The sequence below is a fragment of the Isoalcanivorax pacificus W11-5 genome (genome assembly GCF_000299335.2).
Lineage (GTDB): Bacteria > Pseudomonadota > Gammaproteobacteria > Pseudomonadales > Alcanivoracaceae > Isoalcanivorax > Isoalcanivorax pacificus.
The window spans coordinates 3,493,189-3,547,294 of record NZ_CP004387.1 but is presented as its reverse complement, the minus strand read 5'-3'; the positions used below and the strand labels follow the sequence as shown (position 1 = coordinate 3,547,294).

The 54,106-nt window shown below is 64.3% G+C and carries 58 protein-coding genes and 1 tRNA gene (1 of these 59 cut by a window edge); 44 read left to right on the top strand and 15 right to left on the bottom strand.

Going from position 1 to position 54,106, the window contains the following annotated elements; translation table 11 throughout:
• From S7S_RS15885 to S7S_RS15875, 3 genes are all read left to right on the top strand, one after another.
• Window positions 1-275: the 3' end of a ferredoxin reductase gene (locus tag S7S_RS15885; RefSeq protein ID WP_035203003.1), read on the top strand. The gene continues 799 nt to the left of window position 1, outside the view; the window shows 275 of its 1,074 coding nt (coding positions 800-1,074); its start codon lies off the left edge, out of view; the stop codon is at window positions 273-275.
• Window positions 276-291: 16 nt separating this feature from the next.
• Complete coding sequence (locus S7S_RS15880; RefSeq protein ID WP_008733393.1) at window positions 292-1,398, top strand: fatty acid desaturase family protein; 1,107 nt, start codon at window positions 292-294, stop codon at window positions 1,396-1,398.
• 156 nt (window positions 1,399-1,554) lie between these two features.
• Entirely contained in the window at window positions 1,555-1,947 is a 393-nt protein-coding gene (locus S7S_RS15875) for a hypothetical protein (RefSeq protein WP_008733394.1), read from the top strand.
• 4 nt (window positions 1,948-1,951) lie between these two features.
• On the opposite strand, the gene queG is transcribed toward S7S_RS15875, so the two are convergent.
• Window positions 1,952-2,995, bottom strand: coding sequence for a tRNA epoxyqueuosine(34) reductase QueG (gene queG / locus S7S_RS15870; RefSeq protein ID WP_035203006.1), 1,044 nt, complete (start codon window positions 2,993-2,995; stop codon window positions 1,952-1,954).
• A 72-nt stretch (window positions 2,996-3,067) separates the two neighbouring features.
• Here queG and S7S_RS15865 point away from each other — a divergent pair, with 72 nt between their 5' ends.
• Genes S7S_RS15865 through mutL form a run of 4 tightly spaced genes read left to right on the top strand, consistent with a single transcriptional unit; the run spans window position 3,068 to window position 8,245 of the window.
• Window positions 3,068-4,561 (top strand): NAD(P)H-hydrate dehydratase, encoded by a 1,494-nt coding sequence (locus tag S7S_RS15865; protein WP_008733396.1) that lies wholly within the window; start codon window positions 3,068-3,070, stop codon window positions 4,559-4,561.
• Window positions 4,558-5,046 (top strand): tRNA (adenosine(37)-N6)-threonylcarbamoyltransferase complex ATPase subunit type 1 TsaE, encoded by a 489-nt coding sequence (tsaE, locus tag S7S_RS15860; protein WP_008733397.1) that lies wholly within the window; start codon window positions 4,558-4,560, stop codon window positions 5,044-5,046. Before S7S_RS15865 ends, tsaE begins: the two co-directional genes overlap by 4 nt.
• Window positions 5,043-6,413 carry an N-acetylmuramoyl-L-alanine amidase gene (locus S7S_RS15855; RefSeq protein WP_008733398.1) on the top strand — a complete coding sequence of 457 codons (1,371 nt, stop codon included), beginning with the start codon at window positions 5,043-5,045 and terminating at the stop codon, window positions 6,411-6,413. The genes tsaE and S7S_RS15855 overlap by 4 nt, the downstream gene beginning before the upstream one ends.
• Window positions 6,413-8,245, top strand: coding sequence for a DNA mismatch repair endonuclease MutL (gene mutL / locus S7S_RS15850; RefSeq protein ID WP_008733399.1), 1,833 nt, complete (start codon window positions 6,413-6,415; stop codon window positions 8,243-8,245). Before S7S_RS15855 ends, mutL begins: the two co-directional genes overlap by 1 nt.
• Window positions 8,246-8,274: 29 nt before the next feature.
• Here the strand turns inward: mutL and S7S_RS15845 are convergent, their stop codons facing one another.
• Entirely contained in the window at window positions 8,275-9,054 is a 780-nt protein-coding gene (locus S7S_RS15845; RefSeq protein WP_008733401.1) for a hypothetical protein, read from the bottom strand.
• 261 nt (window positions 9,055-9,315) lie between these two features.
• Here S7S_RS15845 and miaA point away from each other — a divergent pair, with 261 nt between their 5' ends.
• The 9 genes from miaA to S7S_RS19370 all read left to right on the top strand — a co-directional run bounded on the left by miaA (window position 9,316) and on the right by S7S_RS19370 (window position 17,893).
• The gene (gene miaA, locus S7S_RS15840; protein ID WP_008733402.1) at window positions 9,316-10,302 is read left to right on the top strand and encodes a tRNA (adenosine(37)-N6)-dimethylallyltransferase MiaA; all 987 of its coding nucleotides are present in this window, start codon (window positions 9,316-9,318) and stop codon (window positions 10,300-10,302) included.
• A gap of 406 nt (window positions 10,303-10,708) precedes the next feature.
• Window positions 10,709-10,990 carry an RNA chaperone Hfq gene (gene hfq / locus S7S_RS15835; RefSeq protein ID WP_008733404.1) on the top strand — a complete coding sequence of 94 codons (282 nt, stop codon included), beginning with the start codon at window positions 10,709-10,711 and terminating at the stop codon, window positions 10,988-10,990.
• A gap of 83 nt (window positions 10,991-11,073) precedes the next feature.
• On the top strand, window positions 11,074-12,450 hold the full coding sequence (gene hflX / locus S7S_RS15830; protein WP_008733406.1) for a ribosome rescue GTPase HflX: 1,377 nt from the start codon (window positions 11,074-11,076) through the stop codon (window positions 12,448-12,450).
• Window positions 12,451-12,563: 113 nt separating this feature from the next.
• Window positions 12,564-13,745 (top strand): FtsH protease activity modulator HflK, encoded by a 1,182-nt coding sequence (gene hflK, locus S7S_RS15825; protein WP_008733408.1) that lies wholly within the window; start codon window positions 12,564-12,566, stop codon window positions 13,743-13,745.
• Window positions 13,745-14,773 (top strand): protease modulator HflC, encoded by a 1,029-nt coding sequence (hflC, locus tag S7S_RS15820; RefSeq protein ID WP_035203009.1) that lies wholly within the window; start codon window positions 13,745-13,747, stop codon window positions 14,771-14,773. Before hflK ends, hflC begins: the two co-directional genes overlap by 1 nt.
• 107 nt (window positions 14,774-14,880) lie before the next feature.
• Window positions 14,881-15,078 carry a DUF2065 domain-containing protein gene (locus S7S_RS15815; protein WP_035203012.1) on the top strand — a complete coding sequence of 66 codons (198 nt, stop codon included), beginning with the start codon at window positions 14,881-14,883 and terminating at the stop codon, window positions 15,076-15,078.
• A 2-nt stretch (window positions 15,079-15,080) separates the two neighbouring features.
• Window positions 15,081-16,262, top strand: a complete 1,182-nt coding sequence (locus tag S7S_RS15810) for an ATP phosphoribosyltransferase regulatory subunit (RefSeq protein ID WP_008733412.1) — start codon at window positions 15,081-15,083, stop codon at window positions 16,260-16,262.
• Between the two features lie 23 nt (window positions 16,263-16,285).
• A complete protein-coding gene (locus S7S_RS15805; protein WP_008733413.1) occupies window positions 16,286-17,584 on the top strand; it encodes an adenylosuccinate synthase in 1,299 nt (432 codons plus the stop codon).
• Between the two features lie 150 nt (window positions 17,585-17,734).
• Entirely contained in the window at window positions 17,735-17,893 is a 159-nt protein-coding gene (locus tag S7S_RS19370) for a YqaE/Pmp3 family membrane protein (protein ID WP_008733414.1), read from the top strand.
• A gap of 18 nt (window positions 17,894-17,911) precedes the next feature.
• Here S7S_RS19370 and S7S_RS15795 read toward each other — a convergent pair whose 3' ends face one another.
• The 3 genes from S7S_RS15795 to S7S_RS15785 all read right to left on the bottom strand — a co-directional run bounded on the left by S7S_RS15795 (window position 17,912) and on the right by S7S_RS15785 (window position 18,844).
• Window positions 17,912-18,127 carry a DUF4287 domain-containing protein gene (locus tag S7S_RS15795; RefSeq protein WP_008733415.1) on the bottom strand — a complete coding sequence of 72 codons (216 nt, stop codon included), beginning with the start codon at window positions 18,125-18,127 and terminating at the stop codon, window positions 17,912-17,914.
• 245 nt (window positions 18,128-18,372) lie between these two features.
• Window positions 18,373-18,645: a hypothetical protein gene (locus S7S_RS15790; protein WP_008733417.1), complete on the bottom strand. Its 273-nt coding sequence runs from the start codon at window positions 18,643-18,645 to the stop codon at window positions 18,373-18,375.
• A gap of 112 nt (window positions 18,646-18,757) precedes the next feature.
• Window positions 18,758-18,844: transfer RNA gene (locus S7S_RS15785), tRNA-Leu, on the bottom strand.
• A gap of 237 nt (window positions 18,845-19,081) precedes the next feature.
• On the opposite strand from S7S_RS15785, the gene rnr reads away from it, so the two are divergent.
• Together rnr and rlmB are read left to right on the top strand one after the other, a co-directional pair.
• Window positions 19,082-21,586, top strand: a complete 2,505-nt coding sequence (gene rnr, locus S7S_RS15780) for a ribonuclease R (RefSeq protein ID WP_008733419.1) — start codon at window positions 19,082-19,084, stop codon at window positions 21,584-21,586.
• Between the two features lie 39 nt (window positions 21,587-21,625).
• Window positions 21,626-22,381 carry a 23S rRNA (guanosine(2251)-2'-O)-methyltransferase RlmB gene (rlmB, locus tag S7S_RS15775; RefSeq protein ID WP_008733421.1) on the top strand — a complete coding sequence of 252 codons (756 nt, stop codon included), beginning with the start codon at window positions 21,626-21,628 and terminating at the stop codon, window positions 22,379-22,381.
• Here the strand turns inward: rlmB and S7S_RS15770 are convergent.
• Window positions 22,369-22,812, bottom strand: a complete 444-nt coding sequence (locus S7S_RS15770) for a hypothetical protein (RefSeq protein ID WP_008733422.1) — start codon at window positions 22,810-22,812, stop codon at window positions 22,369-22,371. The two genes, rlmB and S7S_RS15770, sit on opposite strands and share 13 nt — an antisense overlap.
• 6 nt (window positions 22,813-22,818) lie before the next feature.
• A complete protein-coding gene (locus S7S_RS15765) occupies window positions 22,819-23,523 on the bottom strand; it encodes a hypothetical protein (protein WP_008733424.1) in 705 nt (234 codons plus the stop codon).
• Window positions 23,524-23,756: 233 nt separating this feature from the next.
• Between S7S_RS15765 and rpsF the strand changes: the two genes are divergently transcribed.
• The 8 genes from rpsF (at window position 23,757) to S7S_RS15725 (ending at window position 28,394) form a co-directional block, all read left to right on the top strand.
• Window positions 23,757-24,113, top strand: a complete 357-nt coding sequence (rpsF, locus tag S7S_RS15760) for a 30S ribosomal protein S6 (protein ID WP_008733425.1) — start codon at window positions 23,757-23,759, stop codon at window positions 24,111-24,113.
• Window positions 24,073-24,414, top strand: a complete 342-nt coding sequence (priB, locus tag S7S_RS15755) for a primosomal replication protein N (RefSeq protein WP_035203028.1) — start codon at window positions 24,073-24,075, stop codon at window positions 24,412-24,414. Before rpsF ends, priB begins: the two co-directional genes overlap by 41 nt.
• Window positions 24,415-24,437: 23 nt before the next feature.
• On the top strand, window positions 24,438-24,668 hold the full coding sequence (rpsR, locus tag S7S_RS15750) for a 30S ribosomal protein S18 (protein ID WP_008733427.1): 231 nt from the start codon (window positions 24,438-24,440) through the stop codon (window positions 24,666-24,668).
• 20 nt (window positions 24,669-24,688) lie between these two features.
• The gene (rplI, locus tag S7S_RS15745; protein WP_008733430.1) at window positions 24,689-25,141 is read left to right on the top strand and encodes a 50S ribosomal protein L9; all 453 of its coding nucleotides are present in this window, start codon (window positions 24,689-24,691) and stop codon (window positions 25,139-25,141) included.
• A gap of 130 nt (window positions 25,142-25,271) precedes the next feature.
• Entirely contained in the window at window positions 25,272-26,183 is a 912-nt protein-coding gene (locus S7S_RS15740; RefSeq protein WP_035203031.1) for a LysR substrate-binding domain-containing protein, read from the top strand.
• Between the two features lie 112 nt (window positions 26,184-26,295).
• On the top strand, window positions 26,296-27,159 hold the full coding sequence (locus S7S_RS15735; protein WP_008733434.1) for a CmcJ/NvfI family oxidoreductase: 864 nt from the start codon (window positions 26,296-26,298) through the stop codon (window positions 27,157-27,159).
• A gap of 5 nt (window positions 27,160-27,164) precedes the next feature.
• A complete protein-coding gene (locus S7S_RS15730; RefSeq protein ID WP_144401688.1) occupies window positions 27,165-27,770 on the top strand; it encodes a 2-hydroxychromene-2-carboxylate isomerase in 606 nt (201 codons plus the stop codon).
• Window positions 27,771-27,842: 72 nt separating this feature from the next.
• The gene (locus S7S_RS15725; RefSeq protein WP_008733439.1) at window positions 27,843-28,394 is read left to right on the top strand and encodes a DinB family protein; all 552 of its coding nucleotides are present in this window, start codon (window positions 27,843-27,845) and stop codon (window positions 28,392-28,394) included.
• Window positions 28,395-28,396: 2 nt separating this feature from the next.
• On the opposite strand, the gene cfa is transcribed toward S7S_RS15725, so the two are convergent.
• Window positions 28,397-29,593 carry a cyclopropane fatty acyl phospholipid synthase gene (gene cfa / locus S7S_RS15720; RefSeq protein ID WP_008733441.1) on the bottom strand — a complete coding sequence of 399 codons (1,197 nt, stop codon included), beginning with the start codon at window positions 29,591-29,593 and terminating at the stop codon, window positions 28,397-28,399.
• A 241-nt stretch (window positions 29,594-29,834) separates the two neighbouring features.
• Here cfa and dnaB point away from each other — a divergent pair, with 241 nt between their 5' ends.
• The 3 genes from dnaB to radA are packed head-to-tail and all read left to right on the top strand — an operon-like array spanning window position 29,835 to window position 33,746.
• Window positions 29,835-31,223, top strand: coding sequence for a replicative DNA helicase (dnaB, locus tag S7S_RS15715; RefSeq protein ID WP_035203320.1), 1,389 nt, complete (start codon window positions 29,835-29,837; stop codon window positions 31,221-31,223).
• Between the two features lie 46 nt (window positions 31,224-31,269).
• Entirely contained in the window at window positions 31,270-32,355 is a 1,086-nt protein-coding gene (alr, locus tag S7S_RS15710) for an alanine racemase (RefSeq protein ID WP_008733444.1), read from the top strand.
• A 20-nt stretch (window positions 32,356-32,375) separates the two neighbouring features.
• A complete protein-coding gene (radA, locus tag S7S_RS15705) occupies window positions 32,376-33,746 on the top strand; it encodes a DNA repair protein RadA (protein ID WP_008733445.1) in 1,371 nt (456 codons plus the stop codon).
• Here radA and S7S_RS15700 read toward each other — a convergent pair whose 3' ends face one another.
• The 5 genes from S7S_RS15700 to S7S_RS15680 form a co-directional block, all read right to left on the bottom strand.
• Complete coding sequence (locus S7S_RS15700; RefSeq protein WP_008733446.1) at window positions 33,747-34,667, bottom strand: nucleotidyl transferase AbiEii/AbiGii toxin family protein; 921 nt, start codon at window positions 34,665-34,667, stop codon at window positions 33,747-33,749.
• Window positions 34,654-35,454, bottom strand: a complete 801-nt coding sequence (locus S7S_RS15695; RefSeq protein WP_008733447.1) for a type IV toxin-antitoxin system AbiEi family antitoxin — start codon at window positions 35,452-35,454, stop codon at window positions 34,654-34,656. The genes S7S_RS15700 and S7S_RS15695 overlap by 14 nt, the downstream gene beginning before the upstream one ends.
• 171 nt (window positions 35,455-35,625) lie before the next feature.
• Window positions 35,626-35,970, bottom strand: coding sequence for a PilZ domain-containing protein (locus tag S7S_RS15690; protein ID WP_008733448.1), 345 nt, complete (start codon window positions 35,968-35,970; stop codon window positions 35,626-35,628).
• 32 nt (window positions 35,971-36,002) lie between these two features.
• Window positions 36,003-37,670, bottom strand: coding sequence for an energy-dependent translational throttle protein EttA (ettA, locus tag S7S_RS15685; RefSeq protein ID WP_008733449.1), 1,668 nt, complete (start codon window positions 37,668-37,670; stop codon window positions 36,003-36,005).
• A gap of 130 nt (window positions 37,671-37,800) precedes the next feature.
• Window positions 37,801-38,802: a metal-dependent hydrolase gene (locus S7S_RS15680; protein WP_008733451.1), complete on the bottom strand. Its 1,002-nt coding sequence runs from the start codon at window positions 38,800-38,802 to the stop codon at window positions 37,801-37,803.
• Between the two features lie 139 nt (window positions 38,803-38,941).
• Here S7S_RS15680 and glyA point away from each other — a divergent pair, with 139 nt between their 5' ends.
• The 15 genes from glyA to S7S_RS15605 all read left to right on the top strand — a co-directional run bounded on the left by glyA (window position 38,942) and on the right by S7S_RS15605 (window position 53,402).
• Complete coding sequence (glyA, locus tag S7S_RS15675; RefSeq protein WP_008733452.1) at window positions 38,942-40,195, top strand: serine hydroxymethyltransferase; 1,254 nt, start codon at window positions 38,942-38,944, stop codon at window positions 40,193-40,195.
• A gap of 6 nt (window positions 40,196-40,201) precedes the next feature.
• Window positions 40,202-40,678, top strand: a complete 477-nt coding sequence (gene nrdR / locus S7S_RS15670; RefSeq protein ID WP_008733454.1) for a transcriptional regulator NrdR — start codon at window positions 40,202-40,204, stop codon at window positions 40,676-40,678.
• 45 nt (window positions 40,679-40,723) lie between these two features.
• The gene (ribD, locus tag S7S_RS15665; RefSeq protein ID WP_008733455.1) at window positions 40,724-41,827 is read left to right on the top strand and encodes a bifunctional diaminohydroxyphosphoribosylaminopyrimidine deaminase/5-amino-6-(5-phosphoribosylamino)uracil reductase RibD; all 1,104 of its coding nucleotides are present in this window, start codon (window positions 40,724-40,726) and stop codon (window positions 41,825-41,827) included.
• 33 nt (window positions 41,828-41,860) lie between these two features.
• Window positions 41,861-42,526: a riboflavin synthase gene (locus tag S7S_RS15660; RefSeq protein ID WP_008733456.1), complete on the top strand. Its 666-nt coding sequence runs from the start codon at window positions 41,861-41,863 to the stop codon at window positions 42,524-42,526.
• A gap of 4 nt (window positions 42,527-42,530) precedes the next feature.
• Complete coding sequence (gene ribBA / locus S7S_RS15655) at window positions 42,531-43,643, top strand: bifunctional 3,4-dihydroxy-2-butanone-4-phosphate synthase/GTP cyclohydrolase II (protein WP_008733457.1); 1,113 nt, start codon at window positions 42,531-42,533, stop codon at window positions 43,641-43,643.
• A 49-nt stretch (window positions 43,644-43,692) separates the two neighbouring features.
• Window positions 43,693-44,334, top strand: coding sequence for a YceH family protein (locus S7S_RS15650; protein WP_008733458.1), 642 nt, complete (start codon window positions 43,693-43,695; stop codon window positions 44,332-44,334).
• A gap of 237 nt (window positions 44,335-44,571) precedes the next feature.
• Entirely contained in the window at window positions 44,572-46,140 is a 1,569-nt protein-coding gene (locus S7S_RS15645; protein WP_008733461.1) for an OpgD/OpgG family glucan biosynthesis protein, read from the top strand.
• Between the two features lies 1 nt (window position 46,141).
• Entirely contained in the window at window positions 46,142-48,022 is a 1,881-nt protein-coding gene (gene mdoH / locus S7S_RS15640) for a glucans biosynthesis glucosyltransferase MdoH (protein WP_238582905.1), read from the top strand.
• Between the two features lie 121 nt (window positions 48,023-48,143).
• Complete coding sequence (gene ribH, locus S7S_RS15635) at window positions 48,144-48,614, top strand: 6,7-dimethyl-8-ribityllumazine synthase (protein ID WP_008733465.1); 471 nt, start codon at window positions 48,144-48,146, stop codon at window positions 48,612-48,614.
• Complete coding sequence (gene nusB / locus S7S_RS15630; protein ID WP_008733467.1) at window positions 48,614-49,054, top strand: transcription antitermination factor NusB; 441 nt, start codon at window positions 48,614-48,616, stop codon at window positions 49,052-49,054. The genes ribH and nusB overlap by 1 nt, the downstream gene beginning before the upstream one ends.
• An 18-nt stretch (window positions 49,055-49,072) precedes the next feature.
• Window positions 49,073-49,999, top strand: coding sequence for a thiamine-phosphate kinase (gene thiL, locus S7S_RS15625; protein ID WP_008733468.1), 927 nt, complete (start codon window positions 49,073-49,075; stop codon window positions 49,997-49,999).
• Window positions 50,000-50,046: 47 nt separating this feature from the next.
• Window positions 50,047-50,496 (top strand): phosphatidylglycerophosphatase A family protein, encoded by a 450-nt coding sequence (locus S7S_RS15620; RefSeq protein ID WP_052269358.1) that lies wholly within the window; start codon window positions 50,047-50,049, stop codon window positions 50,494-50,496.
• Window positions 50,497-50,661: 165 nt separating this feature from the next.
• Window positions 50,662-51,882: a GGDEF domain-containing protein gene (locus S7S_RS15615; protein ID WP_008733472.1), complete on the top strand. Its 1,221-nt coding sequence runs from the start codon at window positions 50,662-50,664 to the stop codon at window positions 51,880-51,882.
• Window positions 51,883-51,990: 108 nt separating this feature from the next.
• Entirely contained in the window at window positions 51,991-53,151 is a 1,161-nt protein-coding gene (locus S7S_RS15610; protein WP_008733474.1) for a TDT family transporter, read from the top strand.
• 50 nt (window positions 53,152-53,201) lie between these two features.
• The gene (locus S7S_RS15605; protein WP_008733476.1) at window positions 53,202-53,402 is read left to right on the top strand and encodes a hypothetical protein; all 201 of its coding nucleotides are present in this window, start codon (window positions 53,202-53,204) and stop codon (window positions 53,400-53,402) included.
• 6 nt (window positions 53,403-53,408) lie between these two features.
• On the opposite strand, the gene S7S_RS15600 is transcribed toward S7S_RS15605, so the two are convergent.
• Together S7S_RS15600 and S7S_RS15595 are read right to left on the bottom strand one after the other, a co-directional pair.
• Complete coding sequence (locus tag S7S_RS15600) at window positions 53,409-53,708, bottom strand: helix-turn-helix domain-containing protein (RefSeq protein WP_202966507.1); 300 nt, start codon at window positions 53,706-53,708, stop codon at window positions 53,409-53,411.
• 5 nt (window positions 53,709-53,713) lie between these two features.
• Window positions 53,714-54,061: a type II toxin-antitoxin system RelE/ParE family toxin gene (locus tag S7S_RS15595; RefSeq protein ID WP_035203035.1), complete on the bottom strand. Its 348-nt coding sequence runs from the start codon at window positions 54,059-54,061 to the stop codon at window positions 53,714-53,716.
• Window positions 54,062-54,106: the final 45 nt, after the last annotated feature.

The window sequence follows — 54,106 nt, the reverse complement described above, 5'->3', positions numbered from 1 at the left end:
TCAGCGTCGTTGAGGGCCAGCCGGTGCAGGTCACGCTGGCCCGCAGTGGCCGTGTGCTGAGCGTGCCCGCCGGCGCACCGCTGCTGGCCGCGCTGGAAGCCCGGGGCGAGCGGCCGGCGCACGGCTGCCGCATGGGCATCTGCAACACCTGCGTCTGCGGCAAGCTGGCCGGCACCACCGGGGATCTGCTCGGTGGCGGGCTGAGCCAGGAGCCGATGGGCGCCATGAAGCTGTGCGTCAGCACGGCACGCACCGATATCACACTGGATTTGTGAACAGGACAGAACACGTATGACCACTGCAGTATCCCGGCGCCCGCTGAGCGCCGATGAAGTGACCCGTTTCGGTGCCGAGATCGATGCCCTGCGCGAGCGCACCCTGGCCGATATCGGCGACGCTGACGCGCGCTATATCCGTCGTATCCACGCCGCCGTGCGCTATACCGAAATTCTTGGCCGGGGGCTGCTGTTCTTCGGCCTGTTTCCGCCAGCCTGGCTGCTGGGCACCTTGCTGCTGGGGGTGTCGAAAATTCTGGAGAACATGGAGCTGGGCCATAATGTGATGCATGGCCAGTACGACTGGATGAACGACCCGCGCTTCGACGGCAAGACCTACGAGTGGGACATCGTGGGCACCAGCGACAACTGGCGCAAGACGCACAACTTCAAGCACCACACCTACACCAACATCAAGGGCATGGATGACGACGTGGGCTACGGCCTGCTGCGGCTGTTCCCCGAGCAGCGCTGGCGGCCGTTCTTTCTCGGCCAGCCACTGTACGCGGTGATTTTTGCGTTGCTGTTCCAGTGGGGTGTGGCGATCCAGGACCTGCGTCTGGGGGCGTACTTCGCCGGACGCATGAGCGCCGCCGAGCTGCGTGCGCAATTCCGCCCGGTGGGCCGGAAAATGCGCCGGCAGCTGCTCAAGGATTATGTCTTCTTCCCGCTCATTGCCGGGCCGTTCTTCCTGCCGGTGCTGCTCGGTAACCTGGTGGCCAATGGCCTGCGCAACCTGTGGACCTTCATGATCATTTTCTGCGGCCATTTCACCGCCAACGCCGAGGTGTTCCCGAAAAGCGTGCTGGAGAACGAAACGCGCGGGCAGTGGTATCTGCGTCAGTTACGTGGCTCCTCAAACCTGCGTGGCGGGCGGCTATTTCATATTCTCAGCGGCAACCTGAGCCACCAGATAGAACACCATCTCTTTCCGGATATTCCGGCCCGCCGCTATGCCGCCATGTCGCAGGAAGTGCGTGCCATCTGTGAACGCTACGGCATCTATTACAACACCGGCTCGCTGTGGTCGCAGTTTGGCCAGGTCGTGTGGCGCATTCTGCGTTACGCACTGCCCAGCAAGCCGGTATCGATGGAGGGCCGTCGTCTGGTCGTCAATGAGTAAACCGCCGGGGGGCAGAACAGGGACGTTCGGCGCAGGCCCGGTCACGTTGTGACCGGGCCTTTTTTATTTCCGGCCGTTTTGGTGAGCGTTGTGAGGGCGACGCGGTGCGGGGCTGTAGTACACTGCGCCCATCTTGGTCATTTGCGGGCGCTTGGTATGTCTGACTTCAACGAAATCGGCTGGTCACTGGATGTCCCGGAAGGCTGGGACGCGGAAGACATGGATGATGTGGCACTGTTCTCCAACCCCGATGGCGTGGGGGTGCTGCAGGTGGCGGGCATGGAAAAGGATGTGCCGGTGACGCCGGAAGACCTGGACATGCTGGCCGAGGAACAGCTTGCGGCCGGCCTGCGGGCCGAGCGCGTCATTGTCGGTGATTTTCGCGGCATCTCCTTCGTGCAGCGCAGCGATGAGGAGTTCTGGCAGTTCTGGTATCTGGCGGCGGACCGTCTGGCGCTGGTGATCACCTACAGTTGCGCCGACGAGGACCGTAACGAGGAGATCGAACAGGTGCGCGAGATGATCGGCTCCCTGGCACTGGAACAATAAACCGTCAGGCAAGCTGCGCCAGTGCCCAGCGCACATGGCGCACCACCATCGCCGAGGGGTGCTCGAGCCGGCGGGTGAGGGCGGCAATCGCCACCTCCGACGCCGGCCCGTTGCCCAGCGCCACGGCGATATTGCGCAGCCAGTTCTCATAGCCGGTGCGCCGGATCGCCGAGCCTTCCGTATTGCGCAGGAATTCTTCCTCGCTCCAGTTGAACAGCGTCACCAGCGCCACATCGTCCAGTTGGTGGCGCGGATGAAAATCCGTCTCGCCGGTGTGCCGCGCATAGCGGTTCCAGGGGCACACCAGCTGGCAGTCATCGCAGCCAAAAATCCGGTTGCCGATCGGTGCGCGCAGCGCCTCCGGGATGTCGCCCTTGTGCTCGATGGTGAGATAGGAAATGCAGCGCCGCGCGTCGAGTTGATACGGCGCCACGATGGCATCAGTGGGGCATACATCGATACAGGCGCTGCACGAGCCACAGTGTGAGGTGACGGGCGCATCCACCGGCAGCGGCAGATCGGTATAGATTTCGCCGAGAAAAAACCAGCTGCCGGCCTGCCGGTTCAGAATCAGCGTGTGTTTGCCCTGCCAGCCGAGGCCGGCTTTGGCGGCGAGCGGTTTTTCCAGCACCGGCGCGCTGTCGACAAAGGCACGAGCCAGCCCGGCGTCCGAGGCGGCGTCGCGGATTTGCTCCGCCAGCCGTGCGAGCCGTTTGCGAATCAGCTTGTGGTAGTCGCGGCCGAGCGCGTAGCGCGAGATGTAGGCTTTTTCACCCTGTTTCAGCCGTTTTATCGGTGCAGTGTCCGGTGGCAGGTAATCCATGCGTACGGAAATCACCCGCAGCGTGCCCGGCTCCAGCTGCGCCGGCCGGCTGCGCTTGTCGCCGTGGGCGAGCATCCAGTCCATGCCGCCGTGGTAGCCGGCGGCCAGCCAGGCTTTCAGCTGTGCTTCCGCCGCGCTCAGGTCGGTATCGGCAATACCGACCTGCTGGAAGCCGAGTTCGCGGCCCCAGGTCTTGATGTGCATGGCAAGCTCAGTGAGGTCCATGATCCGGCGCAGTAAAAAAGTGAGTGGCGTATAATCACGACATTCTCCGGCCGCGTAAACGAAGTACAAGTCATGCCGACACTGGAATTGCCCACATCGCTCTACTCGACGGACGGCAGCCGCGCCATTGACCGGCTGGCACTGGCGCAGGACGACCTGCCCGAGGGGGCGCTGATGGAGCGCGCTGGCGCCGCCGCGCTGGCGGTGCTGCGGCAGCAGTTTCCGGCCGCGCGGCGGCTGCTGGTCTGCTGTGGCGGTGGGAATAACGGCGGCGACGGCTATGTGGTGGCGCGGCTGGCGGCGGAGGCTGGCCTGGCGCCGGTGCTGCTGCCCGTGGTGCCGGAAACCGCGCTCAGGGGTGAGGCGGCGCTGATGGCTGCGCAGACGGAGCGCGTGCCGCGCATCACCCTGGCCGACCTGCCGGCCGCATTGAATAACACCGATCTGGTGGTGGATGCGCTGCTTGGGACCGGCCTGGCCAGCCGGGTCCGGGCAGACATGGCGACGGTGATCGGCAGCCTCAACGCCGGCCATCGCCCGGTGCTGTCGCTGGACATTCCCTCGGGGCTGAATGCCGATACCGGCGCCGTCATGGGGCTGGCCGTGCGCGCCAGCGCCACCATCACCTTTATCTGCGTCAAGCAGGGGTTGCTCACTGGCGAAGGCCGGGATCACTGTGGCCAGCTCTGGTTCGATGACCTGGACGTGCTGCCCGGGGATTACACCGCCGTGCCGGTCAGTTGCCATCGCCCCTCGCCGGCGTTGCTGAGCGACTGGCTGCCGCGCCGGCAGCGTGGCGGCCATAAGGGCCGCTATGGCCATGTGCTGGTGATCGGCGGCGATCATGGCTACGGCGGCGCGGTGATCATGGCGGCGCAGGCCGCCGGCCGCAGTGGTGCCGGGCTGGTGTCGGTGGCGACGCGTCCGGAACACTGCGCGCCGTTGCTGACCCGCCAGCCGGAAATGATGGTGCGTGGCGTCGAGGATACCGCCGACCTGGCGCCACTGCTGGCGCGTGCCAGCGTGGTGGTGATCGGTCCCGGCCTCGGGCAGGAAAAGTGGGGCCGCACGTTGCTGCGCGCCGCTCTCGACAGCGCACTGCCGCTGGTGGTGGACGCCGATGCCCTGAACCTGCTCTGCGACGCGGTGGATTTCACGCCCCGCGCCAACTGGGTGCTGACCCCGCATCCGGGCGAGGCGGCGCGTTTGCTGGATACTGACACCGCCAGCGTGCAGCGGGATCGCTTCGCCGCGCTGGCTGCGCTGCAGGCGGAGACGGGCGGCACGGTGCTGCTGAAGGGGGTGGGCACGCTGATCGGCAGCGACGGGCAAGGGCCCGCACTGATCAGCTACGGCAACCCCGGCATGGGCACTGGCGGCATGGGGGATGTGCTCAGTGGTATGATCGGCGGCTTGCTGGCGCAGGGCCTGCCGCCTGCGGCAGCGGCTACGTGCGGCGCCCTGGCACATGCGCTGGCCGGTGACCGCGTGGCCGTCGCCCAGGGAGAGCGTGGCATGCTGGCCACCGACCTGTTGTCCCATCTGCCCCGGATCCTCAACCCATGAACGAACCTGCCGCACTGCGTTACCTGGCCGATGAACACGCCACCGAAGCCCTGGGGGCGGAGCTGGCGCGCTGGTTTCCCGAGGGCGGCGTGGTGTATCTGGAAGGCGACCTGGGTGCCGGCAAGACCACGCTGGTGCGCGGCTGGCTGCGTGCACTCGGCCACGCGGGGGCGGTCAAGAGCCCGACCTACACGATCGTGGAACCCTATGAGCTGGACGGGATCAATGTATATCATTTTGATCTGTACCGGCTGGGCGATGCCGAGGAGCTGGAGCTGATGGGAATTCGCGATTATTTTGCCAGCGGGTGCCTGTGTCTGGTGGAATGGCCGCAACGGGGCAGTGGCGTGCTGCCGGCGGCGGACCTGCACCTGCTGCTCAGTGCGAAATTGCCCGGCCGTGAGGCAGTGCTTTCGGGCAGTGCCCTGGCCGGCCGCACTCATGGCCGCACTCATGACAGTCAGACCGACGGGAAGCGTGTGTGACACGATACGGACACCAGCGACAATCTGATCGGCTCCGCGTCCTGCTGACGGCGCTGGCTGTTCTCCTGACGCTGTGTGCCGCGCCGTTTGCGCAGGCCTCACAGGTGATCGAATCCGTGCGCCTGCACCGTGCCCCGGATCACACCCGTATCGTGTTCGATCTCAAGGAGCCGGTGGAGCATCGCGTCGACCGGCTCGGCAATCCCGAGCGGCTGGTGATTGATCTGGATGACACCCAACTCGACTTCAACATGAATTCCCTCGATCTCTCCGGTGGCCCGATCAGTGGCGTGCGCGTCGGCCGCCACGCCAACGACATGACCCGCGTGGTGCTGGATCTCAACAGCGCCGTGCGCCCGCGTACCAACCTGCTGAAACCGATCGAACCGCACGGCTGGCGGCTGGTGGTCGACCTGTTCGACAGCGAGCCTGAACCGGTACGCAGCATGGAACAGATCGTCGAGCAGCAGGCCGGCCCGCGCAGCATGATTGTCGCCATCGATGCTGGCCACGGCGGTGAAGACCCCGGCGCCATCGGCCCCAGCGGTGTGTATGAAAAAACCATCGTGCTGCAGATTGCCAAGCGGCTGGAACGCTTGCTGAAAGACGCGCCGGGCATCGAGCCGGTGATGATCCGCGACGGCGATTATTACGTGCCGCTGGCCGAGCGCCGCCGCATTGCTGCCGAGCAGCACGGCGCGGATGTGTTTATTTCCCTGCACGCGGATGCCTTCACCGATTCGCGCGCCCACGGTGCCTCGGTGTTCGCGCTCTCCAACCATGGCGCCACCAGCGCCCGCGCCGGTTATCTGGCGCGCATGGCGAATGACTCCGACCGCGTGGCCGGTGTGTACGAGGAAGAAAAGGACAATAACGGGCTGCTCGGTGTGCTGGCGGACATGACCATGAGCGGCTCCATGGCGCACAGCCTGTTCATGGGCCGTGAAATGCTCGATGAACTGGGCGGCATCACCAAGCTGCACGGTGACCGGCGCACCGTTGAACAGGCCAATTTTGCCGTGCTGCGCGAGCCGAGCATGGTGTCGGTGCTGGTGGAGACCGGTTTCATTTCCAACCGGGAGGAAGAACGCAAATTGCGTAGTGCCGAGCATCAGGAAAAAGTGGCCCGTGCGATCCTCAATGGCGTGCGCCGTTATTTCGAACATCATCCGGCACCGGGAAGCTGGTTCGCCGAGCAGCGCCGTCGCGGCGGCAGCAGCGTTGCCAGCCACCGCATCCAGCCGGGTGAAACACTGTCTGCCATCGCGCGCCGCTACAGCGTGTCGGAAGATGCACTGCGCAGCGCCAACAGCCTCAATGGCGACCTGATCCGTGTCGGTCAGGTGCTCACGATTCCAGGAACCTGATGTCTCGTATCCAACTGCTCGACCCTCGCCTGGCCAACCAGATTGCCGCCGGTGAGGTGGTCGAACGTCCCGCCTCGGTGGTCAAGGAACTGCTGGAAAACGCCCTCGACGCGGGTGCCGCACACATCAATGTGGACGTTGAACAGGGCGGCGTGCGCCTGGTACGCGTGCGCGACAATGGCAGCGGCATCCCGCGTGATGACCTGCCGCTGGCGCTGTCCCGCCACGCCACCTCGAAGATCGCTGCGGTGGAAGATCTGGAGGCCATCGGCAGCCTCGGCTTCCGGGGCGAGGCCCTGGCGGCGATCAGTTCCGTGTCGCGGCTGACGCTGACCAGCAATGACGGCGCTGACGCCGAAGGCTGGCAGGTGCTGGTCGAAGGCCGCGATATGGCGCCGGTGGTGAGCCCGGCGGCGCATCCGCAGGGCACGACGGTGGAAATGCGCGACCTGTTCTTCAATACCCCCGCACGGCGGCGTTTTCTGCGCACGGAAAAAACCGAGTTCAATCATCTGGAAGAAGTGTTCCGGCGCATCGCGCTGTCGGAATTCGATACCGCCTTCCGGCTCTCGCACAATCAGAAAGTGGTGCACCAGTTGCCGGTGGCCCGCGATGACGCTGCCCGTGCACAGCGGGTCGGCCGCTTGTGTGGGGTGGCCTTCATGGAACAGTCCGTCAGCGTCGATATCGAGGCCGCCGGGCTGCGGTTGCACGGCTGGGTGGGCCTGCCAACATTCTCGCGGGCGCAGGCCGATCTGCAATATTTTTACGTCAATGGCCGGGTGATCCGCGACAAGGTGGTGAACCATGCCGTGCGCCAGGCCTACAGCGATGTGATGTATCACGGCCGGCACGCCGCCTATGTGCTGTTTCTGGAGCTGGACCCGGCGCTGGTGGATGTGAATGTCCATCCGACCAAACACGAAGTGCGTTTCCGCGAACAGCGCATGGTGCACGACTTCCTGTTCCGCTCCCTGCATCGCGCCGTGGCCGAGCTGCGTCCCGGCCAGACGCCGGCGCCGGAAGTGCGTGCAGTGGAGCGCATGCCGGGCGCAGAGCCGGGCGGCCTGACGGAACAGGCCAGCATGACGCTGGTGCCGCCGCGTTCGCCCCAGGCGTGGCAAAGCCCGTCACCGATGCGCACCGATGGCGTGGCACAGGCTGAGCGATACGGTGCGTTGTTCAGCGACGCACCACAGATTGCCGATACGCCGGCGGCACCGTTGCCGGAAGAACGCACCTCGGGTATGCCGCCCCTGGGGTTTGCCCTGGGGCAATTGCACGGCATCTATATCCTGTCGCAAAACGCCGAAGGGCTGGTGCTGGTGGACATGCATGCCGCCCACGAACGCATCACCTACGAGCAGCTCAAGCTGGCCTGGGAACAGGAAAAAGTCCGGCCGCAGCCATTGCTGGTGCCGCTGTCGATGGCCGTCTCCACACGGGAGGCGGATTTTGCCGAAAGCGAACCGCAGGTGTTTTCCCGGCTCGGTTTCACTGCGGAGCGCGCTGGCCCGGAAACCCTCGTGGTCAGGGAAATCCCGGCCCTGCTGCGCGGCGCGGATGTGGAGGCGCTGGTGCGTGATGTGCTGTCCGATATCGTCACGCACGGCAGCAGCGAACGCATCGAACGGCATATGGACGAACTGTTTTCCAGCATGGCCTGCCACGGCAGCGTGCGCGCCAACCGCCGTCTGAGTGTGGATGAAATGAACGGCTTGCTGCGCGACATGGAAGCCACCGAGCGCAGCGGCCAGTGCAACCACGGCCGCCCCACCTGGATGCAGCTCAGCCTGAAAGAACTGGACAAGCTGTTTCTGCGCGGGCGCTGAGCGGGGCGTATGCCCCGCTCATGTTGCGTTCAGTCCTTGATGGCTTCGGACAGATAGCCCCGAATCAGATCTGAATTGGCCTCGACGTGTTTGACCAGCTGGCCAAAATCCTCGCCGCCGGTTCCGGTTTCCGTGACAGCGACAGTGATGTTGAGTGGTTTGTCGGCAGGCAGCCCGGGAAACAATGGCGATACCGGAGGATGTTCGATGGCGCCGCTGCTGGGCAGGGCAACCGCCGGCAGGTTGAGGCTTTGCTCCGTCAGTTTGGTAAACGTTGGCACGTTCTTGTCATTGGGTTGGACGGTGCTGATCGAGATGGTCACGGTCATGTCCACACTGGCGGATTTTTGACTGGTCAGCGCTGCGGCATGTCTCAGGTCGACACTCTGTGCGCTTAGCTGCCAGGCACTGTGGTCACTGTTGAATGGCTCCGCAACGAACACCAGCCTTGAGAGCTGTCGCTCATTGACGACGCTGCGACCAATGGTGACCTCGAGCCGCTCATTACCCGCACAACTTGACGGCGGGATATTCACCATGCCCCCGTAAGTCTTCGTAAATTGGGCTTTCTTTCGTTCGGCCCAACCGGTCACCTCGCTGCTGAGCAGGTTGTAGGCCAGGGTGGCCAGGGCAACTTGCTCGGTCACGGCTTTTTCGGAGCAAATCCATTCAGCGCTGACCAGCACGGTACTGCCCGTCACCGGTTTGCTTTGCTCGTGGGCGTTGAACGTCAGCAGCCTGACCGTGCTGCACGCCGAAAGCCCGATGGCCGCACACGCGACCACAGTGATACGAAAGAATCCTTGCATGATGTTCTCCTTGTTGGTGAATGATGTTTGCGGGCGGGGCACGACAATAGGTATCCGCCACGCCGGGCGCGGCAGACATTGCAGAGACTGAATCGGGGTTTCCCCTTCCCGGCACCGACTATACCCACCGGGTTTCCCCGCCCGCCGGTCAGAACAGGCCAGTGTGGACACCAAAGCGCAGAGCAGGCGGCGTGGAGGCGGTCTTTCCCCGCCGTACATCCGCCAGGGGCTGGTGTATCATGCGCCCGTATTCGTGAGCCGATGGTTGCCATGCCCGTATCCCCCCAGCCGCCCGTGATTTTCCTGATGGGGCCGACCTGTTCCGGCAAGACGGCGCTGGCCGTGGCGCTGGTGCAGCGGTTGCCGCTGGAGATCATCAATGTGGACTCGGCGCTGGTGTACCGTGGCCTGGACATCGGCGCGGCAAAACCTGAGCAGGAGGTGCTGGCGAAGGCGCCTCACCGCTTGCTCGGGTTCCGTGATCCGGCCGAGCCCTATTCGGCGGCCGAGTTTCGCGCCGATGCGCTGCGCGAGATAGCTGATATCCATGCCGCTGGCCGGGTGCCGCTGCTGGTCGGGGGCACCATGCTCTATTTTCGCGCACTGCGCGACGGGCTGGCGGACATGCCGCCGGCGGACGAGGCGGTGCGCGCGCGCCTGACGGAAGATGCCGAACGGCTCGGCTGGCCGGCATTGCATGCGCGGCTGGCACAGGTGGACCCGGAAGCCGCCGCGCGACTCAAGCCGAATGATCGCCAGCGGCTGCAACGTGCTCTGGAAGTGTATGAACTGACAGGCGTGCCGCTGTCGGTGCACCATGCCCGTCAGGCGCCGGGCGGTGCTGCCGGCGAAAACGCCTTTCCTTATACTGTGATGCAGTTGGCAATTGCGCCGCCGGACCGTGCCCTGTTGCACGCGCGCATCGAAGCACGCCTGCACGACATGCTCGCCCAGGGGCTGGTGGAAGAAGTGCGTGCCTTGCGGGCAGAGCCCGGGTTGCACGCTGGCCTGCCGGCGATGCGGTCGGTGGGTTACCGGCAGGTATGGGAATATCTCGACGGCGACTATGACTACGACGAGATGGTCCGTCGGGCCGTCGTCGCCACCCGGCAACTGGCCAAGCGGCAGTTCACCTGGCTGCGTGGCTGGCCGGCGCTGCACTGGCTCGACAGCGATGCGCCCGACCTGACTGACCGGGCACTGTCGCTGCTTGAAAGCCTGCCGGAATCGGTGTTTAGTAGCCCTTGATTACAGCAGCTTGATGGCTTGGGGTGGCCGGGAACTGGCCGGAAACTTTTTCCCCTTGCGAATGACGAACATGCGGCAACCCGTTGTTTCAAGCGGGTTTCCGGGGCGGGTCAGGGATGGCTCGTTCGCTGGTACGGGTACTGTGTGTGCCGGTCCGGCGATGACATGGTTTGCGGATTCGCCTCTCACTTTGAGAGAAAAATTGGCAGCCATGGGTTGAAAAATAGCTTTGGCGCGCTATTTCAACAATCTGAAACAAAAAGGTCCGGGGAAACCCGGTGTTTTGCGCTGATTGCTCCGGGGATGCTTTGTCCGGCAGGGGGAAGGGGATTACCTGACCCATAACCTGTTCTGGATGTTTCCTTCGGGGCGCTGCTTTGTATTGAGAGAAATCAAGGAGATAACGATGTCAAAAGGGCACTCGCTACAAGACCCTTTTCTCAACGCGCTGAGAAAGGAACGTATTCCTGTTTCCATCTTCCTGGTTAACGGAATCAAGCTGCAGGGACAGATCGAATCTTTCGACCAGTATGTGGTGCTGCTGAAGAACGCAGTCAGCCAGATGGTCTATAAGCATGCGATTTCAACGGTTGTGCCGGCACGTAACCCGCGTGCGTCCGGTCCGGGTGGCGGTAACCCGGCCATGGGTGCTCCTGGCCCAGGCGATGACTTTGCAGGCAATGCCTGATCCTGCATCGGGCCGGCCGTTATGGCCGGCCCGTTCCGTTGACCGGCGGAAGACCTGTCTGATCTGTTGCCAGCCGGTACTCTATGGAATTTTTTGAACGTCCCGATGCGCCGAAAACCGGCGCGACCCCTGACCACCCCGCGGAGCGCGCGGTACTGGTCCATCTTGAATTACCTGACAGCCTGGGTGTTGACGACCTGGAGGAATTTCACCATCTGGTGGTCTCCAGCGGCGTGAGCCCGGTGGCGGAAGTACTGGGCAGGCGCGAGCGCCCCGACCCGGCGACCTACGTCGGCAGTGGCAAGGTGCAGGAAATCCTTGACGTGGTTGAGGCGCACGAAGCAGATGTCGTGCTGTTCAATCATGCCCTGTCGCCGGCCCAGGAACGCAACCTGGAGCGGGCACTGAAATGCCGTGTGCTGGATCGCACCGGCCTGATCCTGGATATCTTTGCGTTGCGTGCACGCACCCATGAAGGGCGCCTGCAGGTGGAACTGGCGCAATTGCGGCACCTGTCCACGCGGCTGGTGCGTGGCTGGACTCACCTTGAGCGGCAGAAGGGCGGTATCGGCCTGCGCGGCCCGGGTGAAACCCAGCTCGAAACCGACCGCCGGCTGGTGCGCGAGCGTATTCGCAGCATCGAAGGCCGGCTGCTCAAGGTGCGCAGCCAGCGTGCCCAGGGCCGGCGTGCCCGCGAGCGTTCGGAAACACCGCTGATCTCGCTGGTAGGCTATACCAACGCCGGCAAGTCGACATTGTTCAACCGGCTTACGCAGGCGGAGGTCTACGTGGCGGACAAACTGTTCGCCACCCTGGACCCGACGCTGCGGCGCGTGCGCGTGCCCGGCATCGGCCCGGCGATTCTGGCGGACACGGTGGGCTTCATCCGCCATCTGCCACACCGTCTGGTGGATGCGTTCCGTGCCACGCTGGAAGAAACCCTCGGGGCCAGCCTGCTGCTGCATGTCACCGACGGTTCGGCGGCCGAGCGCGACGCCAACGTCGATGCGGTGAACGAAGTGCTGGAGGAAATCAGCGCAGACGAATTGCCGGTGCTGCACGTGTATAACAAGGTGGACCTGCTCGGCGAGACACCGCGTATCGAACGCGACGAGCAGGGCCGGCCCTGGCGTGTGTGGATGTCGGCGCAGACCGGCGCAGGCCTGGATCTGCTGCACCAGGCGATGGCCGAGCGGCTGGCCAGCGGCTGGGTGGACCAGTGGGTGCGCTTGCCGGCGTTCGCCGGACGCCTGCGTGCGCGGCTGCACGAAGCCGGCGAAGTGCTGAACGAGGAAACGGACGAGCGGGGTGACATGTTGCTGCGCGTGCGGGTAAACCGCATCCATTTCCAGCGACTGCTGCGCTCGGAAGGGCTGACGGAAACCGATGTGGCGGCGGTGGCGCCGGTTGCAGGGGGCGGCGACGCTTCCTACAATCCAAGCCGCCCGCATTCTCATTGATATTGCACAGATTTCACGCCGCGCAAGCGGCCCCGCCACGATAACTGTGGCTGATGACTGTGGTTGAAAAAGTCCTGCGTGGACTTTTCATACCCTGGTAAACGGAGAACCCGATGGCCTGGAACGAACCTGGCGGACAGAAGCCGCGCGACCCATGGGGGGGCGGCGGTGGTGGCAACAATAATCAGGGTCCCCCGGACCTGGATGTCGTCATCAAGAATCTCAAGGACAAGCTCGGCGGCGCCTTCGGTGGCGGCAAGCGTGGCGGCGGCAGCCAGGGCAGTGGTGGTGGCGCCGGCCTGATCGGCATCGTCGTCGTGGTGCTGGTGGTCATCTATGGTGTCTGGGCCTCGTTCCAGGTGGATTCCGCAGAGCAGGGCGTGGTGCTGCGCTTCGGCAAGTTGCACCGTGTGGTGGAGCCGGGCCTGAACTGGCATCTGCCGCCGTTTGAGGAATACCACAAGGTCAACGTCACCCAGGCCAACAGCCACCGGGTGAGCGAAGAAATGCTGACCGGCGATACCAACATCGTCGGGGTAACCCTTGAAGTGCAGTACCGGGTCCTTGATCCGGCCGCCTACCTGCTGAAAGTGGCCAACTCCGACACCGTGCTGCGCAACGCCACCGACAGTGCGCTGCGCCATGTGGTCGGCAGCAAGACCATCAATGCCGTGCTGAGCACCGAGCGGGAAGAAGTACGTGCCGCCGTGCAGGCGCGCCTGCAGGAATACCTGGACGAATATTCCACCGGCCTGCTGGTGCTGGCCGTGGTGCTCGACAGCACCGAGGCGCCCGCCGCCGTGCGCGAGGCGTTCCAGGATGTGGCCCGTGCCCGTGAAGACGAAGACCGCTTCAAGAAAGAAGCCGAAGCCTACGCCAACGGCATCATTCCGGAAGCCCGTGGCCGCGCCCAGCGCCTGATCGAGGAATCGGAAGCCTACAAGGCCGAGATCGTCGACCGTGCCCGGGGTGAAGCTGAACGTTTCGGCAAGCTGCTCACCGAGTACACCCGCGCCCCGCAGGTGACCCGCGAGCGTCTTTACCTGGAAACCATGGAAGAAGTGCTCGGCAACACCAGCAAGGTGCTGGTGGATGTGCAGGGCGGCGACAGCCTGCTGTACCTGCCGCTGGACAAGCTGATGGAACATCAGCTGCCCTCCAGCAGCACGGGCAGCAGCCGCACCGGCAGCGGTAGTGGCGCCACCAGCGGCAGCACCGACAGCGGTGCCGCCGGCACACAATCATCACGCAGCAGCAGTACCAGTCTGTATGGCCGCAACAGGGAGCTTCGCTGATGTCACAGAGAGGACTGATGGGTCTGGTCGCGGCGCTGTTCCTGGTCATCGCGGTACTGGATTCCTACTTCATCATCAATGAAACCGAGCGGGCGGTGCTCAAGCGCTTCCAGGAAATCGTGCGCACCGATATCCAGCCGGGCATTCATTTCAAGGTGCCGTTCATCGACCAGGTGGTGCGTGTCGATGGCCGTGCCATGGCCTATGAGCTGCCGGTGCAGTCGTACCTGACCTCCGAGCGCAAGCTGGTGGATGTCAGCTCGTTCGTGATCTGGCGCGTGCAGGACGTGCAGCGCTACGTCACGGTGATCGGTGGCGGTGCGGCAAACAACTCCGACCGCATGCGCGATATCGCCCAGCAGCGTCTGAACGTGCGGGTGGCCGAGCGGCTGCGTAACGAGGTGGCGCAGCGGACCGTGCAGGAGGTCGTGGCCGGCCGCAAGGAAGTGATTGCCGACACCGCCGACCCGCAAAGCATCACCCCGCAGGTGGGTGACGGCAGCAGCGACGTGCCGCCGCCGCCGGTGATCAGCGCCGAGGAAGCCGGAGAGCTGGCACCGGCGGAAGACGCCCGCGAACAGCTGATGGTCAACGTGCTGGCCGAAATCAAGCGGGATGTGCTGGAAGACTTCGGCATCGACGTGGTGGATATTCGCGTCAAGCAGGTGGACTGGCCGGACGAGGTGCGTGACCGGGTGTTTGCCCGGATGAGCGCCGAGCGGGCCCGCGACGCAGCCCGGCACCGGTCCGAAGGCCGCGAGGGCGCCGAGAAGATCCGCGCCGCCGCCGAGCGGGAGCGGACCGTGCTGCTGGCCGATGCCTACCGTCAGGCGGAGCTGATCCGGGGTGACGGCGATGCCGAAGCCGCCGCCATCTACGCCAGCATGTACAACCGCAACCAGGAGTTCTTCCGCTTCCACCGCAGCCTGCAGGCCTATCGCGAAACGTTCAACAGCCGCCAGGATGTGCTGGTACTGGAGCCGGATGGCGACTTCTTCCGCTACCTGAAGAGCGCCGGCGGCAATTGATCCCGGCCGGCACCCGATCAATGGGTGCCTGGGCTGGAATGAAGTGCTACCATGCGCCCGCCGGGCCCTGACAGGGTCCGGCGTTTTGCTGTCTGACGGGCTGTCGAATGGACTGGACGCTACTGTTGAGCGCACTGTGCCTGGTGCTGGTGCTTGAAGGTATCGCCCTGTTCCTGTCGCCGCGCCATTTGCGCGAGGCGGCGGCCATGCTTTCCCGCATGGATGATCGCACCCTGCGCGCGCTCGGTTTCCTGGCCATGGCGGCCGGAGCCGGACTGTTGATCCTGCTGAAACACGCAAGTTGAGTATGAACCGCGAAGAACAGTGGCTGCTGCCCGAAGGGGTAGAGGAAATACTGCCTGAGCGGGCCGCCGTGATCGAAGGATTGCGCCGTCGCCTGCTGGATCTCTATACCCGCTGGGGTTACGAACTGGTCTTCCCGCCCCTGATCGAATTCCTGGAATCGCTGCTCAACGGCGCCGGCCGTGACCTGGAGCGCGAAACCTTCAAGCTCACCGACCAGCTCACCGGGCGCATGATGGGCGTACGCGCCGACATCACCCCGCAGGTGGCGCGCATCGACGCCCACAGCCTGCGGCGCCAGGGGCCGAGCCGGCTGTGCTATTGCAGCACCGCGCTGCGCACTCGCATTGGTCTGCCCGGCACGTCCCGCATCCCCTACCAGGTCGGTGTCGAGCTGTTTGGCCACGCCGGGGTCGACAGCGACGCCGAAGTGATCAGCCTGATGCTGGCGACGCTGGCCGAGGCCGGCGCCCGTGGCGTGACGCTGGACCTGGGCCATGTCGGCATCTATCGCGAGCTGGTGCGCAGCGCCGGCCTGAATGATGCCGACGAAGCGGCGCTGTCCGACATCTACCTGCGCAAGGCACGCACCGAGCTGGATGCCTTTATGGAAGAGCGCACCCTGCCGGCACCGCTGGCGGCGGCGCTTTCCGCGCTGCCCTGGCTGGCGGGCGAGGGCGCGCTGGAAAAAGCCCGTGCACTGCTGGCCCCCGCCAGCACTGCGGCACTGGATGAACTGGCGCAAGTGGCCGAACTGGCCGGGCGCATCAGCGCCTCGCACCCGGATGTGCGCGTGCACATCGACCTGGGTGAGCTGCGCGGTTATCACTACCATACCGGCTGCCTGTTCGCCGCCTACCTGGACGGCGCCAGCGAGCCGCTGGCCAAGGGCGGCCGCTACGACCATATCGGTGAAGTGTTCGGCCGTGCGCGGCCGGCCACCGGCTTCAGTGCCGACCTGAAACTGCTTGCCGATTGCCAGGGCGCGCCTGTACGGGCGGCCGGCATTCTGGCGCCAGCCGGGGCAGATGCCGCCCTGCTGGCGGAAATCGCCCGCCTGCGCGCGGCGGGCGAGCGCGTTGTGCAGGCGCTGCCGGGGGCGGACAACGACCCGGCTGAACTGCGTTGTGATCGTGAACTGGTGTTTGCTGACCAGCGCTGGCAGCTCCATTCCCTCTCATTCTGAATCAGGAACAGTGATTGCAGGCCATGGGCAAGAACGTCGTAATTCTGGGCACCCAGTGGGGTGACGAAGGCAAGGGCAAGATCGTTGATCTGCTGACCGATCAGGTGGCCTGTGTGGCCCGCTTCCAGGGTGGCCACAATGCGGGCCACACACTGGTGATCGACGGCAAGAAGACGGTGCTGCATCTGATTCCCTCCGGCATTCTGCGCGAAGGCGTGCAGTGCCTGATCGGCAACGGGGTGGTACTGGCCCTGGATGCCCTGCTCCGGGAAATCACCGGCCTGGAAGAGAAGGGTGTGCCGGTGCGCGAACGCCTGCGCCTGAGCGCGTCCTGTCCGCTGATCCTGCCGGTGCACGTGGCGCTGGACCAGGCCCGCGAGCGCGCCCGGGGCGAGGCCAAGATCGGCACCACCGGACGCGGTATCGGCCCGGCCTATGAAGACAAGGTGTCGCGTCGTGGCGTGCGCCTGGGTGATGTGTTCCAGCGCGAGCGTTTTGCCGCCAAGCTGGGCGAGCTGCTCGACTATCACAATTTCGTGCTGCGGCATTACTACAATGCCGAGCCGGTGGACTTCCAGCAGACGCTGGATGAAACCATCGCGCTGGCCGACAACGTCCGCGACATGGTCACCGACGTCACCGCCGTGCTGCACGCCAAGCGCGTGGCCGGTGAGAGCATCATGTTCGAAGGCGCGCAGGGCACGCTGCTGGATATCGACCACGGCACCTACCCGTTCGTGACCTCCTCCAACACCACGGCCGGCGGCACCGCCACCGGTTCCGGTTTCGGTCCGCTGTACCTGGATTACGTGCTGGGCATTACCAAGGCTTACACCACCCGCGTCGGTTCCGGTCCGTTCCCGACCGAGCTGTTCGATGACACCGGCCGTCGCCTGGCCGAGCGTGGCCACGAGTTCGGCGCCACCACCGGCCGTCCGCGCCGCTGTGGCTGGTTCGACGCCGTGGCGCTCAAGCGCGCGATCCAGATCAACTCCATCAGCGGCCTGTGCCTGACCAAGCTCGATGTGCTGGACGGCCTGGATGTGGTGCGTGTCTGCGTCGGCTACACCAACGCCGCCGGCGAATCGCTGGAAGCCTGTGCGGGCTGGGATGCGGATTCCTACGCCACCATGGTGCCGGTGTACGAAGAACTGCCGGGCTGGCAGGAGTCCACGCTGGGTGCCAAGACGCTGGCAGAACTGCCGGCCAATGCACGGGCCTACATCAAGCGCATCGAGGAAGTCACCGGCGCGCCGGTAGACATCATTTCCACCGGCCCGGACCGGGTGGAAACCATCGTCCTGCGCCACCCGTTCGACTGACAGATAGACCCGCGCCGGGCGCCGATGGCAGGCTTTTTCAACACCCTGCCATTCGGCGCCCGCTGTTTTCCCGCCTTTTACGTTGTCCCGCTTGTTCCCGCACGCCGGCTTCGGCAGTCTGGAGACTCACTTCAGCCCGGGAGACAGACCATGGATATTCTGCGCATTCTGATTTCGGTACTGCTGCCGCCGCTGGGCGTATTCCTGAAAGTGGGGATTGGCGGTGCGTTCTGGCTGAACATCCTGCTGACGCTGCTGGGCTATCTGCCCGGTGTCATCCATGCGGTGTACATCATCGCAAAGCGATAGGGCTGGAGTGGCTGGCTGTCAGGTCTGCGCGCTCGCGCGGTGATACGCAACCAGCGCATTGGCATGCCCGTGCCCCATCTTGTGCACGGTCTTGAGGAACGCCACCTGTTCCATGTGTTTCTTGTCCCTGACGCCATCAAGCAGCTTGAGCCAGTGCTCGATCGGCTGGCCGTAGGTTTTCTCGATGGAAGGGAAGTATGAAGCCGGGCCTTTGACCGGTTTGTTGGCTGCCATGGTGCCTCCTGCTATGCAAAGAAAGCCTTCACAGCTAGTCGTGCACGAGGTGTGAAATTCGACAGCGCCGTAGGGTGGGTAGAGCCAAAGGCGAAACCCACCGTGTCCATGCCCACCATTCACTCCCGCAAAGTCATCGAAATCACCTGGCTTGGGAGGTAGGTAGTTCCGCTGATTGTGTGCGAGCAGTGCGTTACATGGTCCCGGTGGGTTTCGCCTTTGGCTCTACCCACCCTACGGACGCTTCACTTTCGGCGTTTGATGGTCAGCACCAGGATCAGCGTGATCAGTGCGGCCCCGGCCGGGAACAGGATCATGACCGGGCGGCGACGCTCGGCGCGTTCGGCTTCTTCCTGCTGCATGGCCTGGATCGAGGCATTATCGGCCTGGGCCACGCTCACGGTGGGCGGCAGCAGGTGCAGGCTGAGCACCATCAGCAGGGCGGCCAAAAAACGCAACGGGGTGCTGCGGCGTTGTGGGGGGCGGGTGTGTGCGGTGTTCGGGTTGACAGAGTTCATGGGAGGTCTCCGGTCAGTCCCTGGAAGGTGTCAGTGGCACGGATGCGGCCATGATGTGGCCGGGAAGCCGGCCTGAAAACAAAAAAGGCTCCCAAAGGGAGCCTTTTGAAATTGGTGCCGAGGAGAGGACTTGAACCTCCACGCCCTTTCGAGCACTAGCACCTGAAGCTAGCGTGTCTACCAATTTCACCACCTCGGCTCGTTCCCGGGAGCGTTGTTACGTTCAACCGGAAAGCGCGCGTATTCTAGTATAAGGTTTCCCCGTGTCAAACCTTTCTTGCGAAATTTCACAGTGAACGGTGACGCCTGCGGTTGCGTGGGGCAGGGTCTGGCCCCACTATGGGCACAATGACAACCCATTCATCGGGCGGGGCCAGCCGGCGCCGCCTTCGTATCCCCCCAACGAGGGGCCTATTCCAGGGAAAGACGATATTTCATGAGCAAGAAAACCAGACGCTACCGTGATCCGCACGCGGCCCGCGAAGCGTCGAACTATGAACGCCCGGTGGCCAGCCGGGAACTGATCCTCCAGGTGCTGAATGACGAGGGGCGCCCGCTGACCCGTGATCAGCTTGAAGTGCTGTTGCAGATCGGCGACGACGAGCAGGACCGCGAGGCGCTGCGCCGGCGCCTGAAAGCCATGCTGCGTGATGGCCAGCTGGTGGAGAACCGCCGTGGCCAGTACGGCATTGTCGAGCGCATGGACCTGATTCCCGGCCGTGTGCAGGGGCACCGCGATGGCTTCGGTTTTGTGATTCCGGACGAGCCGGGCGCTGAAGACCTGTTCATCTCCCCGCGCCAGATGCTGGCCGTGCTGGACGGCGACCGGGTGCTGGTCAGCGCCGAGGGCCGCAACCGTTTCGGCAAGCGCGAGGGGCGTATTGTCGAGGTCATCGAGCGCGCCAACACGGACATCGTGGGCCGCTACATCCGCACCTCCGCCGGGCCATGTATCGAGCCGGCCAACCGCCGCATCACCACCGATGTGCTGATCGCCGACATGAACGGGCTGAGCCTGCGTGAAGGTGACCATGTGCGGGCCGAGATCATGCAGTACCCCGACCAGCGCGACCCGCGCCTGCAGGCGCGGCTGCTGGAAGTGATTGCCTCACCGGACCAGCCGGGCATGGAAGTGGACGTGGCGCTACGCAGTCACGACATCCCGTTTGTGTGGCCGGCTGCCGTGGAGCAGGAAGCGGCCGCCATCGAGGACACCGTGGCGGAGAAGGCCAAGAAAGGCCGCGTTGACCTGCGCGATCTGCCGCTGGTCACCATTGATGGCGAGGACGCGCGCGACTTCGACGATGCCGTCTATATCGAGAAGCGCCGCTGGCGGCGTGGCTGGCGGCTGATCGTGGCCATTGCCGACGTGTCGCACTACGTACAGCCCGGCGCGGCGCTGGACGAAGAGGCGCACCGCCGTGGCACCTCGGTGTATTTCCCCAACCGGGTGATCCCGATGCTGCCGGAGAAACTCTCCAACGGCCTGTGCTCGCTGAACCCGGATGTGGACCGCCTGTGCCTGTTCTGCGAAATGCAGATTTCCGGCAATGGCCGCATCACCGGCTTTACCTTTGCCGAGGGCGTGATGCGCTCGCGCAAGCGCCTGACCTATACCAAGGTCGGTGCCTTCATTGAACGGCCGGACAGTCCGGAAGGGCAGGCCGTGCGCGAGGAACTGGATAAAGACCTGCGCAGCATGCTGACCGAGTATCACGCGCTGTACCAGGCACTGCGCAAGCGGCGTGACGAACGCGGTGCGATTGATTTCGATACCGTGGAAACACGCATCCTGTACGACGAACAGAAAAAGATCCGCGCCATCGAGCCGGTGCGTCGCAACGTGGCGCACATGATGATCGAGGAGGCGATGCTGGCGGCGAACATCTGTGCCGCACGCCTGCTGGAGCAGTCCGGCCTGCCGGCCCTGTTCCGTAACCACGAGCCGCCGAAGCAGGAAAAACTGCAGACGCTGAAGGAGTTCCTCGGCCCGCTGGGCCTGACCCTGGCCTGGTCGGAAAAAGACGGCGACGCCAAGCCGGCGGTGTTCCAGAAACTGTCGGCATCCATTGGTGAGCGGCCCGATCGCATTCTGATCCAGACCGTGATGCTGCGCTCGCTGACCCAGGCGCGCTATGCCGCCGAGAACAAGGGCCATTTCGGTCTGGCCTACGGCGCCTATACGCACTTTACCTCGCCGATCCGCCGCTATCCGGACCTGCTGGTGCACCGGGCCATCCGCTATCTGATTCGCAGTGGCGAAGTGTCCAAGCACACCCACAATCCGGGCAAGCTGGCGAAGCTGCCGCGCCAGCGCATCCTGCCGTATGACCAGGCCGCCATGGTGCAACTGGGCGAACACTGCTCAATGACCGAGCGCCGGGCCGATGACGCCACCCGTGATGTGGTGCAGTGGCTCAAGTGCCAGTTCATGCAGCAGCACATTGGCGATGTGTTCGAGGGCGTGATCAGCGGCGTGACCAATTTCGGCCTGTTCGTGCAGATCAACGAGCTGTATGTCGACGGTCTGGTGCATGTGGCCAACCTCGACAGCGACTACTACCACCACGACGACAAGCGCCACATGCTGGTGGGGGAATCCTCCGGGCGCCAGTTCCGTCTCGGCGACGCCGTGCGGGTGCAGGTCGCTGCCGTGCATGTGGAAGATCGCAAGATCGACCTGCAGCTGGCGCAGGACCAGCCGCGCCAGGGCCGCAAACAGGGCGGTGTGCGCCAGGCGCTGGCCGAGGGCCGTTTCCCGAAAGACGGCGGCGTGCCGGCCAAGGGCAAGGGCAACCAGGGCAAGCGCTCCCAGGGCAAGCGGGCGCCGGACAAAAAGGCGGCTGCGCGACCGGGCAAGCAGAGCGGCGGCAAGGCCGCCGGCTCCCAGGGCAGCAGGCAGGGCACCGCGAAAAGCGGCAAGCCGGCACGCCGTAAGTAACGATCAGGCGCGGCGCACCGCGCCGCGTATGGAAAGACGATGAAACCGATCTGGTTTGCCGGCCTGCACGCCGTGGAAAGCCTGCTCCGGCACCGCCCCGAGGCGGTGCTGGAACTGTTTGTACTCGACAGCCGCGCCGAGCGTGGCGAAGACCGTCTGCAACGCTTGTGCGAGCAGGCCCAGGCCTTCGGGCTGAGGCCGCAGCGCGTCGCCCGCGACACGCTGGAGAAACACGCCGGCCCGCAACACCAGGGCGTGGCCGCCCGCGCCCGGCCACGGATGCCCGGCGATGAACATGCCCTGCTCAGCCATCTGGACCGGCTCGGCCATGATCCCTTGCTGCTGGTGCTGGACGGTGTCACCGATCCGCATAACCTGGGCGCCTGTCTGCGCACCGCCGATGCCGTGGGGGTGGATGGCGTGATCGTGCCGCGCCGCAACGCCGCCGGCCTGACGCCGGTAGCCTGCCGCAGCGCTGCCGGGGCTGCCGAGGCGGTGCCGTACTTCGAAGTGGGCAATCTCGCCCGCACGCTGGATCAGCTGCGTGAGCGGGGTGTCTGGATTGCTGGGACCGGGCGGGACGAGCACAGCCAGTTGCTGCACGAGTTCGTGCCTGCCGGTGCGCTGGCGGTGGTGATGGGCGCAGAGGGCGACGGCATGCGCCGCCTGACTCGCGACAAGTGCGACTACCTGCTGGAAATCCCCATGGTCGGCGAGGTGGAGAGCCTCAATGTGTCCGTCGCCAGCGCGGTGGTGCTCTATCATCTGGCGCGGCCACGTCTTCAGCGCGACTGATCCGGCGTCCTTTCCGGCGTCAGGTCCACCCCTTCATCGGCCATCTGCTCCACCGGTAACGGCGGCAGCGGAAAGCTCAGGTGAGTGGTGCGATTGAAACGTCGTTTTTCCCGATAGCGCGGCTGCTGGTAGCCGCGCGCGTTGTTCACCGCCTGGTCGATATCTTCCGGGCCGGTGACGTGGTGCCAGTCATTGTCTTGGCGGTGAGACGGGGCGGGCGGCGGCAGTTCGCCGCGCTCGATGCGTTCGATTACCCCGGCCCGGGCACGTTGCCAGGCCAGCATGTCGGCGACAAAGGCATTCTCATCCTGATACTCGGACAGTTGCGGTCGCGGCGGCAGGTAGTCCTCTGGCCGCACTGAGGTACGGTCCGCCTGCCCGGTGAGCGTCAGGCACAGCAGCGAGGCGGTCAGCAGGGCAGAGCGGAACATGGCAGGTCAATCGGGAAGCAGACAGTTCTGTCCGCAGCCGGCGGCGGCGCGGTAGTAGACATCTCCCTGGGCGAACAGCAGATCCCCGGCGCGGTTGAAATAAAAGCGCATGCCGTTCTTGCTGAGCATGTCGGTAATGCGTTGCTCACCGAAGGCGGCCTCTTCATAGACATCCCGGGCGTTGCGTTCGCGTATCAACTGTTGCTGGCGCGCCTGCTCCTCATGCTGGCTGTCGCCGCGCCAGGCGTACGGCAGGCGCACCAGCGCCGCCAGCGGCAGGCTGTGGGCGTCGTCATTCTGCAGCGTGGCCAGGCCCGCCTGCAGCCGCTCTGCGGCCATCTCGTTGCCGTCCAGCCGGCTGAGCACGAAGCTCTGCGAGGTGCTGCGGTTGTACCAGGTGGTGTGGCGCTGGTAGTCGAACGGCTGCCGGTGGCTGGCTGCACGCACGGCGTCGACGAGGTCTTCCTGAGGCGGCGCCATGCCCGGATGGGCGTCGCCGTAGAGCGCCGGGCACAGGCGGCGGTGTTCAAGCTGGTCAGCCTCGATGCGCTTGAACGTCATGATGTCGGCGATAAAGGCGCTGTAGTCCTGATACTGCTCCAGTTGCGGGCGTTCGGGCAGGCGCAGGGGCGCGTCGCAGTCCACGGCCTGGGCCGTGCCGCTGAGGCTGGTGAGCAGAAGCAGAGACAGGGGTGTCAGTCGCTTCAACATGGGGGATCCCCGGTATTGTTCTTGTTGTACATGTTGTGTGTGGCCAGGGCCACGCCGCCCAGAATACGCGCCGGAGGCAATGGGGGCAATCCGCTGGCCGCCGGGCGGCACGGCTTTCCTTGAGTTCCGGGGGCTGCCCGGGGTAGAATCGCCGCCCTTCCCGTGGCCTGGCCCCGGGAACTCCTTGCCTTACCGCTGGTGCGGAAGGCTGCCCAATCCGTAAGGAGCTGACAATGCGTCACTACGAAATCGTGTTCCTGGTCCACCCGGACCAGAGTGAACAGGTGCCCGCCATGATCGAGCGCTACACCGCGATGATCAAGGAAGCCAAGGGTGCCATCCACCGTCTTGAAGACTGGGGCCGCCGTCAACTGGCTTACCCGATCAACAAGATCCACAAGGCACACTATGTTCTGATGAACATCGAGTGCGACGGCGAGACTCTCGCGGAGCTGGAAAACACCTTCCGCTTCAACGACGCCGTGATCCGTAACGCGGTTCTGCGCCGCGACGAGGCTGTTACCGAGCCGTCGCCGCTGGCCAAGTCGAATGACAGCCGGGAGGAAGCACCCGCTGCGGCCGGAGCGTAATCACTGCGAACTGACCGGCGTTATCCATTCCCTTGAAACGATACGCCTGACCCCCGCCGGGGTGCCGACCAGACGCTTCTGGCTCGAGCACCGCTCACGGCAGGAGGAAGGTGGCACCCCGAGAGAGGTCCAGGCCCGCATGGCCGTGATGCTCACCGGGGAGGCCCAGGTGAAGCTCAGCAATGGGCTCAGCGAAGGGCAACGCATCCGGGTGCAGGGCTTTCTCGCCCGCGCCGGAGCAAGGGGAGACGCGCGCGATCGGTTGCAACTGCACGCCAGCCACATCGAATGCTTCGAATGACCGAATTCTGAGGAGATTTTCCAATGGCCCGTTTTTTCCGCCGTCGCAAGTTCTGCCGCTTTACTGCGGAAGGTGTTGTCCGGATCGACTACAAGGATCTGGACACCCTGAAAGCCTATATCACTGAAACCGGCAAGATCGTCCCGAGCCGGATCACCGGCACCAGCGCGCGTTATCAGCGCCAGCTGGCTCAGGCCATCAAACAGGCTCGCTATCTGGCCCTGCTGCCGTATAGCGACACCCACGACAACTGAGCCGGAGCGAGGTAGAGATCATGCAAGTTATTCTGCTCGACAAGATCAAGAACCTGGGCGACCTCGGTGCCGTCGTTGACGTGCGTCCGGGCTATGGCCGCAACTTCCTGATTCCGCAAGGCAAGGCCCTGCCGGCGACCAAAGAAAACCTGGCCGTGGTAGAAGAGCGTCGCGCCGAACTGCAGAAGCAGGCTGAAGAAGCCATGGCGGCTGCCAACGCCCGCGTTGAGAAGCTGGCCGAAGCCCAGATCACCATCGGCGCCAAAGCCGGTGACGAAGGCAAGCTGTTCGGTTCGGTCGGCACCCGCGACATCGCGGACGCCATCACCGCACAGACCGGCGTTGAAGTGGAAAAGGCCGAAGTCAAACTGCCGAACGGCGCACTGCGCAATACCGGTGAGTTCGAGATCGACCTGCAGCTGCACGCCGAAGTGACCACCACCGTGAAAGTCGTGATCGTGGCGGAAGCCTGATCACCCGGTGAGGCCCACCCGGTGAGGCCCACTTTGTGAGCCCCGCCTGGAAAACGCCCCGCTTGCGGGGCGTTTTTTTATGCCTGCCCGCCCGCGCTATAGTGAGTGCTCCTGATCACCGGTAGCGCGCATGTCATTGCCTCTGGTTCGTCTCACCCAACTCGACCTGCTGCGCGGTTTCGTCGCCGTGGGACGTTGCATGAGCATCACCCGCGCAGCGGAAGAGCTGTGCCTGACACAGTCGGCAGTGAGCCGGCAGATCCGTCAACTGGAAGCGCAACTTGGCACCCCCTTGTTTGTGCGGGGCCATCGCAGCATCCACTTTACGCCGGCGGGTGAGCAGTTGTTCCGCAGTGCCGATGCCGCGCTGCTGCAACTGCAGGAAGCACTTGGCCGCACGGCGACAGCGCTGGCGCAGCCGGTCACCATCACCGCCAGTGTCGGCGTTGCCGGCCTGTGGCTGCTGCCGCGTCTCGGGCGTCTGCACGCCCGGCATCCGGACATCGACGTGCGGGTAGCGGCCAGTAACCGGCTGTTCGAGCATCCGGCGCGGGACGGGATTGATCTGGCGATTCGCTACTGCCCGCCGCAGGGCGCCCCGGCCGGGGCGGTGCGGTTGTTCGAGGAACGGCTGGCACCCGTGGCGCATCCCTCGCTGGCGCTCTCTGCGCTGGATTCTTCCGCTGCCCTGGCAGACGTCTGCCTGCTGGAATTTGACCGTGCCGAAACCCCCTGGCTGCACTGGCAGCCGTGGCTGGCGGCCCGGGGGCTGGGAGAGGCCAGGCCGCGTGCCGTATTGCGGTTCAATCAGTACGACCAGGTGATCCAGGCAGCCCTGGCCGGCCAGGGCGTGGCGCTGGGCCGTACCGGGCTGGTCGCCGGCATGCTGGCAGACGGCCGGCTGGCGGCGCTGACCGAACCGGCTGTGCCTGATGGCTGCCAGCACGCCTACTGGCTCTGGCAACCGGGCGCCCCGGCACCGGCGGTCCAGGCTGTGGCGGACTGGATCATCGCAGAGGCCGCCACCGGGCCGGGCTGCTGACCGCTTCGCATTCCGTGCGGGAATGCGAAGCGGGCCGAAACATTGGTTGAGCCCGTCACCGCTGCGCCGTGAAATAACGTGGCCCGATCCGGGCGACTTTGGGAGCGGCACCATGCAGCACACCCCGATCAGCACACCGGCGTTCGACGGTGTGATCCAGGCAACCCTCGGCTATCTGCCGGCCAATGCGCCGTTGCCGGTGCAGTACACCTTTCCGCCGCCAAATGGCGAGCCATGGGAAAACGCCGGTTATGACCGCCGCCTGATGGCGGTCCGCGACGCCCGGACGCTGGCGCGGCCACCGGCGCTGGCGCGGCATGGTTTTGCCTTGCTGGATGTGCCCAGTGATGTGCGTGATTTCCAGGATGACAACGTCATCCGCCATCGTTACTACCCGGAAGTGGCTTCACTCGCCTGCCAGTTGACCGGCGGCCGCCGCGCGCTGGTGTTTGATCATCTTGTGCGGCGCCGGGCTCCCCAGCGGCGTGCGCCCCTGGATTTCGGGCGCGGCCGGCAGGCGGGGGCGGCGCCGGTGAATGGCCGCATTCACAACGACTATACCGAGGCCTCAGGCCGCCGCCGGCTGGCGCTGGTGCTGGGCGATGAGGCCGGGCGTGAGGCGGTGCATCATTTTTGCATCCTGAATTTCTGGCGCCCGTTGATGGAACCGGTGCTGGATGCACCGCTGGCGCTGTGCGACGCACGGACCGTCTCGACGCTGGACATGGTGGCGGGCGAAGTCCGTTATCCGCATCGCACCGGCGACATTTATCTGATGCGGCATTCGCCCTGGCATCGCTGGTATTTCTACTCCGCCATGCGCCGCAATGAGGTGCTGGTATTCAAGCAGTACGATACCCGTGTCAATGGCACCTCGCGCTTTACACCGCATTGTGCCTTCGAGCTGCCGCAGGTGCCGGTATCGGCGCTGCCACGGGAAAGCATCGAACTGCGTTGCCTGGTGATTCTGGAGTGACTGACATGACAACAATGGAAGTGTGGTTCGAATTCGCCAGCAATTACAGCTACCCGGCGGTCATGCGGGTGGAGGCACTGGCGCGGCAGGCGGGTGTCGACATTGCCTGGAAACCGTTTCTGCTGGGCCCGGTGTTTCGCGCGCTGGGCTGGGACAGCTCGCCCTTCGTGGTGCAGAAAGCGAAGGGTGAGTATGCCCTGAAGCAGGACATGCCACGGCTGTGTGCCAAATACGGATTGCCCTGGCAGCATCCGTCGGTGTTCCCGCGCCGTGCGCTGCTGCCGTTGCGCGTCGCCCTGCTGGCCAGCGAAGAACCCTGGGTGGGGGAGTTCTGCCGGCGCATGATGCGGCTGCATTTCGGTGAGGATGTCGATATCGATCAGCCCGGGGTGGTGGCCGACACCCTGGCGATACTCGGCCAGGATGCCGATGAGGTGTTGCTGCGTGCCCAGAGCGAGCACAACAGGCAGCGCCTGCGTGAGCAGACAGACGCCGCGCAGCGAAAGGGCCTGTTCGGTGCACCGACATTCATCGTCGGCGATGCCATGTTCTGGGGCAATGATCGCCTGGAAGATGCCCTGCTCTGGGCGTGCGGGGAACGATATCTTTAACGCAACCGGAAGGCAGCCTCAGACCTGTGTCTGGCGTATGCTGGCGCGACAGCCGACCAACGGAGCACCATCATGACCAACACCCCCTCTGCATTGGCGCTGCACGATCATGCACGTCTGATGGCGGGTTATAACCGCTGGATGAACCAGAAACTGTATGAGCAGGCGCTGACGATGCCGCACGCCGAAGTGGTGGCGGAGCGCGGTGCCTTTTTCGGTTCCATTTTCGGTACGCTGAATCATCTGTGCGTGGCAGACGTGATCTGGTTGAAGCGCTTTGCTGCCAGTGCGGTGTCACCGTTGGCCGAACTGGACGCGTGGCCGGCGCCGACATCGCTCACCATGCCGATGGCCGATACACTGCCGGCGCTCTGGGCAATACGCCAGCAACTGGACGAGTTGATCGAGCGATGGGTCATGACCCTCGACGACGAGGTGCTTGCCCGCCCGCTGGATTACCACAACACCAGGGGGCTGCCCTTCCACAAGACGCTGTTCTTCCTGGTGATCCATTTCTTCAATCACCAGACGCATCATCGTGGCCAGGTGACCACGCTGCTGGCGCAACAGGGGCTGGACCCGGGGGTGACCGACCTGCTGATGCTGATTCCCGAGGCGTCCTGAGGTCAGCGTACGCTCTGGTAGGCTGCCCGCCGGTGAAACGGACTGAACACCCATTGCCAGAGCTGGATGTCACGGGCATCGAAGGCGCCGGCGCAGCTGTTCAGGTAATAGCGCCACATGCGGTAAAAGCGCTCATCGTAGCGTGGCGCGATCTCCGGCCAGTGATGCCGGAAGTTAGTGTCCCAGGCCCGCAGCGTGCGGGCATAGTCGGGGCCGAAACCGTGCACATCTTCGGTGACGAAATGCGCTTGCGATGCCGTGGCGATCTGCGCCACGGAAGGCAGTTCGCCATTGGGAAAGATATAGCGGTCTATCCAGGGATCGTGTCCGTGCGAGGAGCTGTTGCTGCCAATGGTATGCAGCAGTGTCAGCCCGTCCGGCTCCAGCAGCCGCTCGCAGGTGCGAAAATAGGTGGCGTAGTTGCGGCGCCCCACATGTTCAAACATGCCGACCGAGACGATACGGTCGAAATGGCCCTGGAGCGTGCGGTAATCCTGCACACGGATTTCCACCGGCAGGCCACGACAGCGCTCACGGGCGATGTCCGCCTGTTCCCCCGACAGCGTGACACCCAGGCCCTGTACGCCATAGTGCGTGGCGGCATGATGCAGCAGCCCGCCCCAGCCGCAGCCGATGTCCAGCAAGGTCATGCCCGGTGTGAGTTGCAGCTTGCGGCAGATCAGATCCAGTTTGTGGGTTTGCGCTTCATCAAGCGTGTGCGCCCGGCGCCAGTAGCCGCAACTGTAGCTCATGGTCGGGTCGAGCATGCGCTGGAACAGGTCGTTGCCGAGGTCGTAGTGGCGGTGGGCGACGGTGGGCGCCCGGCGCAGGCTCTGGCGGTTCACCAGCGCCTGCCACAGCCATTGGCCTGCGTCCCGCCAGCGTGACTGGCTCTCGGTGCCGCCGCCATGCACCAGCAGCCGGCAGATGAACTGGTCCAGGGCCTCGCAGTCCCACCAGCCGTCCATGTACGCCTCGCCCAGCCCGAGCGAGCGGTGCAGTGCAACGCGGCGCCAGAAGCGACGGTCATGGACCTGCGGGTCCCAGGGGCGCCCGCCGTTGATGCGGATGTCGGCACGTTCCAGCAGGGCGTGCAGGGAGGTCGGCAGCCAGCCGGGCAGGGCGTGCCGGGCCGTCGATGGCGTGCCGGCGTCCTGCGGGCTGCGGCGGTGCCGGGAAAGGGGCGAGATGCTCGACATGATTCCTCCTTGGCCGGGGCCACGGATTGCCAATACAGAGGCATTGCCACATACCCGTTAATGTAGAACGGCGAGCGGGTTTGGCAAGTGGGCGTGTCTGTATTTGCGCCATAGTGAACGCCAATGGCGCGCCGGTAACGGCCGTGGTTTGCGGTGCTGACGGCCGGGTGAGACAATCCATCGCCCGGCTGTGCGATACTGCATGGCCTTGCCACTGATCATTCTGAGCCACCCGTCGCCCATGAACGAAACATCCCAGCTTGACCCGCACCTGCCGGAATCCCTGCGCCTGCCGCCCAATTCGGTGGAGGCGGAACAGGCCATCCTCGGGGGGCTGATGCTGAACAACGACGCCTGGGACCAGGTGTCGGAGCGGGTCAGCGAGCCGGACTTCTACCGCAAGGACCACCGGCTGATTTTTCGCGTCATGGCGCAGCTTGCCGAACAGGACCAGCCGCGCGACATGGTCACCGTGTCCGAGGCGCTGGAGCAGCTGGGCCAGCTCGAGAACGCCGGCGGCGCGGCCTATCTGTCCGAGCTGACGCGCAACACACCAAGCGCGGCGAACATTTCCGCCTACGCCGACATTGTGCGCGAGCGCTCGATCCTGCGGCAGCTGATCAATATTTCCCAGCGCACTGCCGACAAGGCATTCCGTCCGGAAGGCGCCACCAGTGCCGAGATTCTCGACAGCGCCGAATCCGCCATTTTCGAGATCGCCGAACAGCAGAAAAAGGGCAACGGCCCGCGCGACATCAAGGCGCTGCTGAAAAGCACGGTCGATCGCATCGACGAGCTGTACCGCAACAAGAGTGCGGTGACCGGCCTGTCCACCGGCTTTGAAGAACTCGACAAGATGACCTCCGGCCTGCAACCGTCGGACATGGTGGTGGTGGCGGCCCGGCCGTCCATGGGCAAGACCACCTTTGCGATGAACTTGTGCGAACACGTGGCGATTCACGGCAACAAGCCGGTGCTGGTGTTCTCCATGGAGATGCCCGGCGAGAGCCTGGTGATGCGGATGCTGTCCTCGCTCGGGCGTATTCATCAGCAGAATGTGCGTTCCGGCAAACTGGACCCGGACGACTGGCCGCGCATCAGTTCCGCCATCCAGATGTTGTCCGAGCGCAAGCTTTACATCGACGATACCGGCGGCCTCAGCCCGCTGGAAATGCGCGCCCGGGCGCGCCGTGTGGCGCGCGACTGCGGTGGCGAGCTGGGCCTGATCATGGTCGATTATCTTCAGCTCATGCAGGTGCCGGGCAGCGACAACCGGGTCAACGAGATTTCGGAAATTTCGCGTTCCCTGAAAGGCCTGGCGAAAGAACTGAACGTGCCGGTGATTGCGCTCTCTCAGCTCAACCGCTCACTGGAACAGCGCCCGAACAAGCGGCCGGTCATGTCCGACCTGCGCGAATCGGGCGCGATCGAGCAGGACGCCGACTTGATCATCTTCCTGTACCGGGACGAGGTCTATAACAAGGAAACCCAGGAAAAAGGCATTGCCGAAATCATTATCGGCAAACAGCGTAACGGGCCAATCGGGTCGGTGCGGCTGGCGTTTCGCGGCGAGTTCACCCGCTTCGACGATCTTGCGCCGGAGTACTACCAGGAATATGCCAGCGAGTGATCGCCGATGGCGCCCTCTTTTATCTGTCTGACGGAGTAACGTGCCCATGACACGTGGCACTGTGCTGGAAATCCGCCCGGCGGCGCTGGCCGCCAACGCGCGGCGGGCGCGTGAACTGGCGCCGGGCGCGTCGGTGTATGCCATGGTGAAGGCCAATGCTTACGGCCATGGGCTGACACTGGCGGCGAGTACCTTCTCCCCCCTGGTGGACGGGTTCGGCGTGGCGCTGATGGAAGAGGCGCAGGCGTTGCGCGATGCCGGCGTGACGCAGCCGCTGCTGTTGCTGGAAGGGTTTTTCGATCGCGACGAACTGCTGGCCGCCGCCGCACAGTCCGTGCAACTTGTGCTGCACAGCGACTGGCAACTGGCATTGCTGGAAACGACCCGGCTCCCCGCAGGCGTGCGCGTGTGGCTGAAAGTGGATTGCGGCATGCATCGCCTGGGTTTCCCGGTGGTGCAATGCGGCAACGCGCTGAAACGCCTGGCAGCCTTGCCGCAGGTGCAAGTGGCCGGTGTGATGAGCCACTTCGCCTGCGCGGACCTGCAACAGGACGTGATGAGCGCACGCCAGCTTGAACAGGTGCAACAGCTGGCGGCCGGACATGGCCTGCCGTTCAGCGCTGCCAATTCGGCCGGGCTGTGTCGCTATCCCGACAGCCATGGCGCATTGGTGCGGCCAGGGATCATGCTCTATGGCGGTTCGCCGCTGGCCGGCCATACGGCGGTCTCTCTCGGCCTGTCCGTGACCCAGCGCCTGAGCGCAAGACTGATTGCCGTCAATGATGTGCCAGCGGGTGAAAGCGTTGGCTATGGCGCGGCCTGGACTGCGACGCGGCCCAGCCGCATCGGTGTGGTGGCGCTCGGTTATGGCGACGGTTACCCGCGCCATGCGCCGGGCACGACGCCGGTGGCGGTGAACGGCGTGCGCACGGTGCTTGCCGGCCGCGTGTCGATGGACATGCTCGCGGTCGATGTGACCGACATCCCGCAGGCGCGGCCGGGTGACGAGGTTGAATTGTGGGGCGACACGGTCAGTGTGGACGAGGTGGCCGCTGCCTGCGGCACCATCAGTTATGCGCTGTTTTGCCAGGTTACACCGCGTGTGCGCCGCGTGATTGCCGGTAGCGCCTGACGGATCAACAGGGACGAATCATGGCCAAACGCAAAACCGCCTTTGTCTGCAATGAATGCGGTGCAGACTATCCCAAATGGCAAGGCCAGTGCAGCGCCTGTGGTGCCTGGAATACGCTGAGCGAATTTGTCGTTGATCCGGCCACGCCGGCACGCGCCGCGTCATCGGCCAGCCGCAGTGGCTACGCGGGGGAACTGGCCGATGTCCAGCGCCTGGACCAGATCGAACTGACCGAAACACCGCGCATCACCACCGGCATCGGCGAGCTGGACCGCGTGCTGGGCGGCGGCCTGGTGCCGGGTTCGGCGGTGCTGATTGGTGGCCATCCGGGCGCCGGCAAATCCACGTTGCTATTGCAGACCCTGTGTCGTCTCGCGGCACAGCAGCCCTGCCTGTACATCACCGGCGAAGAATCCCCCGCCCAGGTGGCGATGCGGGCCGAGCGCCTGCAATTGCCGCGTGACCAGTTGAAGCTGGCGGCAGAAACCGATGTCGAGCGCATTCTTGATCTGGCGCGCAAGGAAAAGCCGAAAGTGCTGGTGATCGATTCCATCCAGGTGATGTTCCTCACCGCACTGCAATCCGCGCCAGGCTCGGTGGCACAGGTGCGAGAATCCGCCGCCGCGCTGACCCGCTTCGCGAAGCAGACCGGTACCGTGCTGCTGCTGGTCGGCCATGTCACCAAGGACGGCACCCTGGCCGGCCCGAAAGTGCTGGAACACATGATCGACTGCTCGCTGATGCTGGAAGGCTCCACCGATTCACGCTTTCGCACCTTGCGCGGCCTGAAGAACCGCTTTGGCGCGGTGAACGAGCTGGGCGTGTTCGCCATGACCCAGGAAGGTTTGAAGGAAGTGAAAAACCCGTCGGCGATCTTTCTTAACCGCGCCGACGATATTGCCTCGGGCTCATTGGTCACCGTGGTCTGGGAAGGCACCCGGCCGCTGCTGGTAGAGCTGCAGGCGCTGGTGGATCAGAGCCACTTCGGTAATCCCCGTCGCGTCTGCGTGGGCCTGGAACAGAACCGGCTGGCGATGCTGCTGGCGGTGCTGCACCGCCATGGCGGTATTCAGGTGGGCGACCAGGACGTGTTTGCCAATGTCGTCGGTGGCGTCAAGGTGATGGAAACCGGCGCTGACCTGGCGCTGTTGCTGGCCATTGTGTCCAGTTTCCGTGACCGCACCCTGTCGCGTGAACTGGTGGTGTTCGGTGAAGTAGGGCTGTCCGGGGAAATCCGCCCGGTGCCGCAGGGGCAGGATCGCCTGTCCGAAGCCGCCAAGCATGGCTTCCGCAAGGCCATCATCGCCAGGGCGAACAAGCCGCGCGCGGCCATCGAGGGCATGCAGGTGATTGCGGTATCCACGCTGGCCGAGGCGCTGGAACATATCTGATCAGTGCACCGGGAACAGAACGTTTTGCAGTGCTGCCTGTGATGCCAGCCGTTTTTCCTTGCTCATCCTGCTGATGTTTTGCAGCTTCCACCGCACTGCGGGGAGGTCTTTGACATGCGGCAGTTCAAGCAGGGGCCAATCAGGTATTGGATCATACAGGCTGCAAAGAAAGCGCTTTTCGGTCTCTGTCATCTGTGTGAGCACATCATGCAGGGCTGTTTTGCCCGCAGCCGCCAGTTCGTCCACGCTGGTTTGACGTTCTGTCATGCCCTGGAATTCGCCTTCGAAAATGCCGCTCAATGGTTTCCACTGAGGCGCCAGCAGTTCCTCCATCGGGCGGTTGTGTGAGATCAGATAGATCAGGAAGGCGCGTCGTATTTCGTCGGTGGTGCCTTCGTTCTCTTGTAGCAGCAACACGTCGAACAGATCCCTCGGGTGCTGCCGGTCCAGTGCCGCACACAGCTTGCCCGCATAAATATCAGCCATCGACACTACGTTTGCTTCGGCAAAACCAAAGGTATCTTCTACTTTGGGCATGACAGGCAGGGTTGCCGGTGCATAGACGGTGCCCCGCAAAACCGGAGAAAGTTCTATTTTCACGGTGGCGTTGTTGCGCGTGACTACCAGTCTCAGTGCATCAGGCTTCTGCTCATAGCTTTTGATCACAGTGGCATCTGGCCAGGCTTGTTGTAGCGAGGCGCTGATGCGATCCAGTGCGTCGTGCACGGCGGTGAGCGCCTGTTCCCGGTTGCCGTCGGGTAGATAAACCAGGTCAATATCCACCGAGAGTCGTGGCATATCCCGTACAAACAGGTTGATGGCCGTGCCGCCCTTGAGGGCAAAGCATTGCTCCTGAAATACAAACGGCAAGAGCTGCACCAGCAGGTCCACCTGCCGGGCATAGGGGCTATTCCTGTCCATGGAATGATTCCTCAAAGAGCCTTTCGTCGTGGAATGCTGCGGGTACGGTGATCAGGTAGCGTTTGTCCAGGCGGCCGCCCGTCACGATATTGCGTTTACCTTTGCCAAGATCGTAGTCGGTGGGCGTCAGATGTTGTCGCCAGGGATAGTGATGCCGGTCGGCAAAGAAAAAGAACAGCCTTTTGACCTGTACATGCCGGCACACTTTCAATAAGGCATCCAGGCGGCGTGGCGAGAGCGCGCTGAGACCCTGCATCAGATTGTCTGCATGCTCGAAGGTCACCTGACCGGGGACATCCAGCAGCACTTCCAGTATCGCCTGCTCCGGTGACGCCATACGCCAGGGCCAGCCACCTTCCTGGGGCTGTTCTCGCAGGCTGCTTTGAACCAGCACAGTGTCGTCCTGCCACAGCCGTTTGGTCAGGTGCCAGTGCCACGCCACGTTTGAGGGCAGGCGCGACAGCCAGCCGGGAGGGGCCGTGCGGGAATAAAGATGGATCGGAGTGACGCGCGCAACATAGTGTCCCAGACCGGCCTGGGCCAGCGCGGAAAGCCCGCCCACGTACACGGGATGGGGAGACATCCTGTCCAGCGATGCGGTAACGCCTTGCCAGGTGAGAGGGCTTTCGGGGCGAGTGAGCAACCCGCGTGCAGGCGCCACCAGCCGGCCGGACTTCAGCGCATTGTCCAGCGCGTGCCGGGGTTGGCCACGCTCCAGCAACCACTGCCGGGTGGTGAGGTGGCCGGGCGGGGGCCAGTCGGTCGGGAGGTGTGAGAAGTTGCTCATGGTTTAAACTTCCCTGAATTTGCGTCAATTTTTGACGCAAAACGGGGTAAAAGTAAACCATTGAAGATGATATGGTTTGATTTTTTCCGTTTTTGCGGCAAAAAGTGCCGCAAAAACAGTGCTTTATAAACTATGAGTTGATGACGTTAGCGAGAGAGGACGCGCCGGCACTCAGTCCTCATCCGCACTGAGCATCTCATCCTGCCCCAGGTGCAACGCCAGCAGGCGGCGCAGGTGCCGCATGGCGTCGACGTCGATCCGTACGAATTCCAGCCCGGCCAGATCACGTTCCGTGCGGCGCACGGTCGCCTCCAGCGGGATGCGGATGTCGGAGTCTTCCATCAGCAGATTCAGCGCGCAGGCCTCGCCGGGCGCCATGGTGACGCCTGGCGGCAGGGTGATCAGCGCACCCTTGAGCGACAGGTCAAGCACTTCCACGTTGAACAGTGTGCCCTGTGCTTTCAGGTGCGCTTCGCCATCGAACGGCGTGCGCTGGAAACGGCGCTTCTCTTTCATACCCGGTCTTCTTGTCGAGCGGGGTGAGGTGGTTACACCCCGATTTTTTTATACCGCGTACGCTTCGGCTGCAGAGCGTCGTCCCCCAACTTCTTGCGCCGATACTCCTCGTACTCGGTGTAGCTGCCTTCGAACCACTCCACTTCGGAGTTGCCCTCGAACGCCAGTATATGAGTCGCCACCCGATCAAGGAACCAGCGATCGTGCGAGATCACCACGGCGCAGCCGGGGAAGGCCAGCAGGGCTTCTTCCAGGGCGCGCAGGGTTTCCACGTCCAGGTCGTTGGTCGGTTCGTCGAGCAGCAGCACGTTGGCGCCCTGCTTGAGCAGTTTCGCCAGGTGCAGGCGGTTGCGCTCGCCGCCGGAAAGATCCTTGACCCGTTTCTGCTGGTCCTGGCCCTTGAAGTTGAAGCGGCCCAGGTAGGCGCGGGACGGCACGTCGTAGTTGCCGATCTTGAGGATGTCGGCGCCGTCGGAAATTTCTTCCCATACGGACTTGGTGCCGTTGAGGTCTTCGCGGCTCTGGTCGACGTAGGCCAGTTGTACGGTCTCGCCGGTTTCCACCGTGCCGCTGTCAGGCTGTTGCTCGCCGGTGAGGATGCGGAACAGTGTCGTTTTCCCGGCGCCGTTGGGGCCGATGATGCCGACGATGGCGCCGCGTGGCACGCTGATGTCCAGGTTCTCGTACAGCAGCTTGTCGCCGAAGTGTTTGGAGACATTCTTGATCTCGAACACTTTCTCGCCCAGGCGGGGGCCGGGCGGAATATACAGTTCCTGGGTTTCGTTACGCGCCTGGAATTCCTGGCTGGCCAGCTCCTCGAACGCGGTGACACGGGCCTTGTTCTTGGCGCGGCGGCCTTTTGGATTCTGCCGCACCCATTCCAGTTCTTTTTCCACCGTCTTGCGGTGTGCGCTTTCGGTCTTGGCTTCCTGTTCCAGGCGGGCTTCTTTCTGTTCCAGCCAGGAGGTGTAGTTGCCTTTCCAGGGAATGCCTTCGCCGCGGTCGAGTTCCAGAATCCACTCGCAGGAATTGTCGAGGAAGTAGCGGTCGTGGGTCACGGCGACCACGGTGCCCTGGAAGTCGTGCAGGTAGCGTTCCAGCCAGGCCACGGACTCGGCGTCCAGGTGGTTGGTCGGTTCGTCCAGCAGCAGCATGTCCGGGGCGGACAGGATCAGGCGGCACAGCGCCACGCGGCGGCGCTCACCACCTGAGAGGTGTTTCACCTCGGCGTCCCACGGCGGCAGGCGCAGCGCGTCGGCGGCGATTTCCAGCTTGCGTTCGAGATTGTGCGCGTCGGCGGTTTCGATGATGGCTTCCAGGCGGGCCTGTTCCTCGGCCAGCTTGTCGAAGTCGGCGCCTTCTTCGGCGTAGGCGGCATAGACCTCTTCCAGGCGTTGCTGGGCGCCACGGATTTCGCCCAGGGATTCCTCGACGATCTCGCGCACGTTCTTGCTGTTGTCCAGCTCCGGTTCCTGCGGCAGGTAGCCGATCTTGATGCCGGTCTGTGGGCGGGCTTCGCCGATATAGTCCTGGTCGACGCCGGCCATGATGCGCAGCAGCGTGGATTTACCCGAACCGTTCAGGCCCAGCACGCCGATCTTGGCGCCGGGGAAGAACGACAGGGAGATGTCCTTGAGAATGTGTTTCTTCGGCGGGACGACCTTGCCGACCCGGTCCATGGTGAAGATGTATTGAGACATAGAGTTGTGCGCCAGACTGCGTTGTAAAGAAGACGGGGCGCCGCGGTGCTGTTCAGAAATTGACCAGCGGCGTCATGGTGCGGCCTAAGCTATCCGAAAGCGCTGCGCGTTGAAAGGGGGTGGCCGGCAATCAGGCGTCGGGGCGCCAGAGCCGCTGCCACACCCAGTCGAGCTGGCGCGAGCGGTAGCTGAAATCCTGCCGTGCACTGGGCACCGGGACGATGGCGCCGTCCTCGGCGCGCTGGCCCACCTGGAAGCCGAACACGTACTGTTCGCGCATGCCCATGCGCAGGTCGGTGATGACCACCGCGCCGTCCGGCGTTTCGGTAACCGAGCAGAAGCCGTGGGTGAAATACAGCAGTCGCTGCGCGGCCCAGCTGTCATCAAGCGCCGCCAGCAACGCCGGGTCACTGGGATGGCGGGTAAAGGTCGGTGCGCCGCTGCCGTCGAGCAGCGAATAGAAGCCTTCGTAGTAGCCGTCGCGGTCCATTACCACGATGCGCCAGAGCAGCGTATTGAAGGACGAGGGGATACTCAGGACCTGCGTGTGCGGCATGTCGAAGCGCACCAGATACTGTTCCACCCGATGATCCACCCAGGCCTTGGCGCTGGCGGCCCAGATCAGGTACAGGCTGCTCAGCGCCAGTCCGGCGGTGTTCCAGTGCCGGGCCCGGTCGCGGTCCCGCGCCCACAGGGCCACGCCCAGCCCGACCAGCAGTGGCAGGGTATACAGCGGGTCGATGATGAAGATCACCGAGCCGGACACCGGGTAGTCGGTCAGCGGCCAGAACAGTTGCGTGCCATACACGGTGAGCGCGTCCAGCAATACATGGGTCACCAGCACCAGCCAGACCAGCAACAGCCAGCGCCACTTCAGGTGTGCCAGGTCACGGTGGCAGCGGCGGATCAGCCAGGCCAGCAGTGGGGCGGCCAGTGTCAGAATGATCAGCGAATGGCTGGCGGAGCGGTGGTAGGTGAAGGTGGCCACCGGGTCGGCCAGCGGCACCAGCACGTCGAGGTCGGGCAGGGTGCCGCAGACGGCGCCCCAGAGCGCGGCGCGGCGGCCGGCCTGGCGGCCCAGTACGGCATGGCCCACGGCGCTGCCGAGGGCAATCTGGGTCACTGAATCCATCGGGTCTCCGTTTCAGGGCCAGCGCCCGGATCATGCGGATGGCGCATATCAGGATGAGGTCATCTCAAGTGCTTCCCGGGCGGCAATTGGGTAGAATACCGCCTCCCTTATTTCCCGCCAGCTACCTGAAGGGCATCCCATGTTCGGCAAAACCATGACCATCGCGGAATTCGATCCGGAAATCCAGGCCGCCATCGAGGGCGAAGAGCGCCGCCAGGAGGCACATATCGAGCTGATTGCCTCCGAAAACTATGCCTCGCCGCGGGTCATTGAAGCCCAGGGCACTGTGCTGACCAACAAGTATGCCGAAGGCTATCCCGGCAAGCGTTACTACGGCGGCTGTGAATTCGTCGACACCATCGAGCAACTGGCCATCGACCGTGCCTGCGAACTGTTCGGTGCCCAATTCGCCAACGTGCAGCCGCACTCCGGTTCCCAGGCCAACGGTGCCGTGTTCCTCGGCCTGCTGGCGCCGGGCGACACCGTGCTGGGCATGAGCCTGGCCCACGGCGGCCACCTGACCCACGGTGCGGCGCCAAACTTTTCCGGCAAGAGCTACAACGCCGTGCAGTACGGCATCAACACCGACACCGGCCTGATCGACTATGACGAGGTCGAGCGCCTGGCGGTGGAACACAAGCCGAAGATGATCATTGCCGGTTTCTCTGCCTACTCGCAGACGCTGGATTTCCCGCGTTTCCGCGAGATTGCCGATAAAGTGGGTGCCTACCTGATGGTGGATATGGCCCACGTCGCCGGCCTGGTGGCCGCCGGCCTGTACCCGAACCCGGTGCCGTTTGCCGACGTGGTGACCACCACCACCCACAAGACCCTGCGCGGTCCCCGTGGCGGCCTGGTGCTGACCAACAACGAAGACATCGCCAAGAAAATCAATTCTGCCGTGTTCCCGGGCGGCCAGGGCGGCCCGCTGATGCACGTCATCGCGGCCAAGGCGATCTGCTTCAAGGAAGCGCTGGCCGACGACTTCAAGACTTACCAGCAACAGGTGATCACCAATGCCCAGGCCATGGCGCAGGTGTTTGTGGATCGCGGTTTCGACGTCGTCTCCGGCGGCACCGAGAACCACCTGTTCCTGCTCAGCCTGATCAAGCAGGACATCACCGGCAAAGATGCCGACGCGGCGCTGGGCCGTGCGCACATCACCGTGAACAAGAACGCCGTGCCGAACGATCCGCGCTCGCCGTTCGTGACCTCCGGCCTGCGTATCGGCACCCCGGCGGTGACCACCCGTGGTTTCACGGAAGCGGACTGCCGCGAACTGGCCGGCTGGATCTGCGACATCCTCGACAACATGGGTGATGAGTCCGTGATCGAGCGTGTGCGCGGCCAGGTCAGCGAGATCTGCGCCCGCCTGCCGGTTTACGAGCAGTAACCCCGCATGCACTGCCCGTTCTGCGCGGCGGAAGAAACCAAGGTGATCGATTCGCGCCTGGTCGCTGATGGCGGCCAGGTGCGTCGGCGCCGTGAGTGCCTGACCTGCGGAGAACGCTTTACCACTTTCGAGACCGCCGAACTGGTGATGCCGCGCATCGTCAAGTCCGACGGCTCCCGCGAACCCTTCGATGACGCCAAACTGCGTGCCGGCATGCTGCGCGCGCTGGAAAAGCGCCCGGTCAGCATGGAAGACCTGGAAGCGTCCATCACCCGCATCGGCCACCGCCTGCGTGCCACCGGCGAGCGCGAACTGCCGGCCCGTGAGCTGGGGGAACTGGTGATGGAAGAACTGCGCCAGCTCGACGATGTTGCTTACGTGCGGTTTGCCTCGGTCTATCGCAGCTTCCAGGATATCTCCGACTTCCGCGCGGAAGTCGACCGGCTGGAAAAGGCCGGCCGCAAACTGGTGAAGAAAAAGTAGCTGCCCGAGCCTGGCCGGGCAGCGCGCTTTTCACACGGAGTCCCCATGGCCAACAGCTCCGACCGCGAATACATGAGCCGCGCGTTGTACCTGGCGCGGCGCGGCCTGCACACCACCGATCCGAATCCGCGCGTGGGCTGCGTGCTGGTGCGTAACGGCATGATCGTGGGCGAAGGCTGGCACCAGCGCGCCGGCGAGCCGCATGCCGAACGCCACGCCCTGGCAACTGCCGGGGAACAGGCGCGCGGCGCCACCTGCTACGTGACGCTGGAACCCTGCTCGCACACCGGCCGCACCGGCCCCTGCGCGGACGCACTGGTCGAGGCTGGCGTGGCGCGTGTGGTGGCAGCCATGCAGGACCCGAACCCGCAAGTGGCAGGCCAGGGCCTGGCCCGCTTGCGAGACGCGGGCATCGAGGTGGAATGCGGTGTGCTGGAAGACGCGGCCCGCGCCCTGAATCCCGGCTTTATTCGGCGCATGGAACAGGGCCTGCCCTGGGTGCGGGTCAAGCTGGCCATGAGCGTGGATGGTCGCACCGCCATGGCCTCCGGCGAATCACAATGGATCACCGGCGCCGAGGCGCGCGAGGATGTGCAGCGCCTGCGTGCCCGCTCCTCGGCGATTGTCACCGGCATCGGCACTGTGCTGGCGGATGCCCCGTCCCTGACGGTGCGCCCGGCCACCTGGCAATTCAGCGATTACGGCCCGACACCGGTGCGCCAGCCGCTGCGTGTGGTGCTGGATCGCGCGCTGCGCACGCCGGCGGACGCCGCCGTGATCCAGGCGGACGGTGAGTGCCTGATCCTTACCGCCCAGGAGACGTCTGGCGCCCCGGCGCTGCGCGAAGCGGGCGCGGAAGTGCTCGCGGGCGACTGGTCGCCACGGCAGGTGCTGGCCGAGCTGGCCGCGCGTGGCTGTAATGAAGTGCTGGTGGAAGCCGGCGCCGAACTGGCCGGGGCGTTTGTGGCCGCCGGCTGTGTCGATGAACTGGTGGTCTATATGGCGCCGATGCTGCTTGGATCGTCGGCACGGCCATTGCTGGCCCTGCCGGGCCTGGACAGGATGGCCGACAAATACCTGCTCACCCTGCGCGACACGCGCCAGGTGGGTGTTGATCTGCGCTTGTGTTATGCGCTCGCGCCCCGATAAGGCGTCCTGATTCGTCTCTGTGAGGAGAGCCCCATGTTTACCGGCATTATCGAAGCCAAGGGTGAAATCCAGTCACTGGCGCCGCGTGGCGGCGACGTGGCGCTGACCGTGCTGACCGGCGCGCTGGATATGAGCGACGTGCAGCTTGGGGATTCCATCGCCGTCAATGGCGTTTGCCTGACCGTCACCAGCCTGCCGGGGCGCGGTTTTACCGCCGATGTCTCGGGCGAAACCCTGGCGCTGACCTCGCTGGGCGCCCTCAAGGCCGGCTCGGTGGTGAACCTGGAAAAGGCCCTCACGCCGACCACGCGCCTCGGCGGCCACCTGGTGTCTGGCCACGTGGATGGCGTCGGCACCGTGCGCAGCCTGCGCCCGGATGCCCGCTCCACCCGTATCGATATCGAGGCACCGGCGGCGCTGGCGCGCTATATCGCCCAGAAGGGCTCGATTACCGTGGACGGCATCAGCCTTACGGTGAACAGCGTCAGTGGCGCGGTGTTCTCGCTGAACATCATCCCGCACACCCAGGACATGACCACCATCGGCACCTGGCAGGCCGGCACGCGCGTGAACCTGGAAGTTGATATCATTGCCCGCTATCTCGAGCGGCTGCTGCTGGGTGAGCGCGCAGCCGAGCCGGGCGCCGGCGAGGGCCTGTCCATGGCGTTCCTCGCCGAACACGGTTTTCTGAAAAGGTGATTGCATGACATTGAATACAGTCCAGGAACTGATCGACGACATCCGTGCCGGACGCATGGTCATCCTCATGGACGACGAGGATCGCGAAAACGAAGGCGATCTGCTGATGGCGGCCGAGCATTGCACGCCGGAAGCCATCAATTTCATGATCAAGTACGCGCGCGGCCTGGTGTGCATGCCGATGAGCCGTGAGCGTTGCGAACAGCTCAACCTGCCATTGATGGTGCAACGCAACGGCTCCGGGTTTGGCACCAAGTTCACCGTTTCCATCGAAGCCGCCGAAGGCGTGACCACGGGTATTTCGGCCGCCGACCGCGCCCGCACCGTGCAGGCCGCCGCAGCCCCGGATGCCAAGCCGGCGGATATCGTGCAACCAGGACATATCTTTCCGCTGATGGCCGAGCCGGGTGGTGTGCTGCACCGTGCCGGGCACACCGAGGCAGCCTGTGACCTGCCGGCGCTGGCCGGCTGCGCCCCGATGGGCGTGATCTGCGAAATCATCAATGAAGACGGCACCATGGCGCGCCGTCCTGATCTGGAAAAATTCGCCGAGGAACACAACATCAAGATCGGCACCATCGCCGACCTGATCGAGTACCGCATGCTGCACGAAAAAACCGTGGAGCGGGTCAGCGATAACATCCTGCCGACCTGGTACGGCGATTTCCGCCTGGTGACTTTCCGCGATACCGTCGATGACATGACGCATGTGGCACTGGTGAAAGGCGAGCTGTCGCCGGAAGTCGTGACCACGGTGCGTGTGCATCTCGTCGATCCGTTGCGTGACCTGATGAGTGCCAAGATGGATGGCCGCACCGGCTGGAACATGCATCGCGTGCTGGAAGAGGTGTCGCAGAGCGAAGCCGGTGTCGTGATCATTCTTGGCCAGGACTACGTTTCCAACGATGTACAGATGATGGTCAACGAGTATTTTTCCGGCCAGCGCCGCCAGCCGCGCACCGGGGGGCCGGCCTATCGCAATATCGGCACCGGCTCGCAGATTCTGCGTGAGCTGGGTGTGCGGCGCATGCGCCTGCTCAGTTCGCCGATGCGTTTCAATGCGCTGTCCGGTTTCGATCTGGAAATCGTCGAATACGTGGAACCACCGGTGCAGTGATGCGGCGAGTTGTGAGCGGACTGTGAGCGCACTGTGAGAGAGCCACACCATGGATGAGCACGATACCACCGCCCCCCGGGACGCCGAACCGCTGACGGACAACGAAGTCCGTGTGCTCGGGTGTCTGATCGAGAAAGAAGCGACAACGCCGGAAGTCTATCCGCTGACACTGAACGCGTTGCAGGTAGCCTGCAATCAGAAAACCAGCCGCGACCCGGTCATGCAGCTGGACACTGGCGAGATCGGGCAGGCGTTGTACCAGCTCGAAAAACGAGCATTGGTACGCCGGGTCAGCGGTGCCCGCGCAGACCGTTGGGAACATCGCGCGGAAAAGACATTCGAGCTGGTGCACGCACAACAGATACTGCTTGGGCTGCTGTTGCTGCGCGGCCCACAGACACTGAACGAACTCTTTACCCGCAGCCAGCGCATGCATGCCTTTGATGACACCGAACAGGTGGCGCACCAGTTGTCACGGCTGGCCAGCAAAGGGCTGGTGATGCTGTTGCCACGCCAGAGCGGCCAGCGCGAAGACCGTTATCTGCACCGCATGGCCGGCGAGCCCGACCTGCAGGCCCTGGCCTCTATGCCGCGTTCGGCGTCCGCCGGGGAAGATCGCCTGGCGTTGCTGGAAGAGCGCGTCAGGGCCCTGGAAGCACAACTGGCCGAGCTGCTGGCATCCCGCCACTGACCCCCTCTTTTATCGTAAAACATTAACAAATGCCGGCTCGCAGCCGGCGTTCGTGCCTGTGGCTGCGTTACATTCAGGCAGTGTTTTTCGCTGCGTCCCGATGGTGTCCGGCAACTATCTTGCGTTACCACCCCCGTGTCTCTGCCTGCCTCGTCAGGACGTCCGCAATGTCGTGTATGGAATCCCCGCAGGGCTGTGCCTTGCAATCCACCCGGGGCGGCCAAAGGAGACTTCTGGATGATTCGTCATGTCATGATCGGCCTGTTGTGCAGCCTGCTGCTGGTGACGCAGGGGTGGGCCGAGGATATGGTGCGGGCCTCCAATCGCAATGTGGACACCGGTGCTCTGTTCCAGCGTGTCGAGGAACGCGCCCGTGAGCTGGCGCAGGAAGATTTCAAACCTGCGGCCACGGACATGCCGGAGTCGCTGGCGAACATGGATTATCAGCAGTACCGCTCAATCCGCTTTCGTCCGGAACAGGCGCTCTGGCACGACCAGGCGTTGTTTGAAGTACAGTTATTCCATCCCGGTTTTCTGTATCGGGAACCGGTGCGCATCAATGTCGTGGCAGAAAACAAAGTCGCTGCGCTGCCGTTCGAGCGCGCGCGTTTCCGCTATGACGGCAAGGCAGCCGGGCTGGCGGATGAAGCGCCGGAGACACTCGGTTACGCCGGTTTCCGGGTGCATTACCCGCTCAATACCGAGGAGTACAAAGACGAATTCCTGGTGTTCCAGGGCGCGTCCTATTTCCGTCTGGTCGGCCCGGGCCAGGCCTATGGCCTGTCTGCGCGCGGGCTGGCCGTGGACACCGCCGCACCACAGGGCGAGGAGTTTCCTGCCTTTCGTGAATTCTGGCTGGTGCAGCCGCGGGCGGACGACACTCGGCTGATCATTTTTGCACTGCTCGACAGCCCCTCCGTGACCGGCGCCTACTGGTTCGAAATCCAGCCCGGTGCGCCCACCGGCATGCGTGTCGATGCACGCCTGTTTGCGCGCAGGGATATTGCCAAGCTCGGGATTGCACCGTTGACCAGCATGTTCCATCACGGTGAGAACGGCACCCGTTTCGTCGATGATTTCCGGCCGGAAGTGCATGATTCGGATGGCCTGCAGGTGCTGACCGGCCAGAACGAATGGATCTGGCGCCCGCTGAATAATCCGCGCACGCTGCGCGTCACGTCCATGATGGACGAAAACCCGCGCGGCTTTGGCCTGCTGCAACGGGACCGCCGTTTTGATCATTACCAGGACATGGAGGCGGCCTACGAGCGCCGTCCCGGTCTGTGGGTGATCCCCGAAGGGGACTGGGGCAAGGGCCGGGTGGAACTGGTGGAAATCCCCACTGACTCGGAAGTGAACGACAACATCGTCAGCTACTGGGTGCCGGACGCACCGATGAAGGCGGGCGAAAGCCGCCGCTATGCCTATCGTTTGCGATCGGTGGATGCGCAGGTGGCCGAGCATGCACTGGGCTCGGTGTTACGTACCCGGATCGGGTGGGGCGCGGTGCCGGGGCAACCCGATCCGCCACCCCGCAGCGTACGGCAGTTCGTGGTGGATTTTCGCGGCGGCGAACTGGCCAGCCTGTCGCCGGATACGCCGCTGGACGCAGAGCTTTCCCATGCCGTCGGCAAGGTGCGCGATCTGCATGTGCAACGCCTGCCGGACGGCAAGACCTGGCGCGCCATTTTCAAACTCGATCCGCAAGACAGCGATGTCGTGGACATGCGCCTGTACCTGAGCCTGAGAGGCCAGCGGCTGACGGAAGTCTGGAGCTATCTCTGGTCGCCGGATGCGGTGGACTGACATGACCGCCGCCATGCCGCCGGCTGCCCGGCAACAGATCAGGTTCCCCGGCGCCCTCTGGCGCCGGCCAGTGTTTTTCACACTCGCGATCCTGAGCACGCTCGGGGGCGCACTGCTGATGCTGGACATTTTGCGCGCCAACAGCCTGACGGTGCTGGAGGTAGTGATCCTGTTGCTGTTCGTGGTCACCTTCGGCTGGATCGTGGTGTCGTTCTGGAGTGCGGTGGCGGGCTTCCTGTTGCAGTGGCTGCGGCGCGATCCGCTGACCCTGGCGCGACAGGCGCCGGTCCCGGCGACACCGATTCAGACCCGCACGGCGCTGGTCATGCCGGTCTACAACGAAGATACGCACCGGGTGATCGCCGGCTTTGAGGCAACGCTGCGTGATCTGGACGCCGCCGGCGAAGCGTCGCATTTCGATTTCTTCCTGCTCAGTGACAGCACCGATGAACAGGTCGCCGGTGCTGAGCGTGCTGCCTGGCGTGCGCTGTGCGAGCGGCTGCCGGCCGCGTTGCGCGAGCGTGTGTTCTATCGCCGCCGCACACGCAATGTCGGCCGCAAGGTGGGCAACCTGAAGGATTTCTGCGAGCGCTGGGGCAGCCGGTACGAGCACATGATCGTGCTGGATGCCGACAGCGTGATGCGTGCCCGCTGCCTGCTCGACCTGGTGCGCCTGATGCAGGCCAATCCGCGTTGCGCGCTGATCCAGACGGTGCCGATACCGGTGCGCTCCACCACCTTTTTCGGGCGTTTCGTGCAGTTTGCTGCGGCGCTCTACAGCCCCATGCTGGCCACCGGCATGAGCTTCTGGCAGATGGACGCGGCCAACTACTGGGGCCATAACGCGATCATTCGTGTACGCGCCTTTGTCGAACACTGTGGCCTGCCGTCGCTGCCAGGCAAACCGCCGCTGGGCGGCGATATTCTCAGTCACGATTTTGTCGAGGCGGCGATGCTGCGCCGTGCCGGCTGGCAGGTGTTGTTGCGCGCCGATCTCGGTGGCAGTTACGAAGAAGTGCCGAGCAACATGCTGGATTATGCCAAGCGTGACCGGCGCTGGGTGCAGGGCAATATCCAGCATCTGGGGCTGCTCGGTGCGGCGGGGCTGCACCCGGTCAGCCGGCTGCATTTCCTGTTTGGTGCGGTGGCCTATATCGCCTCGCTGCTGTGGTTGCTGATGCTGGTGCTCAGTACCGTGGATGCGGTATTTCGTGCGCTGCACAGCGAAATCTATTTTGCCAATGCCTATCAGCTGTTTCCGGACTGGCCGATCGTCCGCATCGGGCTGATCGTTTCGCTGGTGGTCATCACGGTGGTGCTGCTGTTGCTGCCCAAAGTGCTGGGTGTGCTGATCGCATTGCGGGACCGGCGCCGGGCCTTCGGTGGTGCCTGGCGTATCCTCTGCGGTGCGCTGGTGGAAATGCTGTTCGCAATCCTGATCGCGCCATTGATGATGGTGTTTCACGCCTGGTTCGTGATCAGCATTCTGCTCGGCCGCAACGTCAGCTGGGATGCGCAGGTGCGCGAAGGGCGGCCGGTGCCCTGGGGCGAGGCATTGCGTCGCACGCTGGCCGCTACCCTGGTGGCCCTGGTCTGGGGGCTGTTCACCTGGTGGGTGGCGCCGGTGTTCTTCTGGTGGCTGACGCCGATTCTCGCCGGGCTGGTCCTGGCGGCACCGATCGTGCGTTATTCCAGCAGCCTGACGCTGGGGCGGGTGATGCGCAGGCTGGGGGTGTTCGTCAGCCCGGATGAGGCTGCGCCCGAGCCGGTCCTGCAGGCGGTCGCCGCGCGATTGTCGGCCCCCCCGGCGCTGCCGCAGCACGCGCCGCTGCCGGCGTTGCCGCCGGAGCAGCCGGTCCGGATGCCGACACAGGCGCTCTGAACGGCATGGCGGGCACCCATGGCGGTACATACTCAAGCCGCTTATAGCGGTACAATAGTCGCCGTTTTGCCGTCCGCCGCGCTTGTGCGGCCGGTTGTCCGTCAGCAAGCAAGGGTTCGACATGAAAGACATCAAGACCATAGAAGGCACCTTCACCGGCGTCAGCGGCCGTTTCGGCATCGTTGTGGCCCGTTTCAACAGCTTCGTCGTCGAGGCGTTGCTGGAAGGTGCGGTGGATGCACTGGTGCGGCATGGCATCGCGCCCACGGACATCGAGATCATCCGCGTGCCGGGTGCGTGGGAGCTGCCGGTGGCGGTCAAGCGCCTGGCCGACAAGGGCAATTACGACGCGCTGATCGCCCTCGGGGCGGTGATCCGGGGCGGTACCGCGCATTTTGAATATGTGGCGGGTGAAGCAGCCAAGGGGATCGCGGCGATCCAGAACAGCACCGGCGTGCCGGTGGCCTTTGGTGTGCTGACGGTGGAAAACATCGAGCAGGCCATCGAGCGTTCTGGCACCAAGGCGGGCAATAAAGGCGCCGAAGCGGCGTTGTCCGCGCTGGAAATGGTCAGCCTGCTGAAGCAACTCTGATGACGACACTCACTTCGCCCTCGGCGCGCCGCAAGGCGCGCCGGTTTGCGTTGCAGGCGCTGTACCAGTGGCAGCTCGCCGGGCAGCCGCTGAACGAAATCGAAGCGCATTTCCGTGCCGAGAACGACATGAAAAAAGTCGACCTGGACTATTTTCATGCCCTGTTGCACGGCGTGCCGGCCCGTGTCGATGAACTCGACGCGCTGTTTGCACCGGCCCTGGACCGCAAGGTGCAGGAACTGTCGCAGATCGAGAAAGTGATTCTGCGCATCGGCACGTTCGAACTGCTGGACCGGATCGATGTGCCGTATCGCGTGGTGATCAACGAAGGCATCGAGCTGGCCAAGCTGTTCGGTGCTGATGATTCCTTCAAGTACGTCAACGGCGTGCTCGACAAGGTGGCGCGCAAGTGCCGCCAGGTGGAAATCGCAGCCCGCTGAGACGGGGTGACCCCAGCCATGGATGAATTCGCGCTGATCCGGCAGTTCTTTCGCCAGCGCGCCGGCCACGGGGCGGGCGTGGTGCTGGGGCCGGGCGACGATGGTGCGGTGCTCGCGCCCTCGCCGGGTTGTGAGCTGGTGATGAGCATCGACACCCTGATCAGCGGCCGGCATTTCCCCGAGGACCTGCCGGCGGCCGACATCGGCTGGCGCAGCCTGGCCGTGAATCTTTCCGACCTGGCCGCCATGGGGGCCACGCCACGCTGGTGCCTGCTCAGCCTGTCCCTGCCCGATGCCTCCGCCGACTGGCTGGAGGCTTTCTGTGATGGTTTCTATGCACTGGCCGAACAGGCCGGCATTGCGCTGGTGGGTGGCGACACGGTGCGTGGCCCGCTGATGATCACGGTGCAGGTGACCGGCGAGGTGCCGGCGGGCCGCGCCCTGTTGCGCAGCGGTGCCCGGCCCGGCGACCGCATCTGTATCGCCGGTGTACCCGGCGAAGCGGCGGCGGGGCTGGCCCAGTGGCAGGCGGGTGTGCGTGATGGCCTGCTGAGCGCACGCTTTTGCCGGCCACAGCCGCAACTGGCGCTGGGGCAGAAGCTGCGTGGTGTGGCCAGCGCCTGCATCGACATCTCGGATGGTCTGCTGGCCGATCTGGGGCATGTGCTTGATGAAAGCGGTGTCGGCGCCGAACTGTTGCTGACGCAGTTGCCGGTCTCCGACGCGTTGTCCGGCTGGGGCAGTGAGGAGGCCGTGCTCCGGGCGCAACTCGCCGGTGGCGATGACTACCTGTTGCTGTTTACCCTGTTGCCCGGCTTCAACCTGCCCCGCGATGCGGTGCAGATTGGCCGTATTCGCAGCGAAACCGGCCTCGCGGTCCTGGGCCGCGACGGCATGCCGCTGACGGCATTGCCCGCCGGCTGGGATCATTTCCGCACGCCCTGACAGGAGCGCCCGTGAACAAGAAAGACACCCCGGTCCATCCGCCCAGCATGCGTAACCCTGTGCACTTTCTCGCGTTCGGTTTTGGCAGCGGGCTGGCGCCGAAAGCGCCGGGCACTTTCGGAACGCTGGCGGCGCTGCCTGTGTGGTACGGTCTCGCGCAACTGCCCCCGTGGGGCTATCTGCTCGGCACACTGCTGGTGATTGCAGTCGGCCCCTGGCTGTGCGGGCGCACCTCGCGGGACATGGGGGTGCATGATCACGGGGGTATCGTCTGGGACGAGATCGCCGGTTTCCTGATAACCATGATGCTGGCACCGGTGTCGCTGACCAGCGCGGTGCTTGGTTTTCTGCTGTTTCGTTTCTTCGATGTGGTGAAGCCCTGGCCGATCGGCTGGCTGGACCGGAGGGTGCATGGCGGCACCGGCATCATGCTGGATGACCTGGTGGCGGGGGTGTATGCTGCCTTGCTGCTGCAGGGGCTGCTCGCGCTGCTCTGAAGGCGCAGCGTGGAAAGGTATCCGCAGGGTTCGTGCCGGGGGGGATGAACGCTGGGTAATGGGGATGCTCAACAATAACAATGCCTGACCGCTCCGGGACACGTCCTGCCGCGTGTGTCACTGTGGGCAAGGTCGCGCACTATATTCACCCGAGATTCCGCATTCATGGAGAGTCGCTCATCCCGGGCCACAGAAGCTGTCCCCCGGCAGCGGATCGAACGCCTGCTCAATCACAGCCGGTTCCGCCTGCGCTTTCCCGCGCCGCTGGAGGCGACTTATCGTGCCTACCATGATGCCGATGCCCTGCGTGTATTCCGTGGCAGCCTGGGTTATCTGGTGCTGCTCTACCTGGCCATGGCCGGCGCCGCGCTGGCGGTGGCGCCGAGCGGCCAGCTCGGTGCATGGCCGCTGTTGTTTTCCGGTTTCGGCCTGCTGATTCTTATCGGCTGGCTGCTGGTCCGCAGCCGGCTGCTGCAACGTTTCTACCAACGGGTCGTGTGCGCGCTGGCTGCACTGGCGGTGGCGTTGTCGATGATCAACCCGATGCTGGTGACGGACCCCGAATTTCGGGTGCTGGTCTATATTGGCGGCGCCTATGCCGTGGTGGTGGTGTACCTCGGCCTGAGCCTGCGCCTGCCGTATGCCATGCTGGCCGGCTGGGGCGTGGGGTTGCCGCTGATGGCGGCGGGCTATGCCCTGGCGCCACGCCTTGGCCTGGCGATTGACTGGCTGCTGGTGCTGGCGACTTTCGTGGGAGCCAGCGTGCTCTGCATGGTGATCTGCTATCGCGATGAGCGGCAGAGCCGGCGGGTGTTTCTGCAGGCAGAACTGCTGCGGCTGGATCGCGAACACATCGCGTTGCTGGCGGAGGAGTTGCAGAAGCAGGCACTGGTGGACGGCCTGACCGGGCTGGCCAACCGCCGCCAGTTTGATCAGGCGCTGCAGCGCGAATGGGGACGCGCGCACCGTGAGCACCGGCCGCTGGCGCTGGTGTTTGCCGACATCGACCATTTCAAAGCCTACAACGACTACTTTGGCCACCAGGAAGGCGACGACTGCATGCGGGTGCTGGCGGGGATTTTCCGCGCCCAGGCACGGCGGGCCACTGATCTGGCCGGCCGTTATGGCGGAGAGGAATTCGTGCTGTTGCTGCCCGGTGTGATGCTGGCCGAAGCGGCAAGCCGCGCCGAGTTGCTTGCGGCAGCGGTGCGCGCCGCCAGCCTGCCGCACCCGCGTTCCTCCTGCGCCAATACCGTGACGCTGAGTATCGGTGTGGCGGCCATGGTGCCGACCCAGGACGGTTCCCCGGATGAGCTGGTGCGGCGTGCGGACCAGGCGCTGTACGAGGCCAAGGCGGCCGGGCGCAATCGCGTGATCGCGCACTGATTCATTATCGACATATCCGTTTAAGTATATGCGCATTAACCGTTAAACAGATTAACGGTGCCTCGCTAGTCTGTGCCTCAAACTGCCATGGCAGAGAGGACAGCAGAAGTGGCGACAGACAACATCATGGCCGTCGTTGCGGGTTTTCGCCCGCTGGCGCGGTTGCATCATCCTCGGGAAGTGATCAGGCAATTCACGCCTAACTGGTTTGCCATGACCATGGGGACCGGCGTGCTGGCCCTGGCGCTGGCGCAACTGCCCTGGGCCGGCGCGACCCTGCTGCGGCTGGCGGAGGCGTTGTGGGGGCTGGCGGCGATATTGTTCGTGCTGTTCAGTCTGCTGTACAGCGCGCGCTGGGTGCTGTTTTTCGAGGAGGCACGGCGCATCTTCGGGCACGCCACCGTATCGATGTTCATCGGCACTATCCCCATGGGGCTGGCGACCCTGCTCAACGGGCTGTTGCTGTTCGGCGTACCGCGCTGGGGGGCTGCGGCCGTGTCGCTGGCAGAAACACTCTGGTGGCTGGACGTGGCCATGGCACTCGCCTGCGGGGTCTGCATTCCCTATCTGATGTTCACGCGGCAACGCCACCGGATCGACGGGATGACGGCAGTCTGGTTGCTGCCGGTAGTGGCTGCCGAAGTGGCGGCGGTCAGCGGCGCGCTGCTGGCGGGCCATCTGCCGGACATGGACAGCCGCTATCGCGTGCTGCTGGCCAGTTATGTGCTGTGGGCCTATTCCATGCCGGTGGCGTTCAGCATCCTGGTGATCCTGTTTCTGCGCATGGCACTGCACCGTTTGCCGCCAGCGAACATGGCGGCCAGCAGCTGGCTGGCGCTGGGACCGATTGGTACCGGCGCACTGGGCATGCTGGTACTGGGCGAGCAGGCACCTGCCGTGTTCGCCGCGCAGGGACTCGCCAGTGTGGGAGAGATGGCACACGGGCTGGGTGTGGTGGCGGCGGTGTTGCTGTGGGGCTGTGGTGTCTGGTGGTGGTGGCTGGCGATGCTGGTGACCGCGAGGTATCTGCGTGCCGGGTTGCCGTTCAATCTTGGCTGGTGGGCCTTTACCTTCCCTCTCGGCGTGTATGCGCTGGCGACCCTGAAGCTGGGCGACGTGTTCGGGCATGCGTTTTTCGGCATGGTGGGCACGGTGCTGGTCGCCTGGCTGGCGGTGTTGTGGTGCCTGGTGACGGTGCGTACGCTTGAAGGCGCCTGGCGGGGTCACCTGTTTGTGGCACCCTGCCTGGCACGCGGGGATGAGAGGTGAGGCGGCGATGACCGTCGTAACGGCAGCGATATTCACGGGGAGCGAGGCCGATGAAAGTGATCCTGTTGTCGCTGGTGCTGCTGGGCGTTGCCGGCTGCACCGAGCGGGGCATGTACGATAATCTTCGCGCAGACCGTCTGCGGGAGTGTGAGCATCAGGTGGCAGCGGCGTACGACGAATGCGTGGCGCAGTACCCGATGGATTTCGATCAGTACCGCACCGCCCGTGACGGCGTGCCGCCGGCGCGCTGACTTGATTCAGCCGGGCTGGGCGTCCAGTTCGATACGCATCGGGATACCGACCGCCACGCTGGCGCGCGCCAGTGTGGCGAGCGTGACGCTGGTGTCCTGCACGTCCAGCAGCCGGTTTACCACCATGCGGCTGGTGTGCATGCGACGCGCCATTTCGGTCTTGGAAATGTGCCGGGCTTTCATGGCTTCTGCCAGTTGCCAGGCGATAACGCGTTTCATGGCGGCGGCCACCACTTCCTCGCGCAGGCCGTCCTCTTCGAGTAGCTCGTCGATGTTGCTGCCGATATGCCGGTTCATCTCTCTCATTTCCCTCATCTCTTGCCTCGCTGTAATTGCCGCAGCCGGCTGCGTGCCGTCTCGATCTCCCGTGGCGCCCGCAGCGACTTCTTGATGAAGCCGTGCAGCAGCACCATCCGGCAGCCCGTCACGGTAAACAGCACACGCACGATGCCGTCGCGGATATGGCTGCGGCTTTCCCAAAGTCCGTGTTCCAGCTTGCGCACCAGGGGCATGCCCAGGGGCCAGCCGAACTGCACTGTCTTGATGTCCGTGCCGACGGCTTTCCTGTCCTCCGTGGGCAGGGCGCGCAGGACATCGCGGACGGGTTCTGTGCCCGCAGCCGTACGGAAAAAATGGACGGTCATAATCAGTGGCGTCATTGCAGTGTACCTAAAAAGATACGCTTGGCAAGCAGGCCCGTCAGC

Excerpts from the sequence above, each read along its gene's own strand:
- rplI (WP_008733430.1), top strand. The coding sequence starts at position 24,689 with ATGCAAGTTATTCTGCTCGACAAGATCAAGAACCTGGGCGACCTCGGT.
- dnaB (WP_035203320.1), top strand. The coding sequence starts at position 29,835 with ATGAACGAAACATCCCAGCTTGACCCGCACCTGCCGGAATCCCTGCGC.
- S7S_RS15875 (WP_008733394.1), top strand. The coding sequence starts at position 1,555 with ATGTCTGACTTCAACGAAATCGGCTGGTCACTGGATGTCCCGGAAGGC.
- thiL (WP_008733468.1), top strand. The coding sequence starts at position 49,073 with ATGGATGAATTCGCGCTGATCCGGCAGTTCTTTCGCCAGCGCGCCGGC.
- mutL (WP_008733399.1), top strand. The coding sequence starts at position 6,413 with ATGTCTCGTATCCAACTGCTCGACCCTCGCCTGGCCAACCAGATTGCC.
- rpsF (WP_008733425.1), top strand. The coding sequence starts at position 23,757 with ATGCGTCACTACGAAATCGTGTTCCTGGTCCACCCGGACCAGAGTGAA.
- queG (WP_035203006.1), bottom strand. The coding sequence starts at position 2,995 with ATGGACCTCACTGAGCTTGCCATGCACATCAAGACCTGGGGCCGCGAA.
- ribH (WP_008733465.1), top strand. The coding sequence starts at position 48,144 with ATGAAAGACATCAAGACCATAGAAGGCACCTTCACCGGCGTCAGCGGC.
- S7S_RS15805 (WP_008733413.1), top strand. The coding sequence starts at position 16,286 with ATGGGCAAGAACGTCGTAATTCTGGGCACCCAGTGGGGTGACGAAGGC.
- nrdR (WP_008733454.1), top strand. The coding sequence starts at position 40,202 with ATGCACTGCCCGTTCTGCGCGGCGGAAGAAACCAAGGTGATCGATTCG.
- hflK (WP_008733408.1), top strand. The coding sequence starts at position 12,564 with ATGGCCTGGAACGAACCTGGCGGACAGAAGCCGCGCGACCCATGGGGG.
- S7S_RS15810 (WP_008733412.1), top strand. The coding sequence starts at position 15,081 with ATGAACCGCGAAGAACAGTGGCTGCTGCCCGAAGGGGTAGAGGAAATA.
- S7S_RS15695 (WP_008733447.1), bottom strand. The coding sequence starts at position 35,454 with ATGAGCAACTTCTCACACCTCCCGACCGACTGGCCCCCGCCCGGCCAC.
- ettA (WP_008733449.1), bottom strand. The coding sequence starts at position 37,670 with ATGTCTCAATACATCTTCACCATGGACCGGGTCGGCAAGGTCGTCCCG.
- S7S_RS15620 (WP_052269358.1), top strand. The coding sequence starts at position 50,047 with ATGCGTAACCCTGTGCACTTTCTCGCGTTCGGTTTTGGCAGCGGGCTG.
- S7S_RS15690 (WP_008733448.1), bottom strand. The coding sequence starts at position 35,970 with ATGAAAGAGAAGCGCCGTTTCCAGCGCACGCCGTTCGATGGCGAAGCG.
- S7S_RS15795 (WP_008733415.1), bottom strand. The coding sequence starts at position 18,127 with ATGGCAGCCAACAAACCGGTCAAAGGCCCGGCTTCATACTTCCCTTCC.
- S7S_RS15600 (WP_202966507.1), bottom strand. The coding sequence starts at position 53,708 with ATGAGAGAGATGAACCGGCATATCGGCAGCAACATCGACGAGCTACTC.
- S7S_RS15730 (WP_144401688.1), top strand. The coding sequence starts at position 27,165 with ATGACAACAATGGAAGTGTGGTTCGAATTCGCCAGCAATTACAGCTAC.
- hflX (WP_008733406.1), top strand. The coding sequence starts at position 11,074 with ATGGAATTTTTTGAACGTCCCGATGCGCCGAAAACCGGCGCGACCCCT.
- S7S_RS15650 (WP_008733458.1), top strand. The coding sequence starts at position 43,693 with ATGGATGAGCACGATACCACCGCCCCCCGGGACGCCGAACCGCTGACG.
- cfa (WP_008733441.1), bottom strand. The coding sequence starts at position 29,593 with ATGTCGAGCATCTCGCCCCTTTCCCGGCACCGCCGCAGCCCGCAGGAC.
- S7S_RS15645 (WP_008733461.1), top strand. The coding sequence starts at position 44,572 with ATGATTCGTCATGTCATGATCGGCCTGTTGTGCAGCCTGCTGCTGGTG.
- S7S_RS15595 (WP_035203035.1), bottom strand. The coding sequence starts at position 54,061 with ATGACGCCACTGATTATGACCGTCCATTTTTTCCGTACGGCTGCGGGC.
- S7S_RS15765 (WP_008733424.1), bottom strand. The coding sequence starts at position 23,523 with ATGTTGAAGCGACTGACACCCCTGTCTCTGCTTCTGCTCACCAGCCTC.
- alr (WP_008733444.1), top strand. The coding sequence starts at position 31,270 with ATGACACGTGGCACTGTGCTGGAAATCCGCCCGGCGGCGCTGGCCGCC.
- ribD (WP_008733455.1), top strand. The coding sequence starts at position 40,724 with ATGGCCAACAGCTCCGACCGCGAATACATGAGCCGCGCGTTGTACCTG.
- nusB (WP_008733467.1), top strand. The coding sequence starts at position 48,614 with ATGACGACACTCACTTCGCCCTCGGCGCGCCGCAAGGCGCGCCGGTTT.
- glyA (WP_008733452.1), top strand. The coding sequence starts at position 38,942 with ATGTTCGGCAAAACCATGACCATCGCGGAATTCGATCCGGAAATCCAG.
- mdoH (WP_238582905.1), top strand. The coding sequence starts at position 46,142 with ATGACCGCCGCCATGCCGCCGGCTGCCCGGCAACAGATCAGGTTCCCC.
- S7S_RS15815 (WP_035203012.1), top strand. The coding sequence starts at position 14,881 with ATGGACTGGACGCTACTGTTGAGCGCACTGTGCCTGGTGCTGGTGCTT.
- priB (WP_035203028.1), top strand. The coding sequence starts at position 24,073 with ATGACAGCCGGGAGGAAGCACCCGCTGCGGCCGGAGCGTAATCACTGC.
- hflC (WP_035203009.1), top strand. The coding sequence starts at position 13,745 with ATGTCACAGAGAGGACTGATGGGTCTGGTCGCGGCGCTGTTCCTGGTC.
- S7S_RS15735 (WP_008733434.1), top strand. The coding sequence starts at position 26,296 with ATGCAGCACACCCCGATCAGCACACCGGCGTTCGACGGTGTGATCCAG.
- S7S_RS15770 (WP_008733422.1), bottom strand. The coding sequence starts at position 22,812 with ATGTTCCGCTCTGCCCTGCTGACCGCCTCGCTGCTGTGCCTGACGCTC.
- S7S_RS15700 (WP_008733446.1), bottom strand. The coding sequence starts at position 34,667 with ATGGACAGGAATAGCCCCTATGCCCGGCAGGTGGACCTGCTGGTGCAG.
- S7S_RS15790 (WP_008733417.1), bottom strand. The coding sequence starts at position 18,645 with ATGAACTCTGTCAACCCGAACACCGCACACACCCGCCCCCCACAACGC.
- ribBA (WP_008733457.1), top strand. The coding sequence starts at position 42,531 with ATGACATTGAATACAGTCCAGGAACTGATCGACGACATCCGTGCCGGA.
- tsaE (WP_008733397.1), top strand. The coding sequence starts at position 4,558 with ATGAACGAACCTGCCGCACTGCGTTACCTGGCCGATGAACACGCCACC.
- rlmB (WP_008733421.1), top strand. The coding sequence starts at position 21,626 with ATGAAACCGATCTGGTTTGCCGGCCTGCACGCCGTGGAAAGCCTGCTC.
- S7S_RS19370 (WP_008733414.1), top strand. The coding sequence starts at position 17,735 with ATGGATATTCTGCGCATTCTGATTTCGGTACTGCTGCCGCCGCTGGGC.
- S7S_RS15660 (WP_008733456.1), top strand. The coding sequence starts at position 41,861 with ATGTTTACCGGCATTATCGAAGCCAAGGGTGAAATCCAGTCACTGGCG.
- radA (WP_008733445.1), top strand. The coding sequence starts at position 32,376 with ATGGCCAAACGCAAAACCGCCTTTGTCTGCAATGAATGCGGTGCAGAC.
- S7S_RS15605 (WP_008733476.1), top strand. The coding sequence starts at position 53,202 with ATGAAAGTGATCCTGTTGTCGCTGGTGCTGCTGGGCGTTGCCGGCTGC.
- hfq (WP_008733404.1), top strand. The coding sequence starts at position 10,709 with ATGTCAAAAGGGCACTCGCTACAAGACCCTTTTCTCAACGCGCTGAGA.
- S7S_RS15845 (WP_008733401.1), bottom strand. The coding sequence starts at position 9,054 with ATGCAAGGATTCTTTCGTATCACTGTGGTCGCGTGTGCGGCCATCGGG.
- S7S_RS15865 (WP_008733396.1), top strand. The coding sequence starts at position 3,068 with ATGCCGACACTGGAATTGCCCACATCGCTCTACTCGACGGACGGCAGC.
- S7S_RS15680 (WP_008733451.1), bottom strand. The coding sequence starts at position 38,802 with ATGGATTCAGTGACCCAGATTGCCCTCGGCAGCGCCGTGGGCCATGCC.
- S7S_RS15615 (WP_008733472.1), top strand. The coding sequence starts at position 50,662 with ATGGAGAGTCGCTCATCCCGGGCCACAGAAGCTGTCCCCCGGCAGCGG.
- S7S_RS15725 (WP_008733439.1), top strand. The coding sequence starts at position 27,843 with ATGACCAACACCCCCTCTGCATTGGCGCTGCACGATCATGCACGTCTG.
- rpsR (WP_008733427.1), top strand. The coding sequence starts at position 24,438 with ATGGCCCGTTTTTTCCGCCGTCGCAAGTTCTGCCGCTTTACTGCGGAA.
- miaA (WP_008733402.1), top strand. The coding sequence starts at position 9,316 with ATGGTTGCCATGCCCGTATCCCCCCAGCCGCCCGTGATTTTCCTGATG.
- rnr (WP_008733419.1), top strand. The coding sequence starts at position 19,082 with ATGAGCAAGAAAACCAGACGCTACCGTGATCCGCACGCGGCCCGCGAA.
- S7S_RS15880 (WP_008733393.1), top strand. The coding sequence starts at position 292 with ATGACCACTGCAGTATCCCGGCGCCCGCTGAGCGCCGATGAAGTGACC.
- S7S_RS15740 (WP_035203031.1), top strand. The coding sequence starts at position 25,272 with ATGTCATTGCCTCTGGTTCGTCTCACCCAACTCGACCTGCTGCGCGGT.